Below are 57671 nucleotides of genomic sequence, written 5' to 3'. Positions count from 1 at the left end.
CTGCCAGAAACCGAAAAGTTCATATTTGAAACAAGCTGAAATTCTTTGATCTTATCTACCGACAGCTGCGTTTCAATGTCAAAAGTTTTGATGCTTTCTACCTCGTTACCAAAAAAAGTGATTCTATAAGGCTTTTCATTAGAGTAAGAAAAAACATCTACAATTCCTCCTCTTACTGAAAACTCTCCTGGCTCGGATACAAAATCTGCCTGCTGAAACTGATAATGGGAAAGCAGTTCATCCACAAAATCAAAATCGAGCTGATCTCCTACTTTGATATGATGTGAAATTGCTTTAAAATCTTCTTTTTTAAGAACTTTCTCTGATAAAGCCCCGGTATATGCTACAATTACTTTTGGAGATTTCCCGGAATTTATTTTATTTAAAACCTCTGTTCTTAAAACAAGATTTGCATTCTGAGTTTTTTCAACCTGATAGGGTTCAAGATGAGTTGCAGGAAAATAAAGAACCTTGTCTTTACCCAACAGATCCTCCATTTCAGTATTAGCATAAAGAGCATCTTCCTTATCATCTATAATGTAAAGAATATTCTTCTTTTGGGTCAGGAAAAGCTCTGCCACAAAAACAGAAGTGGAAGATCCTGCATTCCCTTTTACCGAGATGTGTTGATTCGCTTCCAGTTGTGTGAAAATTTCTTTGCCGAATTCTTTTTGTAATAAATCCGGAAGAAATTTTTCATGAATAGGTGTTAACTGCATAAGTAATAACGGTATAAACGACAAAATCGATTTCGGAAGTTCTCCGAAACCGTTCATTAATTTAGAACAAAGGTAGCTATATTTTTTCCAACCCAATAAAATAGCAAATTATTCAAAAATCAAAATAATCCCCCAACGATAATCTAAATAGCATCTTTTTACTAAAAACTCTAATTAAAAGTTAAAAAACTAACCATTTTACTTCATGGCACAGTGTTTGAAAACTTCATTCATACGAATATAACAACACTAAAAATAGTATTATGAAAAAAGCAATTAAAATTCTGGGCATTTTTATGGTGACATTTTTTGCAGCAGTCACTATAGCATCATGTAGCAGGGATGATGATCCCGCAAACAATGATTTCTTCGCAGGCACATACCGTGGAAGCGTATCTTATAACGACGGTGGTTCAACAAATACAAGCACCAATGACGGTAGTGTATTTGTAACCAAAATCGCCAGCGGTACAAAGTATAATTTTCGATTTTCAAACGGCATTCCCGACCTTAATGGAATAGAGTTTGAGCAAAAAGGTGATAATAGTTTAGTTATGATTGGTTCCAGCGCAACCTCTTATATAAGGATTGATAATAATGAATTAAAGATTCTTTATCTTAAAGACGGCAAAACGTGGACAGCCAATTGTACACGATAATAATTATTTTTTTTTAACAGGCCTGTTTCTTTTTAGAAACAGGTTTTTTCTTTTAATATATGCGATCGTTTAATCTTTTTTTAATCTGTAATAAACTTTAGTTAAGTTTCTATATACTAGATCTATCTGTACGATTTTTGCATACCTTTACTCAACAAAACCAAAATAATGTAATTCTATGAAAAAATTATTAACCGCAATGTCATTAATCTTAGGATTAGGTCTTGCAACTGCTCAACAAACAACTCCGGCAACTGCAACTAAAACTGTTCAGCAGGCTCCGAAAACTTTGAAAGCTCAGGAAGCGCCAAAAACATTGAAAGCCACTGAAACTAAATCTGCTGCTACTTCAAATGGAATGAAAATGAAAAAGGACGGAATTCCTGATAAAAGATACAAAGCAAACAAACATTTAAAAAAAGATGGCACACCAGATAAAAGGTATAAGGCCAACAAATAAACTCAACATATAGTTGTTATTTTCATAATCAAATTTCGAAGAACCGATGAGGCTATCATCGGTTTTTTTTATTTCATATTCCATAAAAGTATTCTCAGATTATTTAGTTATTTATAAATTTGAACCATGTTAAGCTTCCTAAAGAAAAATATAGCACTGGCCTGGGCAAAAAAACATGTCCAAAAAGCCGAAGAATTCAAAAAGAATGCAGAAAAGGATCAGGAAAAATTGCTTTTATCACTGATTGATACTGCAAAAAAGACTCTTTTTGGAAGAGAACATCAATTCGAAAATATTCAGTCAGTACAAGACTTTCAGGAAAAAGTATCTGTATCTGATTACGAAGATTTAAAGCCTTACATCGAACGGGTAAAAAAAGGACAAGCAAATATCCTTTGGCCGGAAACGCCCCAATATTTTGCCAAAACCTCGGGAACAACTTCAGGATCAAAATACATTCCCATTTCAAAAGAAGGGATGCCCTTTCAGGTAGCAGCAGCTCAAAGTGCATTATTCCATTATATTTCCCAGAAAAAAAAACGCTGATTTCGTCAATGGAAAAATGATTTTCCTGCAGGGAAGCCCTGTTCTTGAAGAAGTGTATGGAATAAAGACAGGACGTCTATCAGGTATTGTAGCCCACCACATCCCTAACTATCTGCAAAAAAATCGTCTCCCAAGCTGGGAAACGAATATCATTGAAGATTGGGAAACCAAGGTTGATAAAATTGTAGAAGAAACAGAGAAAGAAAACATGACCCTGATATCGGGAATTCCGCCATGGCTCATCATGTATTTTGAAAAGCTTACTGAAAAGCATGGTAAAAAGATCAAACAACTTTTTCCAAATCTTCAGCTTATTGTTACCGGAGGAGTAAACTATGAGCCGTATCGTGATAAAATGGAGGATCTTCTGGGCGGACCGGTTGATATCATTCAAACCTTTCCTGCTTCAGAAGGCTTTTTTGCGTTTCAGGATAGCTATACCAAAGAAGGGCTACTCCTTCTTACCCATCATGGTATTTTTTACGAATTCATTCCGTTAGAGGAATACGGGAAACCGGATGCCCGAAGATTAACACTAAAGGATATTGAGCTAAATAAGGATTATGCTTTGATATTAACAACCAATTCCGGACTGTGGGCTTACTCTATCGGGGATGTTGTGCGATTTATCAGCAAAAATCCTCACCGGATCTTAGTAAGCGGGCGAACAAAACATTTTACATCCGCTTTTGGAGAACATGTCATAGCTTACGAAGTAGAGGAAGCCATCAAAGCCACTTTAGAAAAGTTTCCCGCTCAGATTACAGAGTTCCATCTGGCTCCGCAGGTAACTCCCATTGAAGGACTCCCTTATCATGAATGGCTGATCGAATTCGAAAAAGAACCTGTAAACCTTCAGCTTTTCAAAGATGAACTGGATAATCAGCTACGCAAACGTAATACCTACTATGATGATCTTATTTCAGGAAATATCTTGCAAAAGCTGCACATTACGCTTCTGAAAAAAAAATGCATTCCAGGAATATGCAAAATCTCAGGGCAAACTGGGAGGACAAAATAAAATACCAAGATTGGCAAATGACAGAAAAATTGCTGATTTATTGGAAATTTACAAATTATAATCACATTTTTTCAATTCCAAAAACAAATATTCAAAAAAAAATTATAAATTTGAAAAACTAAATAAAAATAATGAAAGCATCTGTACTTTTAAAATCATCTTTACTTACCTCTTTATTTTTAATCTCTTCATGTGCTACTACAAAATACAGTGAAGATATTTCAAAAAATAATTATTCTAATCTGGAAGCGGGAAGAATATACATTGTCACTATGAAAGACGGTTCTAAAAAACAAAAAATGTTATTCCGTAATATCCAGGGTGATAATATCGTAGGAACAGTAGGTAAAAAAGACAGTACAGAAGTAATTATTCCAAAATCCAATGTTGCTGCCGTAAAAGACAGATCAAGAGCAAGGGTAACAGGAGGAGCAGTTCTTATTGGTGCAGCTGCGGCAGCGGCCATCGTAGTGAGTGCTTCAAGGGCAGACTAAATAGATTTTATCTTTCAAAATACATTTGATTTATCATTTGAAAAATCAACTTCTCAGTAGCTCTAAATAAATATTTAGAGCTACTTTTGCGTATGATTTCCTTTACTCCCTTAAAAACCTTAGAAAATATTGAATTCAGAAATCTACTTACCGGAAGATTTTTCATTGTTTTAGCCTTCAGAATGCTTGCCACTTTATTGGGGTGGTGGGTGTACCAGTTAACAAAAGATCCTTTCTCAATAGGATTAATTGGTCTTTCGGAAGTAATTCCGGCAGTCAGTTGCGCACTATATGCAGGACACGTAATTGATATGAATGAAAAAAAGCGGCTCTTGCTCATTTGCAACTATGCTTATATTTTTCTCATCGGGCTCCTGCTTATTCCAGCTTTTTTCAATGTTGAAATGCATTTTAGCGGGCATCAGATCACCTATTTTATTTATAGTGTGATTTTTTTTTACGGGAATTGCAAGAGCGTTTATTGGTCCCATCGTTCCCTCGATGATTCCTAAGATTGTAAAAAAGGAGAATCTTCCTCATGCTGTCACCCTTAATCAAGCTACATTTCTAATCTCTTCTGTTTGTGGTCACGCCATAGGAGGTTTCCTTATTGGTTTTTTTTGGCGTAAAATGGACTCTTGTGGTCATCATCCTGCTCATTTTTATCGCCTCGTTATTTTTCTGGCAATTGAAAAAACAATTTTCTGAATATAAAAAAGGGAATATTAATGTTCTGGAAAGTATGAGGGAAGGTATTTCGTATATTTTCAAAACTAAAGAAATCTTAGGAGCATTATGTCTGGATATGTTCGCCGTACTGTTTGGAGGTGCCGTAGCCATGATCCCGGTTTATGCTACCGACATATTAAAGGTGGGAGCTGAAGGTTTCGGGCTTCTTAATGCAGCCTCAGATATTGGCTCCATGTGCATCATCACCATTCTCTCCATTGTTCCACTGAGAAAAAATCAGGGAAAAATATTACTTGGTGTGGTTACCGGATTCGGGCTTTGTATTATAGGATTCGGACTCTCTCATATATACTGGTTATCATTTATGTTTTTAGTGATGAGTGGAATGCTGGATGGTATTTCCGTTGTAATTCGTGGAACCATTGTACAATTGAAAACACCTGATCATATAAGGGGACGTGTACTCAGTGTTAATTCAATTTTTATCATGTCAAGCAATGAAATGGGACAATTTGAAAGTGGGCTATCTGCAAAACTACTGGGCGTGGTCCGTTCGGTAGTATTCGGAGGAAGTATGACGGTTCTTATTGCCTTACTTGTCGGAAGTACGAATCCTAAGCTACGAAAAATGCAATATTAAACACATATTCCACGTTATATTAAATAAAACTTAAAAACATTAATTAAAATTTAATAATTTTTTATATTTGTCGTATAAAATCCCCCCTTATGAAAAAATTTCTACTAATTTCAGGCTTCTTCTTGGCTGGCTTTTGGGTAAACGCCCAAACCTACTCAGAAAAAGACTTCCAACAATCTATATCACAAGTAAATACAGCTAAAACAAAAGCCGACTACGACAACCTTTTCCAAAAATTTTCCAAATTCACAGGATACAAAAAGAATGACAGATGGCAAGCTTATTATTATGCCGCAGTTTCTATGTATCTTAAAACGGAGATTCAGCTAAATCAAACCATGCATGAAGATCTTCCTGGCGCTAACGCTCTCGCCAGAAAATTTGCAAAAGGGGCATTTAATGCTCAACAGGACAATGCCGAAGCTAATATTCTGTTAGGATTGCTATATTTCCAGAAAATGCAGGTGAGTCCATCAGGTGACACACAAAAGGATATGGAAATTGTTTCTCAGGCAGTCGCAAAAGCTGAGGCTACCTCTCCAAATAATCCAAGACTTGCCATTCTAAAGGCAAGAATAAAAGAAAAATCAGGAAACCAAGCTGACGCTGATGTACTACTGCAAAAAGCAAAAAACGGATTCGACAGTAAAACTTCTATGGGCAGTGCTGCACCAACATGGGGCAGACAGTTAATTTCAAATAAATAAGAATTAAAATTTTAAACTGATCAAAATGAAAAAAGTTCTACTTATTTTTCTGATAATTATATCTCAGATAAGTTTTGCCCAATCCAGCTCTGACTGTGGTGGAAATGTTCAGGTTTGCGGAAACACACCTATTTCTTTCACCCCTACAGGACCTGGAGACATCCACGAAGTACTGGGAGACTGTCTAAGCATGGAACATTATTCCATCTGGTATACTTTTACGGTTGCTACATCAGGAACCCTGACATTTAATATCGATCCAAATGTTTTCGCTGACGATTACGACTGGGCTGTTTATGGCCCGAATGTTACTTGTGCAAATCTTGGGTTTCCCATAAGATGTAACTATTCCGGCGCCGATGGCCCTACTGGTTTAAATATGACCGCAACCGGAACATCAGAAAATGGAGGAGGCCCGCCATTCTGTTCTTACATGAATGTTGTTGCTGGCCAAACCTATTATATGGTTGTTGATAATTTCTTATCCACTGCAAATGGTTTCGTATTAACATGGGGAGGGACTGCAACTTTGGTTTCCCCTTTCAACAATGCTTTCCAACCTTATCCGTTTATGGAGCCAGGAAGCGCAGGACCAACACCTAATGATCCGAGAGAGGTTATTATCTGTTCAAATCCGGCAGTTTTTAATTTTAATTCATTATCTGCAGGAATTATAAACAATAACCCAAACTTCATAGTAACTTATTATACTAACGCAAACGATGCGATTACAGGTAATAATCCGATAACAACGCCTATAACCGTCAATACTACTGATATTTATTATTACGCCATTAGTTATTCCGATCCAAATGCCCCTTCAGGTGCTATCAACAGGTGTAGGATTCCGGGTAAATTTAAATTTATACAAAGAGCTATCACAGCGACTGATGTCACATTAACAGAATGTAATAACAACAATACGGGTACTGCTATATTTGACCTGACTACTGCTGCTGTAATTGCCGACCCAACCGTGACAAAAAAATACTATCCTACCCTTACAGACCTTAATGCAGGCACCAATGAGATCACGAATCCATATCAATATACTTCTGCAGGAGGCAATGTTTTCGTTCTGGTAACTTCACAATTCGGATGTACCACTACTGCAAAAATCACCTTAGCATTCCATCCTGTAGTCGTGGTAAATGAGGCTACCCTTAGATCTTGTTTCATTGAATCGAATCCTTCAACGGCATCTTTCAATCTTACAGCTGCTTCCGTAACAACACAGCCGGGTATTACTAAAAAGTATTACCCATCCATGACAGACGCTGTTAACGGAACCAACGAAATCACTACGCCATCTCCGTACATTGCACCGAATGGTGTGGTTTATATCAAAGTGACCAATGCAAATAATTGTTATACTGTTGCAAAAGTAAATCTGATCGTATTACCTCCTGTAAAATCTACAGTCCTTGCAGATAAAATAATCTGTATGGAAGACACAACTACACTGGATGCAGGACCTGGATTTGACGGGTATTTATGGAGCACAGGTGCTACGACACAAACCATCAGTAATGTAACTGTTGGTACTTATTCAGTACAATTGAAAACCGGGGAATGTACTACCAACCAAACTGTAACAGTTTATGCATCTGAGCAACCTGTTATATCCAATGTTGATATAGCAACAAATACGATTACTGTAAATGTAATCGGAGGTACTCCGCCATATAAATATTCATTGGATAATATCAACTGGCAAGATTCTAATGTATTCAATAATATACCAAGAGGAGATAATCATATTTATGTTAAAGATTCTTATGATTGTGAACCGATTGACATCAATGTGGTTGTTCCTAATTTAGTCAATGTGATCACTCCTAATAATGATGGTGTGAATGATGTGATTGATTATTCTGCATTGGCAGGAAAGCAAAACCTGATATTAAGTATTTATGACAGATACGGCGCAAAAATATTCCAGGCTGACAAAACGAATGGTTACAAATGGGATGGTACTACCAACGGAAGCAAAAAAGTTTCAACAGGAACTTACTGGTATTCTGTGACATGGAATGAAAATGATAAGAAAAATACACCTATCAAATTCTCCAGTTGGATTATGGTAAAAAACAGAGAATAGTCATATTTTTTGATAAAAACCGCTTTTTTAAGCGGTTTTTATTAATTCGAGCGAACTATAATCCAATTATCTTGTTATTTTCGCTATTTTTGTTACATTAAATTCATTTTAAAATGAGAAAATTCTTACTTCTTTTTATTTTATTTACTTATCAAATATATTTTTCACAGTCGGACTGTATCACTGCAATTCCCGTATGTGGAAATTCTGATATTTCCTACACCCCTAGTGGTCATGGTAATGTTCAGGAAGACTTAATGGGATGTTTGGCTACTGACGAGCATTATAGTGTTTGGTATTCTTTTACCATAGCCACTTCAGGAACTTTAACATTCCTTATTACTCCTAATCAGTATTCTGATGACTATGACTTTGGTGTTTATGGTCCTAATCAAACATGTGGCGCTTTAAGCCCACCAATCAGATGTAATTATTCTCCTGCAGACGGACCAACTGGTTTAAGTCTCACACTTACCGGCACCAACACTGATGAGGCTATGAGTGCATATATGGACGTAGTTGCCGGAGAAACTTATTATTTGATTGTTGATAATTATTCACACACAGCACATGGTTTTTCCATGACATGGGGTGGAACAGCTACTTTAACTTCAGCATTTAATGATCCGGCAGTAACACCGAATCCATTTATTACACCTGGGGTACCTGGTCCTACTCCGGATTCTCCAAATGAAATCCTGAAGTGTGCCTTGCCAACTTCATTTGACTTCAACTCATTAACAACAGGGATTCTAAATGGAAATGCAAATTTTACCGTTACTTATCATGATAATGTAAATGATGCGATAACGGGATCAAACCCATTACCAAGCCCTACGATGGTAGATGCTACAACGATCTACTACTACCGATTAAAATATACAGATCCGAATAACCCTAACAATCCGATTAACGGCTGTTTCCAGACAGGGAAATTTAAATTCAGGCAGGGAAACATTGTGGCAAGTGACGATACCATTTATGCTTGTAATAATAATGGTGCGGGGACAGGAACATTCAACCTGACGTTGGCCAATACATATTCTGGTACCGCGACAAAAAAATATTATCCTACATTGAACGATTTAAATGCAGGAACCAACCAGATTATGAATCCTGCCGCTTACGTTTCAGGAGAAAAAACAGTATATGTAAAAGTAACAACGCCTGAAAACTGTTCAGACGACTCGGCAATCACCTTGAAATTCTTTCCGGTAGTAGTGGTTAATGATGCAGAAATTGAATCCTGCTATATTGACACCAATATTACAACAGCAAAATTTGACTTAACAACAGCTAACGTATCAAGCCAGACACCCATCACGAAGAAATTTTATGCAACCATGGCCGATGCGGTAAGCGGAACCAATCCAATTGCTAATCCTACGGCTTATGTTTCTGCCAATGGAAATGTTTATGTAAGGGTATTCAGCGCAAATATGTGTTATGCTATTGCTAAAATCACCCTTAAAGTTCTTCCTCCGGTAAAATCGGCGGTTTTAAAAGACGTTACTATTTGCCCTGAAGATACTACAACATTGGATGCAGGGCCTGGTTTTGACGGATATGAGTGGAGCACAGGAGCAACAACACAATCTATCCAAAACGTTGCGATAGGAAGTTATTGGGTAAAACTTAAAACAGGAATTTGCTATACAGTACAGCAAGTAAGTGTAAAGGCTTCCCAACAACCAGTGATCAGCAGTGTAGACATTACAAACAATACAATTACTGTAAATGTTTCAGGAGGAACACCACCATACAAATATTCACTGGATGGTACCAACTGGCAGGATTCTAACGTATTTACCGGACTTCCTAGAGGGGAAAACAAAATATACGTAGTGGATTCTTTTGATTGTACTCCGATTGATATTCAAGTGACAGTTCCTAACTTAATTAATGCCATCACACCTAACGGAGATAATGTAAATGATTACGTAGATTACTCTGAGCTAGGATACAAGAAAAATTTAGTATTCATCGTTTATGATCGATATGGAAATAAATTGTACGAAGCTGATAAACTGAGAGGCTACAAATGGGATGGAACTACCGGCGGTAAAAAAGTGATTACCGGAACGTATTGGTACACCATTTCTTGGAATGAAAATGATAAAAACAATACTCAAACGAATTATAGCGGATGGATATTGGTAAAAAATAGAGAATAATTGAAATTATAAATAGAATTTAAAAAATCACCTCAAAATCGAGGTGATTTTTTTATTAACATTGCTTATCTTTTATTGGTGGTATTTTAATAACCCTTAAGAATAATTTGTTGATTACTATTTTTTAATTTTTTTTTTAAATAAACTATCTTTGCACAATGGCGCAGAAAGAAACATTATCATCTCTTACGCATGGAAATTTTGCGAAAGAATTGTCAATTGCAGATGGAAAAATGCCTCCTAATGCAGTGGATTTTGAAAGATTGATTATAGGAACTTTTTTAATTGATAAAAAAGGTCTTGACCATTCCATCGACCTTCTTACTCCGGAGGTATTTTATGATCCCAGACATCAGGTGATATTTGCTACCATTTTGAAATTATATGAAGCCAACCATCCGGTTGACTTAATGACTATTATACAAGACCTAAAAAAGGAAGACAAATTAAATTCAGCAGGAGGGGATCATTATATTATTGATCTCACCATGGGAGTAAGCTCCTCAGCTCACATAGAATATCACGTTCGTGTTATCCTAGAAAAATATATTTTGAGAAGTCTGATTAATGTTTCAGCAAACGTTATAGACTCTTCATATAAAGAATCCACGGATGTTTTTGAGCTGCTGGATAAAGCAGAACAATCTTTTTTTGAAATCACCAACGGGACCATCAAAAAAGGCTTTGATACTGCAAATTCTTTAGTAAAGCAGGCTATTGATACAATTAAATCCCTGAAAGACAAAGAAGGACTTTCCGGAGTACCCTCAGGATTTAGGGATGTGGATAAAGAAACCGGGGGCTGGCAAAATTCCGACCTTATTATTATCGCGGCTCGTCCTGCGATGGGAAAAACAGCATTCCTTCTTTCCATGGCTCGAAATATTGCGGTAGGATATAAAATCCCAATGGTGCTGTTCTCTCTCGAGATGGCATCTGTTCAGCTTATCACAAGGATGATTGCTTCTGAAACCAGAATTTCTTCTGAAAAATTAAGAAAGGGAACCTTAGATGATGAAGAATGGCAAAGATTGTTTTCCAATGTATCCGAACTGGAAAACGCTCCGCTTTTCATTGACGAAACCCCATCACTTTCTATATTCGATTTCCGAGCAAAATGCCGGAGACTTGTAATGCAGCATGGTGTAAAGCTTATCATGGTCGACTACCTTCAGCTTATGACCGCAGGAGGAGGTGGAAAAGGGACAGGAAACCGTGAACAGGAAATCTCTATGATCTCGCGTTCATTAAAAGCAATTGCAAAAGAACTCAATGTCCCTGTTATTGCACTTTCCCAGCTTTCAAGAAGTGTGGAAACACGTCCGGGGAAAAGACCTCAGCTTTCAGATCTTAGAGAATCGGGAGCGATTGAGCAAGATGCTGATATCGTATCTTTCATCTTCAGACCTGAATATTATAAGATCACGGTTTGGGATAATGATGAAGAAGGCCAGGAAACTTCGACTGAAAATCAGGCTGAGCTTATTATTGCAAAACACAGGAATGGTGCTACTGCCGATGTACGATTATCTTTCCTTAAACATTTTGCAAAATTCGGAGATATCGAAGCAGCAACGGGCGGAAATCCAGGATATCCGTCAGGTTTTAATTCGAATGAACCTAGTGGTTTTGATAAGATAAAAACAACCATTCAGCCGGGGGCAGCATTTGATCTTCCGGACAACTCCCAGTTGTCAGGATCTTCGATGAATGATTTTGATGATGATGACGACTTCCCTTTTTAATGATGTTGAACTGATAAGAAAAGACAATTTCTGAAATTTTGAGAATTGAGATTTATACAGACGGAGCATGCAGTGGAAATCCCGGAAAAGGAGGTTATGGAATTCTCATGCGTGTTCCGGAAAAGAATTATCAAAAAACATTTTCTAAAGGATTCCGTAAAACAACGAATAACAGGATGGAGCTTCTGGCAGTAATTACGGCTCTGGAAAAGCTAAAGTCAACAGAAAATGATATCCATGTTTTTACAGACAGCAAATATGTAGCAGACGCGATCAACCAAAACTGGATTTCCGGCTGGATAAAAAGAGGGTGGAAAAATGTGAAGAATCCCGATCTCTGGAAAAGGTTTGTTATTCTTTACAATCAATATACTCCTAAAATGCATTGGATCAAAGGGCATGCCGGTCATTTTGAAAATGAGCTGTGTGATAAGCTGGCAGTTGCAGCTGCAGCTTCTTCTGATTTAGAAATAGACACCTATTTTGAGAATATTGAAAACAATTCTCTATTTTAACGAATAAGAATCAAAAAGCACCCATTATCAAATTCAATTATTCTGTTAAATAATTTAGTTATTTTACTATCCAAATTAACTTTTATTAAAAAATCATTAATATTTTCTGCAAAATTAACACTGAACACATATTTATTACTTAGGATTTAATATATTTACATGTCCAATTTTTAAACATCCTAATTAATGAATAAAAATCTACTATTTTATTTCACTATACTTTTATCCTGTTTATCCGGAAATCTTTTTTCCCAAACCTATCAGCTCACCGGAAATCCTGTGAATACGACAGGGTGGACAGTTGTTCCTTCTGCCGTAGTTAACACAGATTTTGTCATGCTGACTGATGATCTCACCAACAAATCAGGAGCAATCAAACTTAATGATCCTATCAACCTGAAGTACTGTGATAAATGGAGAATCGAGTTTGATTTCAGACTTGACGGTAACGGAACGTCGTCGGGAAGAGGAGACGGTTTTGCATTTTGGTATCTGCAGAATCCTCCCGTAACCAGCCAGTTAGGCTCAGGTCTGGGAATTCCGCAAAATGCAATCGGCCTTATGATCGGCTTTGACCTCTACAATAATACTACAGGGGGACAGATGAATAAAGTTCATCTTGCCTATGGTGTGGTTCAAAATACTACTGACACAAATAATATTGAGTATTTCAATACTGTCGGAAGCTCCTTTCACTCACCTGATCTTACGTCTACCATTCCTTTGGTGGGAGCTACTTACAAACATGTGGAAGTAACCGGACAGGTGGATCCTGCTACTCCGGCCAATTGGATTATCAACTTGAAAATTGACGGAACATCAGTCATTAATCAATCATTTGCACCTGCAGGTGCTGCAGCTTCAATGGGAGTGGGATACTTTGGATTCTCAGCCTCTACGGGAGCCGCCTCAGTGAGAAGTTCCATAAAAAATGTAAAAATCTATACAGACAAAGTATCTATTTTACAGAACTCAGTTACCCAATCCTTATGCCCGAATCCTTCAACAGGAAATGGCACGGTCAATCTTACAACCTTTAATTCACAGTTTGTGAATACCCCGGCCAATTACACATTTACATACTATGTAATAGGGAGTTCAACACCTATTGCCAACCCCACCAACTATCAATTCAATACCAATACAACAATCTCTGTTGTTATTAAAGACAATGCAGGTGTCCTTTGTGATAATCCAGACGGAAAGATTCAGTTGGTCCTGGCGCCTTTTACAGCAAATAATGTAACTATTTCCGCTTGTAACAATAATAAAGCCGGAACAGCAACATTTAACCTTACCACTGCAGCTGTAACGGGAGTACCGGGAGCCGTTAAGAAATATTACAAAACACTGGCTGACCTCAACGCAGGAACCAATGAAATCACTAACTTTTCAAACTACATATCTGCTCCGGGAGTCGTATATGTAAAAGTGACAACACCACAAGGTTGTACAGGAACAGCTCAGATAACGCTGGCATTTCTTCCTGAAGTAGTCGCTAATGATGATACTATTCGCTCCTGTTTCATTGACACCAATACAACATCTGCTTTATTTAACCTGACCACTGCCAATGTAACACCACTGGCCGGAGCAATAAAAAAATACTACACAACTTTAGCAGACGCAATGGGCGGAACGAATGAAATTGTAAATCCGCAAGCATATGTATCTACAAATGCTGTAGTCTATGTAAAAGTAATTGATGGAAATAATTGTTACACCATTGTGAAAATTACCCTTGTTGTTTTACCTCCTGTTCCATCAACTGTTCTTAAAGATCAGACAATATGTATAGACGAAACTGCAACATTAGATGCAGGTCCAGGTTTTGACGGTTATCTATGGAGCACCGGTGCAACCACTCAATCCATACAAAATGTTCCGGTGGGAATCTATTCGGTTCTGCTTAAAACAGGAAGTTGCTTCACCAGTCAGATTGTAAAAGTACAAGCTGCACCTCAACCGGTGATTTCAAGCATTGATATTACCAATAACACGATTACAATTAATGTAAATGGAGGTACACCCCCATATCAGTTCTCATTAAACGGTACAACATGGCAAAGCTCTAATGTATTCTCCGGTTTATCCAGAGGAGAGCATAAAATATTTGTTAAAGATTCATATAACTGTGATCCTATTGATGTACAAATCACTGTACCGAACCTGATTAATGCAATTACTCCAAATGGGGATAATGTAAACGATTATATTGACTATTCTGCTTTAGCCTATAAAAAGAATCTGATATTCATCGTTTACGACAGATATGGAAATAAGCTTTACGAAGCTGACAAATTAAGAAACTACAAGTGGGATGGTACCGCAAGTGGTAAAAAAGTACCTACTGCAACATATTGGTACACCATCTCCTGGAACGAAAATGACAAAAACAATACTCAAACAAACTATAACGGCTGGGTATTGGTTAAAAATAGGGACTAACAAAAAAAGACCACTCCAGCATTGGCAGTGGTCTTTTCAATACAAATCACTATTTTAAAGAAAGCATCCGAAATTAAATAAATGAATAAATAACAACTCCTTATTTCACCCACTCCAAATGAAAAAACTTTTACTCTTCTGCCTTTTTGTTCTTTTAACCAATCTACCCGGAAATCTTCTATCCCAGACTTATCAACTTTCAGGAAATCCCGTCAATACTACGGGATGGGATCTTGTTTCAAGTGCAAACGTAAATACTGATTTCATACAACTTACTGCTGATCAGGGAAACTTATATGGAGCTATAAAATTAGCCAGTCCTATTAATTTAAGATATTGTGATAAATGGAAAGTAGAATTTGACTTCAGAATTGATGGAAACGGAACCGCACAGTTTGGAAGAGGAGATGGATTTACCTTCTGGTATTTAGCTAATCCTCCTACAGGATTCGTTTCAGGAGGAGGCCTTGGAATTCCGGCTAATGCGTCGGGCTTAATGGTAGGATTTGATATTTTCAACAATACTACAGAAGGACAAATGAGTAAAGTTCATATTTTATATGGAACCAACAACTCCCTTAACAATAACATTGAATATAACAACACTCCGGGAAGCACATTTCATTCACCGGATCTTAATCCTACACAGCCATTTGTTGGCTCAACCTATAAACATGTAGAGGTAAATGGCGAAACAGACCTTGCCAATCCCACCAGCTGGATTATAAAGGTAAGAATTGACGGAGTCTTAATTGTGGATCAGTCATTTGCCCCCTCAGGAGGAGCAATTGGTATGACTCAAGGATATTTTGGATTTTCAGCAGCCACAGGGGGAGCCAGTGCAAGACATTCAATAAAAAATGCTAAAATATTTGTGGATAAGGTTCCCATTTTACAAAGCACCGTTACACCGTTTGTTTGTGTTAATCCTGCGACAGGAAACGGGACAGTGGATTTAACCTCATATAATTCGCAATTTGTAAATATTCCGGCTAATTATATTTTCACTTATTATGTTTTAGGAAACTCTACTCCAATTGCCAATCCTACAAATTTCCAATATTCCGGACCCACAACAATTACGGTAGTAGTAAGAGACCCTTCTTCCACTTTATGTGATAATGGCGATGGGGTTATTCAGCTAAATCCTACTCCTTTTGCTGCGGATGACGTAACATTAACAGGCTGCAACAATAATAATGCAGGAACCGCAATATTTGACCTGACAACAGCTGCCGTTACTACTGTTCCAGGCGTTACTAAACAATATTACCCGTCTTTGACAGACCTAAATGCGGGAACTAACGAAATAGTAAACCCTACAGCCTATGCATCACCTGCCGGTTCAGTATATGTAAGAGTTACAACTCCACAAGGCTGTGTAGATGTGGCAAAAATTACACTCACCATCAACCCTGTTGTGGTTGTCAATGATGCTATATTAAGATCCTGTTTTATAGAAACAAGTCCGGCAACAGCTTCATTTAATCTTACAGCTGCTTCAGTAACGACACAAGCTGGCGTCAGCAAAAAGTACTACCCATCATTAACCGATGCCTTAAACGGAACAAATGAAATTACCACACCTGCAGCTTATATCGCCCCTAACGGTGTCGCTTATATTAGAGTTACCAATAATGCAAACGGATGTTATTCCGTTGCTAAGGTTACATTAGTTGTACTAGCACCTGTACTGTCTGCAGTTTTAAAAGATAAAACAATATGTATTGAGGACAAAACAACTCTTGATGCCGGCCCAGGCTTCGCTTCTTACCTGTGGAGCACGGGAGCGACTACCCAGGCTATCACCAATGTAGGTGTTGGTGTCTATTGGGTACAGCTCAAAACCGGTGAATGCACCACTACTCAGAGTGTGACTGTCCACCCTTCCGAACAACCTGTTATTACTAATGTAGACATATCTGGCACCACAATGACGGTCAATGTTATTGGCGGAACACCAGCATACCAATACTCATTAGACAATATCAACTGGCAGGATTCTAATGTATTCACTAATCTTCCGAGGGGAGAAAGCCACATATATGTAAAAGACGCTTACGACTGTGAGCCTATAGATATTAGCGTAACTGTTCCGAACATAATCAATGTGATTACGCCAAACGGAGATGGAGTAAATGATGTTATAGATTATTCTGCATTAGCTCACAAACAAAACCTTGTCTTTAATATTTATGACCGGTATGGAGCTAAGATTCACCAGGGTGACAAATCCAATAAATATAAATGGGACGGAACAATAGCAGGCAGAAAAGTCTCTACGGGCAGCTACTGGTATTCAGTTTCATGGAATGAAAACGATAAAAAGAATACAGCGATTAAATATTCCGGCTGGATTCTGGTAAAAAACAGAGATTAATAAAAATAACCAACCATATAAAAAATAAAGAATCACTTCTATTTCCGGAGTGATTCTTTTTACCAAAAAATAGAAGATTTATAAAACCATAAAAAACTAATACCCTTTATAACAATGAAAAAAACTATACCCTTTTATACTCTCCTTTTTCTGCTCTGTTTCCCGGTAATGATTTTCTCACAAACCTATCAATTAACAGGAAACCCTGTGAATACTACAGGATGGACAATGGTTGCACCAACGGTTGTAAATACCGATTTTGTGCAGTTAACTCCGGATATCAATGACAGATCAGGTTCCATAAGATTAAACGAACCCATCAATCTGAAATATTGTGACAAATGGAGAGTAGAGTTTGATTTCAGAATGGATTCCAATCAGACTTATACAGGTGACGGAATTGCATTTTGGTATCTCGCCAACCCTCCTGTTGCAAGTATTCTGGGCTCCGGACTGGGAGTATCCCAAAATGCGATCGGTTTTATTACCGGATTTGACACATATAACAATGCAACCGGAACCTCCGGAATGAGTAAAGTACATGTTGCATATGGCCAGGTTGCAAATACTACAGATACCAACAATGTTGAGTTTTTTAATGTTCCCGGAAGCTCTTTTCACTCCCCTGATCTGAATGCCACACAACCCTTCCAAGGTACAACCTACAAACATGTAGAGGTAAGCGGAGAAGTAGATCCTGCAGCTCCGGCCAACTGGATCGTAAAAATAACCATTGATGGAAACTTAATCGTTAATCAATCTTTCGCACCTTCAGGAGCTGCTGCTGCCATGACAGTAGGTTATTTTGGGTTTTCAGCTTCTACAGGAGGGGCAAGATCGAGACACTCTATAAAAAACGTAAAAGTCTATGTAGACAAAATTCCTCTGCTACAAACAGCTATAACAAAATTCATATGTCCTGACCTTGCCGGAATGGCAAATATAGACTTAACAACATTTAATCCTCAACTTACAGCAACTCCTAGCAATTATACATTTACTTACTATATTACAGGAAGCGGAACCCCGATTCCAAATCCTACAAATTTCCAGTATACCACAGATACCAATATTTCTGTAGTTATAAAAGACCCATCGTCGGTATTATGCGATAACAATGATGCAACAATAGCCTTAAAAGTAGCCCCCATTGTCACTGTAAATGATGCTACCCTAAGGTCCTGTTTTATTGAATCGAGTCCTGCAACAGCATCTTTCAACCTGACGGCCGCTTCGGTAACTACACAATTAGGGGTAACCAAAAAATATTACCCATCGCTAACGGATGCAATGAACGGAACCAATGAAATTACCACACCGGCAAATTATATTGCCCCTAATGGTGTTGTATACATCAGAGTTACGAACTCAAACGGATGCTATGCGATAGCAAAAGTCACCCTGGTGGTGATCGCTCCTGTTCTTTCGACGATTTTAAAAGACAAAATAATCTGTATTGAAGACAAAACTACTCTGGACGCAGGTCCGGGTTTCGCATCCTATCTTTGGAGTACCGGAGCAACAACCCAGAGCATTACTGATGTGGGAGTAGGTGTTTACTGGGTAAAATTAAAAACCGGCGAGTGTACTGCTACTCAGAATGTAACCGTATACCCTTCTGAACAACCGGTCATAAACAATGTTGATATTTCCAGCAATACCATAACCGTAAATGTAATAGGAGGAACACCTCCTTATCAATACTCGTTGGACAATATCAACTGGCAAAATTCCAATGTCTTTTCTAATTTACCACGAGGTGAAGCCAATATATTTGTAAAAGACGCCTATGACTGTGAGCCAATAGATATTACCGTTACCGTTCCAAATCTGGTCAATGTGATCACTCCAAACGGCGACGGAGTGAATGATGTTATCGATTACTCCGCACTGTCCGGTAAACAAAATTTAGTTTTCAGTATTTTCGACCGGTATGGGGCGAAACTCCATCAGGGTGATAAATCCAATAAATACAAATGGGATGGAACGATAGCTGGCAGAAAAGTTTCTACTGGCAGCTACTGGTTTTCCGTAACGTGGAATGAAAACGACAAAAAAAATACCGCTATCAAATATTCCGGATGGATATTGGTAAAGAATAGAGAATAATATCCGTATTCACATAAAAAAAGGATTGTTTCATTTTTTTGAAGCAATCCTTTTTCATATTATTTATAAACAGATATTTCCTGATAACTCCATTTTATTCATATTCAATTCTTAAATTTGTCTTATGAATTATTTGGAAGCTTTAAGCAGAAGATATTCTGTAAAAAAATTCAACAAAGAGATTATTCCTCAGGAAACCCTTCATAACATTCTTGAGTCGGGGAAATTGTCTGCCAGCTCTTTGGGACTTCAGCCGTACAAGATCTTAGTTGTTGAAAGCGAAGAAATGAAACAAAAGCTTATTCCGGCTTTCTATAATCCATCTCAAATTTCTACATGTTCTCACCTTATTGTAATTGTTTCTAAAAAAACAATTGATGAAAGTTATATAAGAGGTTATTTTAACCACATTTCTGAAGTGAGAAATATTCCACTGGAAACACTTGATCCTTTCAAAAAGAGCATTAACCAGCATATTGTTCAAAAAAAAGATGACGAAATTTTCAATTGGGCTGAAAAACAATCCTATATCGTCTTAGCCAACCTAATGTATGCTGCCGCTATTGAAAATGTAGATACTTGCCCCATGGAGGGGTTTCGCGAAGATGTTATCGAAAACATCCTAAATCTGGATCCGAAAACAGAAAAAGTAACGGTTACACTGGCAATGGGCTACAGATCTGAAGAAGATCATTTCCAGCACATGAAAAAAGTACGGAAACCAAACGAAAAATTGTTTAAATTTATTTAATGATTAGACCATTGTCTTAAAGCAAGCATATGATAAAAGCGGATGTATTAATAATTGGTTCCGGAATCTCGGGACTTTCTTATGCAATTAAAGTTTCTGAACAACTTCCTGATTCCAATATAATAATAGTAACAAAATCTGATGAAGATGAAAGCAATACAAAATATGCTCAGGGCGGCTTAGCTGTCGTTACGGATTTCAAGAAAGACAATTTCGAAAAACACATTGAAGACACCATGCGTGCCGGAGATGGAGAAAGTAAACGCGATGTGGTAGAAATGGTGGTGAAAGAAGCTCCCGCAAGGTTTAATGAAATTGTAGAATGGGGTGCTCAATTCGACATGAAAAATGGAGAATTTGCATTAGGAAGAGAAGGAGGACATACAGAAAACAGAATTGTTCATCATAAGGATATCACGGGATTTGAGATAGAAAGAGCTCTTTTACAGACGGCCAAAAATAGTCCAAACATCGAAATTCTCGATCACCATTACGTTATTGACATTATCACTCAGCACCATGTTCCCGGAAAAGAATTAAATGAAGGAGACATCCACTGTTATGGTGCATATATTTTGGATGAAAAATCCAAAACCATAAAAAAAAATAACTTCAAAAATAACACTCGTTGCAACCGGAGGTGCTGGCCATGTTTATAAAAACACAACCAATCCCACTATTGCGACAGGTGACGGAATTGCATTTGTAGCCCGCGCAAAAGGAAATGTTTCCAACATGCAATATTACCAGTTCCACCCTACAGCCCTGTATAGCAAAATTGACGGAATGTTATTTCTGATTTCAGAGGCAGTACGTGGTGATGGTGCAAAACTCAGAACAAAAAGAGGAGAAAAGTTCATGCATAAATATGATGAACGTGAGGAACTTGCCTCCAGAGATATAGTAGCAAGAGCTATAGACAACGAAATGAAAATTTCCGGAGATGAATATGTAGGTCTGGATTGCCGGGAAATGAATCAGGAAAAATTTTTAGACCATTTCCCTAATATTTATAAAAAATGCAAAGAAGAAGCCATTGATCCTTTCACTCAATTAATTCCTGTAGTTCCCGCCTGCCATTATCTGATGGGAGGAATTGAAGTGGACAGAGACGGGCAATCTTCTATCAAAAATTTATTTGCCGTGGGCGAATGCACCAACTCCGGCTTACACGGAGCTAACAGACTTGCTTCCAACTCTTTACTAGAAGGACTTGTGTTTGGGCATAATGCAGCGATGAAGACCGTAGAGCTGTTAAAGGATAACAACTTTAATTTTGATGATCTAAAAGCTGTTCCGGAGTGGAACGAGGAAGGAATGAAAATTATTGATGAAATGGTTATCGTAAGCTACCTCAGAAAACAACTTCAGGAAATGATGAGTGACCTGGTAGGTATCGTACGAAGCAACAGACGTTTAAAAATGGCTCTTCAAAAGCATCATGAAATTGCCGCGGCTGTAGATGAAATCTATCGCTACTCTATTCTTTCCCCTCAATTATCCGAACTAAGAAACTTAACAACCGTTGCTCATCTCATCATTACCCAATCTATGGAAATGACTGAAAATAAGGGGGCATTTTATAATAAAGATTTAGCTTAACCAAGTATAAAGAACATGAAAAAGCCAAACTACGTAACAGATAAAGCACTTAAAACATTTATAAAATCTGCTCTGGAAGAAGATATCCAGGATGGTGATCATTCTACCCTATCAACAATTCCAAAAGATCTTAAACAAAGTGCTCAACTTCTGGTTAAGCAAAATTGTATCCTTGCAGGAGTTGAATTAGCTGAAATTATCTTTACAACTTTCGATAAAAACCTAAAAGTTGAAACCTTTATTAAAGACGGTGAGGCAGCCAAAGTAGGCGATATTGCCTTCATAGTTACAGGACCAGCTCAATCAATTCTTTCAACAGAAAGGCTGATCCTGAACTGCATGCAAAGGATGAGCGGTATAGCAACCCTTACACATGAATGGGATTCAAGATTAGTGGGGACAAAAACCAAATTATTAGATACAAGAAAAACTACTCCTAATTTCAGGATATGTGAAAAATGGGCGGTTGCTATAGGAGGCGGAACCAACCACAGATACGGGCTTTATGACATGATCATGCTGAAAGATAATCATATTGATTATAATGGCAGTATTACCAATGCGGTAAAAATGGCAAAAGATTATATTAAAAAGAACAAGAAAAAACTGAAAATAGAGGTTGAAACAAGGAATCTTGAAGAAGTTGAAGAAGCTATTAAAGCAAAGGTAGACAGAATCATGCTCGATAATATGGATGTGAAAACAATGAGACAGGCGGTTGAAATGATTAACGGCAAATGTGAATCCGAAGCTTCCGGCGGAATTACCCGTGATGAGCTAAAAGATATTGCCTCTACAGGTGTTACTTACATTTCTGCCGGAGCCCTTACACACTCGGCTAAAAACATAGATCTAAGCCTCAAAGCCGTGAAATAGCATTGTATTTTTAACAAAAATAATATTACTTTTTTATGTATTATGCAATGCATTTTTTTAACATAAAAACAGGTAAAAAAGCTAAAATACTATAAATCAACAAATTAATAATTCTTAATATTCGTTAAAAATTAACATTGGGTTAATATTGGTTAAAATTTAAATACCGACTTTTGCATAAAATTTAAATCTAACTATTACTAACGATTATGAAATTAATCAACAAATCGATACTGACTGTAGTAATTACATTGTCTACAGCTAGTGTTTATTACGCTCAAGAAACACAGGACACGATTAAGAGGTCTAAAGACATTGAGGAGGTAATTTTACAAGGTGTAACAGATATCGCTAAAGATAGAAAGACACCGGTTGCTGCATCTACTATTAAAGCAGCACAAATTATCGAAAGATTAGGAAACCAAGAACTTACCGAGATTTTAAACACTACACCTTCAGTGTACGCTACTAAATCCGGAGGTGGTTACGGTGACGGAGGTATTACCATGAGAGGTTTCGAGTCCCGAAACATCGCAGTAATGGTAAACGGTATGCCTGTAAATGATATGGAAGGAGGTACTGTATACTACTCTAACTGGACAGGTTTAGCTGACGTTACTAGTTTTGTTCAAGCACAGAGAGGTTTAGGTTCTTCTAAATTAGGGATAGCTTCTGTAGGGGGAACTATTAACTACATTACTCGTTCTGCGGACATGAAAAAAGGAGGTGTGATAAGATTAGGAGTTGGTAATAATGACTACTTAAAAACATCATTTGCATATAATACTGGAAAACTTGATAAAGGATGGTCTTCATCTTTTCTAATGAGTAGAACTGCAGGAGGAACTTATATCGAAAACACAGACTTTGAAGCTTATGCTTACTATTTCGCATTAGGTTGGGAGCCGAACAAAAAGCATAACTTCCAATTCACTATAACTTCATCTCCACAGTGGCATGATCAGAGAACCTTCTCTCCTACTATTGCAAACTATATAAAATATAATCCGGACCAAGATGGTACTCCATACAGACAATACAATTCTGATTATGGTTACTATACCGATGCAAATGGAAATAAAGTGGCTTTAGCAAACAGATCTAATTATTACGCTAAGCCCGTAATGATGTTGAACTGGGATTGGAATATGAATGAAAAATCCAAATTAAGTACTGTTCTATATATGTCTAATGGTAGAGGTGGTGGAACTGGTGATTTGGGTAGAGTTGGCGGAAAAGGAGCTACTGGTTACTATGACAATATGGGGCATTTCAATTATGATGCTATTTTTGCAGCTAACCAGGCTGTTGACCTAAATAATCCGGCTACTCCAGCAGGAAGTACATTAATCCGTAGAGCAAGTATTAACTCCCACAACTGGTATGGGATTTTAGCAAATTTCCAACATAAAATCAATGATAACTGGAATTTCTCAGTAGGTACAGACGACAGATATTACTATGGTTATCATTATCAAGTAGTTTCAGATCTTTACGGAGCTGCAGGGTATAAAGAAGCCGGAAACAAAAATGTGGCGCCATACATTGTTAATAAAGTGTATGATTACAAGAGCCTTTCATGGAATCCGTTTGGAGGGAAAACTGCTCCAATAGGAGATCAAATAGGCTACAGTAATGATGGTGAAGTACTTTGGTACAGTGGATTCGCTCAAGTAGAATATTCTAAGGATAATTTATCAGCATTCTTACAAGGTTCCGTTTCAAATCAGGCATATCAAAGAATTGATAACTTTGTAAAAGATGGTGTAACCAGACAACCTAATGCAGTTACTGGACAGATAGTAAATACAAAAACTGGTTTCAAGAATCTTTTCGGATACAACATTAAAGGGGGGGCAAATTATAATATTAATGATAACCATAATGTTTTTGCTAATATCGGATATTACAGCAAGCAGCCTTTCATGAACTCTGTATATCCAAGTAACTTTCAGGTTCTTAACCCTACTTTGACTAATGAGAAAATCTTCTCAGCTGAAGTTGGTTATGGATTCAGATCATCTAAATTAAACGCAAATGTTAACCTTTACAGAACTGAGTGGAAAGACAGATGGTTCAGAAGAGGAGGAATGACATTTGAAGTAGTAGATCCTTCTTCTCCAACAGGAACGTCAACATTAACCGGTTACGCAGAAATCAGTGGAATTACACAGGTACATATGGGAATTGAAATAGATGCAACCTATAAGCCAATCCCCATGCTAGAATTCCAAGGAATGTTATCTATTGGAGACTACAAATATAAAGGTAATGCTAGTGGGGCTACATTTGATGATAACAACAATCCAGTAGTAACTTCTGGAAACGCTTCTAACAATACTACTCTTTACCTAGATGGTGTAAAAGTAGGGGGAAGTAGCAGTAACAGTATTCCTCAGATGACTGCTTCATTGGGAGCTACCATAAGACCTGTAAAAGATTTAAGTATCTATGGTACTTGGAGATACGTGGGTGAAATTTACTCATCTATTGATCCAGGATCATTCTCCAAACCTGAAAACCAGGCAAGAGGATCACTTAAATTACCAGATTTTAACCTGTTTGATGTAGGATTTTCTTATAAAATAAGATTAAATAACACGTCACAATACTTCACTGTAGGTGCTAACGTTTACAACTTATTAGATACTACTTATATTTCAGATGGAGCAACTAACATCTTTGCTAAAGGAGAGGGAGATTTCTCAACGCCTCAGCAATATGCTGCATATCAAGCTACTTTATACAAAGGGCTTGACCCATCGAACAGAGTTTATTTCGGTTTCGGAAGAACTTGGTCTGCTAATTTATCTTTCAACTTCTAATAATATAAATTTAGATTTTATAAATATCAATCCCGGCTTTGGCCGGGATTTTTTGTTATCTTTGTCTACTAGAAAAATAGAAAAAAACAGGATATGGATTTTTACAAGATTTTACTTAGTGCCCACAAAGGATTTGGGTATCTTGAGCTTCTTTTGGTAGCACTATTTATTATTGCACTTTTAGGGACCATGTTTGGCTTCAGTGGAAAAGTGAACAAATTTTTAAAGAAGACCACTCTTTTCACCATGATCTTCTTCCACGTTCAATTTTTGATTGGAATCATTATGCTGATCACCAACTTTACAAAAGGATTGGATATGGGAGCAGTAATGAAAAATGCAGACCTAAGATTTCAATATGTGGAACATCCATTTTCTATGCTGATTGCAGCCGTATTGATGACGATCATCAATAAAAAAGTAAAATCCAATGATACCATTTCGTTAGGAATTGTAATCATGGGACTTATTGCGGTTGGCTTATTTGCATTCGCGTTCCCGTGGACAAGGGTCTTCGGGGCATAATATATTAACTTAAACATTGTAATCATTAAGATGAAAGTAGCTGTAGTAGGTTCAACAGGAATGGTTGGACAAGTTATGCTTAAAGTTTTGGAGGAGAGAAACTTCCCTGTCACAGAATTAATTCCGGTAGCTTCGGAAAAATCTATTGGTAAGAAGGTGAAGTATAAACAGGAAGAGTATACGATTGTAAGCATTAATGACGCTATAGCTGCCAAACCTGATATTGCTATTTTTTCAGCCGGAGGTTCTACATCTTTGGAATTTGCTCCCAAATTTGCTGAAGCAGGAATTACTGTAATCGACAATTCTTCTGCGTGGAGAATGGATCCTACCAAAAAACTGGTGGTTCCTGAGATCAATTCGAATGTTTTAACAGCCGAAGATAAAATTATTGCCAACCCCAACTGCTCTACCATTCAGTTGGTTATGGTTCTGGGACCACTTAATAAGAAATATGACCTTAAAAGAGTGGTTGTTTCAACCTACCAGTCTGTGACCGGAACTGGGAAAGCAGCCGTAGATCAGTTAAATTCTGAAATTAAAGGCGATGATTCCGTAGCAAAGGTATATCCTTATCAGATCTTTAAAAATGCTTTACCACACTGTGACGTTTTCAGTGATGACGATTACACGAAGGAAGAGATTAAATTAATGAAAGAGCCTAAGAAAATCTTAGGGGATGATACTTTTAATTTAACGGCAACGGCAGTAAGGGTTCCGGTTCAGGGCGGACATTCGGAAAGTGTGAATATCGAATTTGAAAATGAGTTCGACCTCGATGAAGTAAGAAAGATCTTATCTGAAACCCCGGGAGTTATAGTAATAGATGATGTGAAAAACAACCGATATCCGATGCCACTAGACTCAGAAGGAAAAGATGAAGTCTTTGTAGGAAGGATAAGACGGGATCTGTCACAACCCAAAACGCTCAATTTGTGGATCGTGGCGGATAATCTGAGAAAAGGCGCTGCAACGAACGCAGTACAGATCGCAGAATACCTGGTATCAAAAAACTTAGTTTAAACTAACAAAATAAAAAAGAGTCTCAAAATTGAGATTCTTTTTTTTATCAAACTAGTAAGATTAAAGAATATGAATAAAAATAAAATAGGCTTTCAAAGATTAATTGCCGTTTTTGGAGTTATTTTGTTCATCGGTAAAATTATCGCCTGGAAACTCACTAATTCCGATGCTGTTTTTTCAGACGCTATGGAAAGTGTCGTGAACGTTATCAGCGCATTTATGGGACTCTATTCACTCCATCTGGCCGCAAAACCTAAAGATGAGGGACACCCTTACGGACATGGAAAAGTTGAATTCGTAACTTCCGGAATAGAGGGAGCGCTAATCGCCATTGCAGGTATTATGATCATCTACGAAGGTACCAATAGTTTAATCGTCGGTAAGACGCTTAATAAAATGGACTGGGGAATTGCAATCATTGCTGCCACTGCAGTGGTCAATTATCTGCTGGGCTATATTTCCATTAAAAAAGGGAAAGCGGATAACTCATTGGTTCTGATCTCTTCAGGAAAACACCTTCAGTCTGATACCATTACCACTCTTGGAGTTGTTCTTAGTTTAATTGTTGTTTATTTTACAAAGATCTATTGGCTAGATTCTGTAGTTGCCTTGGTGTTTGGAGCCTATATTATATTTGTAGGATATAAGATCATCCGCAAGTCTTTAAGCGGAATTATGGATGAGCAGGATCCCGAGATACTGATCCAGATTGTTCAAGTTCTTGAAAACAACAGAAAAGCAGAATGGATTGATGTACATAATATGAAAATCCAGCAATTCGGAGCTTCGCTCCATATCGACGCACATATTACGTTACCATGGTATTATAGCCTTCGTGACGCCCATAAAGAAATGGAAAATGTGATTATCCTCCTGGCAAAAAATATCAACCGTACCATTGAATTTAATTTTCATATGGATGACTGCAAAACGATTTCATGCCCGGTCTGCCAGATCATGGATTGCCCAGTCCGCGAAAGGGATTTCGTAAAAAGAGTGGAATGGACTACAGAGAATATAACACTGGAGGTTAAACATACTGCAACATAGACTGATATATCTAAGCTCTTTTTAATAATTGTTGCCTGTAATAAAACATAGGAACAATAAGAAGTATAATCAAAGGCTGGATCACAAACCTTCTTATATAGAAAGAAAAAAGATATCCCACTTCAAACCTGTCATGAATACAGTAAAGATAGATGGGAAAAGTAATAAGAAAAATTATAGTAATCAATACTCCACCCTGCAGGGTCCAGGTTTTATTTTTAAATAAAAAATGAATAATAAGGCAGGAAAAAAATAAATTCAGAAGAAATCTTAGGAAATGCCCAAGAATCAGCTTTCCCCAATCAAAAGCAGGAAAAGCAATAGTCTTATCGGCTTTATGAAAATACTCAAGAAAAGGATCATAAAAGATCTTATTTTCAAATACCCGTACACTCATAAGTCCCGCAACTCCAAGTATCACTAAAACCCAGTTAAGTATTTTCATTCTTTAAAGCAAAAAATTTAATCCAAACAAGCCACAGGATAACTACCGTTCCATAGATCACAGCAGGAAAAAGAAAATCATGGGCCATCTTTTCATACTGCTTGTAATCACTGACCAAAAGATTAATTCCTACGATCCTAAGAACATTGATCACATAAAGTATCACAAGGCCGATCAAAACAAAAATAAATGTTTTAGCTCCTTTATAGAATGCAAAAACAAAAGACACGAAAAGAATCATTACGGAAATTGCATTACATCCTTCAACCATTCGTGTAACGTAAACATTCTTTACATAAAACCAGACCTGTTCTTTTTCAACGTCATTATACAGCTGTGTAGGATATTTCAAGATATTCTGAATATAGCTCACCTGTTCAGCAATCATCCTTGAAAAAGGATCCAGCCCCGTTTCCTTGTAGCTGTTCAGATAAAACTGATAACCCAACAGCAACACCACATAAATGATGATGAACCTCAACAGAATACTTAAAACCGGCTTAAAATCCTTTAGCATAATACAAAGATAAAAATTAGACTCTAATTTAGTATATTTGTTTCCATATTATGACTTCTGAAAACGCACAACGATTTTTTGAAAACCATATAGGTAAAAAATCTTCTGAGTTCGTCACATTGGCTCAAAGCGGATCCGCGAGAGTGAATTTTCTGGCGCAGGCAGATAACAAAAAGTATATTATTACCTATAATGAAAATATTCAGGAAAATGAAAGTTTTTTTTATTATTCAAATATTTTCTCTCACTTACACCTCAACACTCCTGCTATTCTTATTATTTCCGAAGACCGGAAAACATATGTTCAGGAATTTTTAGGAGAACACACCCTCTCCGAAATTATTGCAAAAGAGGGTCTTTCCGTGAAAGTAAAAGCCATGGTCAGGCAGACTTTAGAAAAGCTTTTTCAGTTACAAATACGGACAAGTGGGGAAATAGATTTTACCAAAACATTTGAATATGAGAATTATGACGAACTTCCGGTCATCCACGATTTGTATTATTTTAAGAATTTCATTGCCGATGTCCTGGAGCTGGAATATCATAAGTCAACCCTACTAAAAGAATTCAAAGCCATAGCCTCTCTTATTGAAAGTCTTGAGCCAAAAGGAATAATGATACGGGATTTTCAGGCAAGAAATATCATGGTTAACGAAAATAACGATGTTTCCTTCATTGATTATCAATCTGCAATGAAAGGCCCTCTTATCTATGATGTTATTTCCTTTCTTTTTCAGGCTAAGGCAAACTTTCCCGAAGATTTCAAAAATGAAATGTTAGAATTTTATATTCAGCAATTTGAAAGTGGACAGACACAACATCAACTAAGAAACTCGGTAAAACCTATTCAAATGATGAGATTTCTCCAGGTTCTTGGTGCATACGGTTTTAGAGGTCTTATTCAAAGAAAGCCACATTTTATATCAAGCATCAATCAGGGGATTGAAAACGTGATCCGTTTCGCGGAAACTTGGGAAGGTATAAATGAATATCCTGAGCTCAAAAAATTAATACAACAATTAGATCACGAGAAAGTACATTTAAAAATAAACACAATTTTAAACCCGTAAAAGCCTTAAGAAAATACATCTAAATCTTAAAGGGTAAATAAAAAATATATACTTATGTTACACATAGACATCCACAGTTTTTCATACAAGAAAGGAGGAATTCCCAAAGACGAAACCGGTAATGGTGGAGGTTTTACTTTTGATTGCAGAGGAATTCTTAATCCCGGAAGAATTGAGGAATATAAAAGTCAGACAGGAAGCGACAAAGGAGTCCAGGAGTTCCTTGAAAATGAAACCGAGATGCCACGATTTCTGGAATTGGTAAAAGGAATTATATCCATCAATATTGATAATTATCTTTCCCGGGGATTTGAAAATCTGCAGATTAATTTTGGGTGTACCGGAGGACAGCACAGATCGGTATATTCAGCAATAAAAATAGCCGAATTTATCAAAGAAAAATATCCTCAGGGAACTGAAATAAGCTTACATCATGATGAGCAACATCATCTTAATTCATAATTGATAAACGATCAATTATATAAATAATTAATGTACTCCGTGTATGTTTTAATAATCATCTACCCATTATAACAAATGAAAGCTCTAATCTTCGCTGCCGGTAAAGGAACACGCCTCAAGCCTTTTACAGACCATCATCCGAAAGCCCTGGCAAAAGTAAATGGAATTCCACTACTGGAACGAAATATCAAATACCTTAAAAGTTTTGGAATTAATGATTTTGTCATCAATATCCATCATTTTGGAAATCAGATCATTGATTTTTTAAAGGAAAATAACAACTTTAATTGCAATATTGAAATATCTGATGAGCGTGAAGAATTGCTTGAAACCGGAGGTGGTTTAATTTTTGCTAGAAGATTTCTTGATCATGGAGAAGATTTCTTAATCATGAATGCGGATATTCTTACCGATATTAATATTAATGATCTTGTAAGTTATCACAAAAAGATAAAAGATTTTGCTACTTTAGCCGTCTCGGACAGGGAAAGCTCGAGAAAATTACTTTTCAATGATGAAATGGTTTTAAGAGGCTGGCTAAACGTACAAACCGGAGAACAAAGGCTTGCAGAATTCAATAAAGGATTTAAAGCATTGGCTTTTAGCGGTGTACATTGCATTAACCCTTCTATCTTTGAAAAAATAAAAAGAACAGGCAAATTTTCTGTTATGGAAGAATATCTGGATTTAATGCAAACCGAACATATTCATGGATTTGTACACAATAATCTGCTGATAGATGTTGGAAGACCAGAATCTGTAAAAGAAGCCGAAAAACATTTTAAATAATTTTGCAATGGAAATGGATGGTACCAGAGACGAAAGTTTAATAAATCCGGAATTTGATGTTAATGAAACAAAACTACAAAACAGTTTAAGACAAAAAACCTGGGACGAAATCATTACTAAGGATAGCTGGATGGTTTTCAAAGTAATGGCTGAATTCGTAGACGGTTATGAAAAATTAGCTAAAATAGGCCCTTGTGTTTCCATTTTCGGGTCTGCAAGATTAAAGCCCGAAAGCAAATACTACGAAATGGCCGTAGAAATTGCAGAAAAAATAACGAAAATAGGTTTTGGTATCATTACAGGAGGGGGTCCAGGAATTATGGAAGCGGGAAATAAAGGAGCCTTTAATGCTAAGGGTAAATCTATCGGCTTAAATATAGATCTTCCTTTTGAACAGCATTTTAATCCTTATATCAACAAATCCTATTCGATGAATTTTGACTACTTCTTTGTAAGGAAGGTCATGTTTGTAAAATACTCCCAGGGATTTGTTGTAATGCCAGGAGGATTTGGTACCCTGGATGAACTTACTGAAGCTATCACGCTGATCCAGACGAACAAAATCGGAAAGTTCCCTATTGTTCTGGTTGGGTCTGAGTTTTGGAGAGGACTGTTAGATTGGTTTAAGGCAACTTTACTAAAAGAAGGGATGATTGCTGAAGACGATCTTGATCTTTACAGAGTGGTAGATACTGCGGATGAGGCTGTAGCACACATTAAAGCATTTTACGACAAGTATGCGGTCAACGTAAACTTCTAGTTGGCATATTATTTGTCACTTATAACGAACAATTATGATTGTAAATTTATTAATTAAGATGAAAAAACTTTTATATATATCAGGAATTTTAACATGTTTTATGTTAATGAGTTTTATGTATGTAGACTTTTTCTCTTCAATGACTAAGGTTGATTATATAGATGGAAGCAAAACATTGAAGTTCACCACGAAAATGAATACGAGTCATATTTCCGATGCTATTAAGATAAATCCGAATACAGCAGGTTTTGAGGCAGAAGTAAAAAAATATGTCAATAATAATTTTGATGTGTACGTCAACGGCTCTCCAAAAACAATAACATTCACAGGAAGTCAGGTAAGCGGAGAAACTGTATGGGTATATTTTGAAACCGGAGGTGTTTCAGATATCAATACCTTGAAAATAAAAAACACGATCCTTCTAAGCGCCTTTCCAAAACAGAGTAACATTGTTACTATCTCGTATAAAGGAAGTCAGAAAGTAATGAATTTCCAACGAGGGAAAGAAGTGAACGAAGTATCTTTTTAAAGAGTTAATTTAAATTATGAAAGCCACTACATCTGTAGTGGCTTTTTTATTTAGAAATTGTAGTTTTTTAATTACCCACTACTCTAACATTGTCTAACTCCCAGGTGGCAGCAGCCGATGTTGTGGAGGTATATTTAAATGCAATTGAAATACTTTTATTAACATAGGTATTAAGATTAATATCTCCGGAATAAGTCCAGGTATTAAACGCAGCCGCATTTGTATCCAGTATTGCAGATAAAGGCACCCAGTTTGTTGTCGATGGATTTCCGGTGTAGTTTTCAGTAACAAAAACTTCAAGTGGGTTACCATTATATCTTGCGTCAGTTTCAAATGATAAAGCTGCCGAAGTAAAGCCCTGCAAAGAAATTGGTTTAGAAATCAGCCAGTCCTCATTAACATTATTACCTCCGGAAAAACCATTCATCACTACACATGGTTTTGGATTTCCAAACTGCTGAATATTCCATACCTGCGCTCCTGTGATACTTACAGCAAACCAATTATCATCCAGACTTCCATCAAACCCTTCAAAGAAAAACCTTTTCCCCGTAAATTGTACATCGTTCAAACTTCTGATCAGCATTTGCCATGAAGAATTATAGCGGCTTACTACAAATGTCAGTTCCCCTTTTCCTTCAGGAATCAAAGCAGAGCCAGAAGTAAAAAACCCTGAATTTCTAATATTCGTTGTATTTCCAAAGACATCCACGATACTTCTATCAGTATCTACTCCTGCACCACCTACATAATCTATGTATTTCTTACCCATCTCAGAAGCAGAAAACTGAACATTCGGAACCTTCACCAGCATATTCAGATAATTAGCATCCTGGGCCAACTTCAGATTCGCCAATTCAAGAGGCTTTAACGTAGCAATATCAAGTCCGTTTCCATTACATACCCCAGACATATATCTGCTCAGTAAAGGTCCCGGGATTCTTCCTATAGCATAAGTATTATCCACGGAGCCTATCTTCACAACTCCTCTGTCAAGCCCAAGTCTTAATCCTTTTGCATTAATTCTGATATGGGCTCCTACAGGGAAATCAGCATAATTATTTGCTCTATCTACTTCAATTTGTAATCCCACGGTAGGATTTTCAGGTTTATCCTGAAAAGAAATCGTTTTATAGAAATTGCCGTTTTCATCTGAAGATACTACATAACCATCGAAAATCTGGTCCGTATTGATGAGAATATAACCACTCGACGGAGCCTGGGCTTTAAAATCAGCCATAGTCATCGTAACCGCTGGAAATTTATTCGTGCACTTAACGGGTGGAGTTTCCCAATCATCTTTTTGCACGCAAGATGTAACAGAAGCTGCCAAAACCACTCCCATTACTATACTAAAGTATTTTTTTATATTCATTGTTGTTGTTTTTAATAATGGATGATAGAAATTAAAATCTAAGCTGAAGGTTAATGAAATAAGATCTTCCCTGTGTATACCAGTATTTTGGGCCAAATAAAGTAAACTCCCTGTCTGTATCCTGAACAAAATCCGGGAATTTGGCATTTCTTGTTTGCTCAAAGCCTCCGGTGATATACCTCTTATTGTTCAAAATATTATTAACCGAAGCTGAAAGCAAAACGTAATATTTACCAATGACCCAGGATTTTCCTGCATTAGCATTGATAAAAAATGAAGAAGGCAGCTTATTGGGTTGCAACACTCTTCTCAGTTCAGATTCGCTAAGATTAATATAAGGAGTTGAAGAAACATTATTCTGAACAAATGATTCTGTCCTTATCAGAGCGGATGGATCCAAATGATTATCATCAAAATAATTCCAGTTGGCACCGAACCACCAGTATTTGGGAGAATTATATCTGAACCCCAAAGAGTAAGCCTGCTGTGGAGTCCCTCCCTGACGATAATTTTTAATGTAAGCCTTTCCTAAATTCATATAAGAAAGTCCATTAGAAAAAATACCTGAAGCGTCGGAAGCAAAATAGGTAACAGGATCATTCTCATAGGTAAACTGTCCAAGGCTTACTAACCCCTGTAGTGATAATGTAGGAATAATCTTTACGTCTAACCCCAGCTCTGCCCCCATATTTCTTCTTTTAACGTCGGTCATTACCTGCGTTACAAATGCACTTTGTACAATAGTTTCATTTCCCTGGTCATCAGAATTACTTAACTGAATACCATCAGCAAAAAACCTTTGCACGGTGGTTTCATTGCTTGTGTTCACCAAGTATCCCGTTAACCTCAACTTAAGAAACGGTGAAGAAATAACATAGCTGATATCATTGGCATTGATTACCATATTCTGAATATTAGGCGCTACAGATCCGTTTACTCTGGGATTGATAAAGAGATCTTCCAGATAAGGAGCCTGCGAATAATATGCTCCATTGTATACCAGAAAGTTCCTGCCATTCAGTTTATAAATTACCTGACCTTTCAGTCCATAATTCCAGTAATTGTAGTCCTGTCCTTTCCCTTTAGAGTCTTTATACAAATAATGATTGAATAATCCTTCCCTGCTGGATGTTGAGTAGCCTGCAAGAGCAGAAACAAATACATCAAATTTTCCGGTTGCAAATTTTAGTCCCGGATTCACCTTAACTTCCTGTCTTCTGAAAATATAATCGTAAGTCATTCTGTCTCCGACCTTTTTCGTTACATTCTCTTCCCCATCATTGAACAATCCGGATTTTCCCGGTTGATTGGTTGCCGCAAACGGATCCCGGTTTAAAACAAAATCAGCACCTAAAAGATCCTTAACTTCCCTGTATTGTTCTGATTTATAATTTTGATATGATACATTCAATAGGAACTTAGTTGTATCATTAAAATTGTGGATAAAGTGTGTTGCTGCATTAAAAATCTTATCATTACTTACATCATCAACCAGATAATATAAAGCCCTTCGTCCCGTCTGCCCGTAATACGTTCCTGCCGCCTGTTGTCCATTCCTTTTGTAAAGAGCATCCCAATTAAGCTGAGTAATTCCCGGATCTCCGGAAGTCCAGGCTGCCAGAGATGTCTGATATGCGTCCTGGGCAGTCGTCATCGTTCCACCAGGTCCTACAGCAACCGATGCATTAGGGTCTAAGGAATCATAATAACTTGGCAAATTCCTGTAGTATGTAGGTGACGGATTTTGTACATTCTGCCAGTCTAAGCGCGAGCCTCTATCCTTTCCAAACTGATACGAGACAGAAGTCCAGAGACTTGATTTCTTGTCAATTTTCCAAAAATCCTGTATTTGGAATATCGGTTGAAAACCCTTTCTCACCCTTTCACTTCTTTGTTTACCGTCCTGATATCCCCAATAGGAATTATAATGTACTCCTCTGTAATCATATACTTCCTGTGTACTTGGGCTTGCTGTCGATCTTCTATAAGGAGCTCCAATAAAATTGAAGGTCATACTATGCTTGTCATTGAATTTCTTTTCAATACCCAAATAAGCTCCATATGCATCGTAAAATGTTCCTTCCTGAATTCCTTCTTCCGCCCATCTTCTTGCTCCCATTACTGTAAATGCCCACCCGTTTTTATTCATCCCGGAGCTATAGCGTAGGGAGGTCCTGTTTCTGTAGTTTCTATTGGTAAGAGATTGTGTAAACTGAAACCCTTTCCTGTACTCACTAGCCTTGGTATTTTTGTAAATGACCGAACTATTTCCCCCAAACGCGTATTCTGACGGGGAATGGTTCGCAGAAATTTCAGGGTATCTCGTCACTTCATTAAGTCCTCCCCAATTTCCGAAATCTACGTTTCCGTTATCAGACTTGATCATAGAAACTCCGTTTAACATAGTTTCTCCCATTCGTCCGTCAATTCCTCTGGGCCGAAACCAGTAAAAACCTAAATCAAACGCTGCAATTCTGCTGAATACATCCTGGGATGATTGAAGAAGTCCAACCGTGGAGGTCTGGCTGCCGCTACCGTCGTCGTCATTATCACTGTCTATGATAGCCAATCCCTGATCAACATTAGTTAAATTAGAATACAGGGTAATAATCCCCAAATCTTTCCTCTTTTCATCATGAGTCACATCGAACTCCATAACTTTGGTTTCGTAATTCGATTTTGTAATAACAATCTGGTAATGTCCGGGCTGCAAATCGACAAATTGAAAGTAGCCAATCTTGTCTGCCGTAACATCATTTTCATTCCCTTTTAAATCTACTTCTGCCCTTTCAATAGGTTTTCCATCTGCATCTTTTAAATAAGCAAACACAGTTGTCTGCGCGAAATAATAAGAAGCCGGAAGTAAAGTAAACAAAGAGACTAATGATAATTTTTTAATCATAAGCAAATGTATTTTTTATAGTTTTCCCTTAGTTTTCAACGCGTTAAAAAAGTAGGGAAATATAAATTTAACAAATTTTTATAATCTGAAATACTTTTAAAATTATGTTATCTTAATATTGCGGCTTTGTAATGCATCCGGCTAAACGCTCCGTTCAATTATTTTAAATTTACTTATATTTAAAGATGAAATGAGTTATAAATCAATTGTCTACTTATTAATCTTGACGCAAAATGAAAAAAAATTTAAGCCTTTTTATGTTCCTTTTATCAATGTTTACCTTTGCCCAGCAAGGCCAGCTAAGAAAGGTAGCGGCAGTAGGTTTTTTGAATGTGGAAAATTTATTTGATACTATACCTTCAGCTGATTATATTGATGGCACTAAAGCAATAAACAATCCTGCATTTCATCGGAGTATCCCATTAGATTCAATCAGATTTCTGGAGGCTGAAAAGTATGATGGCCCATGGAGTGATGGCTTGTTAAAAGGGAAAAAAGCAGTGAGATATCAAAGCGGCTATGAAGAATTCACCCCCAAAAGCTCTAAAAACTATAATGCTAAAGTTTATAAAACCAAACTTGCCAATGAAGCAAAGGTCATTTCTGAGCTTGGGTCTCAGTATACAAAAACAGCTCCCGCAGTTGTTGGTCTTATAGAAGTGGAAAACAGGCAGGTAATTCAGGACCTTATCAAAGAACCCGCTTTAGCTAAATATGATTATGGGATCATTCATTATAATTCTTACGATTACAGGGGAATTGATGTTGCATTGATCTATCAGAAGAGAAGATTTACTGTTACGAACTCTTTAAAAAAGGAATTAAAAATTTTCAATGAGACCGGAAAAAGAGAATATACAAGAGACATCCTGGTGGTAACAGGTTTTTTAGACAATGAAAAAGTAGCTTTCTTTATGAATCACTGGCCTTCCCGAAGAGGAGGAGAAGCGGTCTCATTACCTAAGAGAAATGCCGCAGCAGTACTTCTGAAACAACAAATGGACAGTGTACGAGCAGCAGATCCTTCTACTAAGCTATTTGCAATGGGAGATTTTAATGACGACCCGGTAAGTTCCAGTTTAAAGAATCACTTAAAAGCTGTAGGCAATTCAAAAGATCTGAATGACAACACCCCCTATCTGAATCTGATGCATCCTCTATACAAAAAAGGAGTTGCTTCTCTGGCGTATCAGGATGCACCTAACCTATTCGATCAGATCATTGTCTCCAAAAACCTTATTTCCGATCAGGTAACAAAAGAGTACTCTGTTTACAGGGCTGAAATTTATGCTCCCGCATATCTCGTCAATAAAGAAGGAAACTATAAAGGTTATCCTTTCAGGTCCTGGAATGGGGATCAGTTTACCGGAGGATATAGCGACCATTTTCCAGCATTTGTTATTCTTCAGAAGGAACCCTAACTAAAGTACTTTTTGCGTAACTTTATAAGTATGAAAAATCTGATTTTAATAGTATGCATATTTTGTCTGCCTTTTAGCTGTTTGTCTCAGGACAAACCTAAACCGGATAAAGAGAAATCTGAGATAAAACCGGCCAAAAATGACGATGGAGAGTGGGATATCACTGTATTGGATACTCAATATGATTATTTTTTAAATGCTATTGCAAAACCGATGAGCCAATACACAGAGTCTTACTTAAAATCAAGAAATATAATTCTGGTCAGTGAATGGAATTCCTATTATAATACAGGAAGATATAGGAATGTAATCGAATCGTCGATCAGCTATGATCCAAAAGAAAATTACGGATTAAAGTTTGAATACAAACTTTACCAGGTTTTCGCTTACGTTAATTGGAAATACGGTTTACGAATGAACGGTTTAAGCGGTAGTGATGTCACAAGATATTAATAAAAAAAGGATCAGAAAAATTTCTGATCCTTTTTTTATTTTTATTGGAAACGATCAACTATTTGTTGAATAATTCCTCTACTTTATCCCAGTTTACTACATCGAAAAACGCTGTAACGTAGTCAGGTCTTCTGTTTTGATAGTTTAGGTAATAAGCATGCTCCCAAACGTCTAATCCTAAAACCGGAGTTCCCTTAACATCTGCCACAGGCATTAATGGATTGTCCTGATTAGGAGTAGAAGATACGGAAACTGAACCGTCTGCATTTTTAATCAGCCATGCCCATCCTGAACCAAATCTTGTTTTAGCAGCCTCAGAGAAATCTGTTTTAAATTTATCAAAACCACCATAGTTTTCAATAGCAGCCTTTACATTTCCTACAGGTTCTTTGCTTCCTCCCGGAGTTAAAATTTCCCAGAATAAAGAATGGTTAAAGTGTCCTCCTCCGTTATTTCTTACTGCAGGCTTATCTGTTCCTGTTTTGCAGATTTCTTCTATTGTTTTTCCAGCCAGGTCCGTACCCTCGATTGCTTTATTCAAATTATCTATATAAGCCTGGTGGTGCTTTGTATAGTGAATTTCCATTGTTTTCGCATCAATAGTTGGTTCTAATGCATCGTACGCGTATCTTAGTTTTGGTAATTCAAATGACATAATTTTATTTTTTAATGTTATATTTCAAAGTTAGCCAATAATTGACCGATTATCAAAAATAGCGTATTATTTTAATAAATCTTTAACATTGATATATTATATTCCACATCCTGTTTAAAAGTAAAAAGCACAGATTATGAAAACCCGTGCTTTTTATTTAACAATATTAAATTAATCTATCTATTCATAGACATCAGGAATTCTTCGTTATTAAGAGTTCCTTTGATATTTTTATTAACGAATTCCATGGCTTCCACAGGATTCATTTCAGAAAGATATTTTCTAAAGATCCACATTCTCTGAGAAGTTACTTCATCCAGAAGAAGATCGTCCCGTCTTGTACTGGAAGAAACAAGGTCAATAGCAGGATAAATTCTTCTGTTGGCAATTTTTCTATCCAACTGAAGCTCCATATTACCTGTACCTTTGAATTCTTCAAAGATAACCTCGTCCATTTTAGAACCTGTATCAATCAATGCTGTAGCGATAATTGTCAGGGAACCACCACCTTCAATTTTTCTGGCTGCTCCGAAGAATCTCTTCGGTTTATGCAAAGCATTGGCATCAACCCCTCCGGAAAGAACCTTTCCAGAAGCCGGCGTTACCGTATTGTATGCTCTTGCCAATCTGGTAATGGAATCTAATAAAATAACAACATCATGGCCGCACTCAACCATTCTCTGAGCCTTTGCCAATACAAGATTAGCAACCTTAACGTGCTTTTCTGCTGCTTCATCAAATGTAGAAGCAATTACCTCTGCATTTACACTTCTTTCCATATCTGTAACTTCCTCAGGACGTTCATCGATAAGAAGAACCATCATATAAACTTCAGGATGGTTAGCTGCGATAGAATTCGCAATGTCCTTAAGCAACATGGTCTTACCTGTTTTAGGCTGCGCAACGATCATTGCTCTTTGCCCCTTTCCGATTGGAGCAAACAGATCTACGATTCTCGTAGAAATGGTTGAATTGTTTCCTGTAAGGTTAAATTTTTCTTCCGGGAAAAGAGGTGTAAGGTATTCAAATGCTACGCGATCTTTGATAAATGCCAGATCACGGCCATTCACCTCCGTAGGTTTTAATAAGGAAAAGTATTTCTCACCTTCTTTTGGAAGCCTTACGATACCTTTTACTGTATCTCCAGTTTTTAATCCGAAATTTCTGATCTGTGCAGTAGATACATATACATCATCCGGAGAAGAAATATAACTAAAATCTGAAGAACGTAAAAACCCATAATTATCAGGTAAAATTTCTAACACACCTTCTATACTTACCATTCCATCAAAATGGAATTCTTTTTTAGATTCGTGTTGCTCTTCCTGCTTATCAGAATGTCTGTTTTGATTCTGATTATGGTTATTTTGGTTCTGGTTCTGATTTTTGTGAGAGTTTCCACCGTTTTGTGGATGGTTCTGGCCTTTCTGAGGTCTGGCCTGAGCTTGGGGATTACTTTGCTTTTCTTCTGCCGGAGCAGATTCATGAGTATCTGTGTTTTTTTGTACTTCCGTCCTTTCCTGAGCAGAAGCTTCAGTGGTATTGGTATTTGGAGTAACCCTTTTCCTTTTTTTCTTTGCTTGTGGCTGCTGTGAAGCAGTATTTTCTTCTGTAGTTGAAGTAACTTCTTCCTGCTTTGGAGTTTCAGTGACAGTTTCTTTTTCTTCTGTTTTTTCTTCAACCTTTGTTGCTGTCTCTGATGGCGTTGGAACCTTTGCCTCCGTTTTAGGTTTTGCCGTCCTCTTTGGGGCGGCTTTCTTGGCAGGAGCTTTAGTTTCTTTTTCCACCGTTTTGTCTTCAGTATTCATACTGTTCTCTGTGGTGTTGAAATAATCTTTTGTAACTTTAGGGTTAGAAGCTTGAAAATCAAGAACAGCAAAAATTTTATCGTTTTCAGAGCTGTTTCTTGCAACCTTAACGCCTAAATCCTTTAAGATTTTAGTCAATTCCGTTACGGATTTTGACCTTAACGTTTCAATGTTAAACATATGTATGTAAAAATGTAATTAATTGTGAGTAAGAAAAGTAAGTCCGGTGACTTTTGTTTTCAAGTACATTGTATAATGCAAATCTACACTTATTTTTGAATTGTGCAAAATTTATGTTATTTTTGCCAAGAATTTAATATTCAATGCTACAAAGAATACAAACTATATGGATTTTTCTGGCAGTTTTAGCTGCTGTTTTTCTTTTCATCACAGGACAAGATGTTGCTGTATTTGGTAACATTCCTGTAGTAGACAGTGCATGTATTGTACTTGTTTTAGTTGGATTACTAAGTGTATTCAGCTTTAAAAACAGAAAAAGACAAATTTTGCTGAATACAATCAGCATCATTATAAACGCTTTGTTGATTGGTGTATTGGCTTATTGGCTACTAAATTTATCCGGAGGAATTCAATTTCCTGAGAAGGGTATTGAGCCTGTTTTTCCATTAATCGCGATTATCTGTTTGTTTATTGCAAACATATATATCCGTAAAGATGAGAGGCTCGTAAAATCTGTAGACAGACTTCGATAACCTTACAACGATTTTTTGAGTAAGAACAGCTTCTTTTGAAGCTGTTTTTTTCTTTTAGACCAAGATTAAGTTTTCAATTTCTGTATTTCCTTCTTACCTCTCCATATTTTTTTTTAAAATCAATGCAACATTTTCTATGTTTCAACGACATATACTTATATAACAGGACTCCAATGAAAAAATTAACTTATCTCGCATTCTCGTTTTTCTCAGTAATTACCTTTGCCCAGGAAGTTCAGAAAAGTACAGTAACAACTGTTCTTTCCACACTGGCATCTGATGAAATGAAGGGCCGGGAAATCGGGACCCCGGAAAACGACAATGCCGCCCAATATATTGCCAAACTTTTTAAAGAAAACAACTTAGAATACTGCACCGGGAACTCTTACCTTGTCCCTTTTGATTATAAAGGGAAAACCGCTTATAACGTTTGTGGTATCAAAAAAGGAAAAAGCGACAAGTATTTAGGCTTTTCAGGACATTTCGATCATATCGGCACCAGTAAAAAAAGTGGTGATAACATCTACAATGGGGCAGACGACGATGCAAGCGGAATTACCACTCTTGTAGGAATCGCAGATTATTTCAAAAATAAAACTCCTGAATTTTCAATGGCATTTATTGCTTTTAACGGAGAAGAGAAAGGAATGTTAGGTTCAAGGGCGATTTCAACTAACAAGGATCTTGATCCTATTTATAATAACATGTCTGCCCTCTTTAATTTTGAAATGGTAGCTACGGAATCACAATTCGGGAAAAATGCCCTCTTCATGACAGGTGATGAATTTTCTGATCTTGATGAATTGTTTAATCAACATGCAGCAAACGGCTTGAAAATATATCCTGATCCATATGCCACACAACAGTTATTCTACAGATCCGATAACGTAAGTTTCGTTAAAAAGAAAATCATTGCACACTCGTTCTCTACAGTTGACATGACCAAAGCAACACATTATCACAATGAAAGCGACGATGTATCCGTAGTAGATTTCAATAACCTGACCCAAATCATCAATAACCTTGGGAAAACTTTTGAGAAATTAGGACCAAAGAATTTTACACCAAAATATAACGATAAAGTAAAATTCAATTAAGATCGTCTACTCTTTTAAAAATACCTAATTTTGCCTTTCCAATTTTTCATTAATGAACGAATATAAAAAAAATATTAAAATTCGCACGGCCTCACCAGAAATACATATATGGAAGTTTGTTTTTCAATATCCTGTATTCTGTGTTTCAGATAGCTTCCTTAGGAACTATCCTTCCGGTCCTGGGAATGCTTTTCGGAACAATAAAACCGCAGAAATATGAATCTGCACCTGTGTATTCAGGAGATGTTATTGATTTCTTTTCCTACATAAAAGACTATTCCAATTATTATGTACAAAGCCTTGTTACTGAGTATGGTTCGCTGAAAGTACTTGCATGGCTTTGCGTTGTCACTGCTTTTATGTTTCTCTTAAGAAATGCGTTCCGTTATTTCGGATCTTTTCTTTTAATTAATTACCGGGTGGGAGTTACCAAGGATCTCCGTGGTGCGATGTACCGCAAAATACTTTCATTGCCTGTGTCATTCTTTACCGAAAGCAGAAAAGGTGATCTGATGTCCCGTATGTCCAATGATGTCGGTGAAGTGGAAGGTAATATCTTAGGTAGTTTAATTGACCTGATCAATGCACCGTTTATGCTGATCAGTACTTTGATCACCCTTTTCTTTTTAAGCCCTGAAATGACACTTTTTTCATTACTTATTTTACCGGTAATGGGAACAATGATCGCTTTAATCGGAAAAAGCCTTAAAAAAGACTCTCATGAGGCTCAGCATGAATTAGGAAATATATTCTCTATCGTGGATGAGACCCTTAAATCATCAAAGGTTATTAAAATCTTTAATGCTGAAAAAATAATGGATAACCGATTTATGCAATCGATGCACAAATGGATTTCCAGCTCTATAAGTTTAGGACGAAAAAAAGAATTGGCTTCGCCAATGAGTGAATTCCTTGGCTCTATTACATTTTTGATCATTGCTTGGTATGGAGGAAAGCAAATCATTGTTGATCAAAGTATTTCCCCTGCAGATTTCCTTGTATTTTTAGGGATGTTTTTCCAGATTTTACCTCCGGCAAAAAGTTTATCTACTTCGATTTCCAATGTTCAGAAGGGAGAAGCTTCTCTGAAAAGGGTATTGGAAATTCTGGATGCAGATGTTAAAATCGAAGAAATTGCGGCACCGGTTTCTATTACAACACTTGAAAACAATATTGAATTCAGGAATATCGGATTCTATTATGACAAGGATAATGTAATTCTTAAAAACTTTAATTTAACGATTCCAAAGGGAAAAACAGTTGCTTTAGTCGGCCAGAGCGGAAGCGGGAAGACAACAATAGCCAACCTGCTTGCCCGTTTCTATGATGTTTCCGAAGGTGAAATTTTAATTGACAATGTTGATATCAAACACCTGAAGCTACAGGAGTACAGAAAGCTATTAGGAATGGTAACCCAGGAATCCGTTCTTTTCAATGATTCTGTTTATAACAACATCTTAATGGGTAAACCTGATGCTACCAAAGAAGAGGTTATCGCAGCTGCTAAAGTGGCCAATGCAGATACTTTTATTACACAGCTTCCAAAAGGTTATGACACCAATATCGGAGATGATGGTGGTAAATTATCCGGAGGGCAGAAACAAAGGGTTTCTATTGCAAGAGCAGTTCTTAAGAACCCACCGATTATGATCCTTGATGAAGCAACTTCAGCATTAGATACAGAATCTGAAAAGTTTGTACAGGATGCTCTCGAGAAAATGATGGAAAACAGAACCTCTTTGGTTATTGCCCACAGGCTTTCGACAATACAAAAAGCAGACTGGATCGTAGTGATGGAAAAAGGGGATATCGTAGAACAGGGAAGCCACCACGATCTGATCGCGAAAAGAGGTGTTTACCACAAATTGGTTGAACTCCAGAATTTTGATTAAACCTTTTTAAATTAAATTTAAAATGAACCCCATACAAGAGTATTTCTACAGAATTGAAGAACCTGATAGAAGTACTCTTTTGTTTTTGCGGAAAAAGATCCTGGAATCTGATCCGGATAACATAACAGAGACACTAAGCTTTGGATTGCCCTTTTTTAAATACAAAAAGAAGATGCTTTGCTATTTGTATTACAGCAAAAAATATAAGAAACATTATGTAAGCTTTTATCATGGAGACAGACTGAATGCTCCGGAATTGCTCCAGGAAGGCAGAAAGAAGTTTAAAATCCTTTTAATTGACATGGATAAGGATTTACCCATACAGCTTATTTTAGAGCTTTTAAACGAGGTAAAAAAATTTATTAAGGTTAAACCTTAAACAAAAAAAGCAGCTTCTCCTGAAACTGCTTTTATATTTTTCTGATTGAAATTACTCTTTCATTTTAGCAATGATATCCAACCCTCCTTTTGTGATATCTCCGATTTTACAAATAATCTCCGTGTCCAATGGTAAGAAAACATCCATTCTTGAACCGAATTTTATAAATCCAAATTCGTGCCCTGCTTTTGCCTGATCTCCTTCATTACAATAGAAAACAATCCTTCTGGCTACATAACCCGCAATCTGCCTGAAAACAACTTTGTGATTCGTTAAACTTTCTATCGCCACAGTTGTTCTTTCATTTTCAGTAGAAGACTTTTCGTGCCATGCTACCAAATATTTTCCAGGATGGTATTTTTTATAGATCACCTCTCCGGAAACGGGATATCTGCAAATATGTACATTCAGGGGTGACATGAAGATAGAAACCTGTATTGCCTTCCCTTTCAGAAATTCCGTTTCTTCCACTTCTTTAATCATAACCACTTTTCCATCTACCGGTGCAATCACATTCTCTTTATGATCAAGAATTTCCCGGTTGGGAACTCTGAAAAACCAAAATATAAGGCTGTACGCAACCAATAAAGGCATAATGATCAAAAGCGACCACATTTTAAGAAAATAAATTGCTGCAACACCAATAATGATGAAAAGGATGGTTGCTACAGTGATCGTTCCTTTCGATTCTCTATGTAATTTCATGAGTTTAAATAAATTTTTCTAAAATAAAGTACAAATATACAACAGGAACGCAGATTATAAAACTATCCAGTCTATCTAATACACCTCCGTGCCCTGGAATAATGTTTCCGCTGTCCTTAACGCCAAAACTTCTTTTAAGCTGGCTTTCTACCAGATCCCCAAGCGGAGCAAATGAAGCGACGAGAAAACCTACAACGATCCAGTTTCCACGCAGATCGTGTTGATATTTTTCAATAAAGTAAGACAATACTAATGTGAGAATAACACCTCCCGCATAACCTTCCCAGGTTTTTTTAGGAGATATCTTGGGTGCCATTTTATGTTTTCCAAAAAATTTTCCCGTAAGATAGGCAAATGTATCACTGCTCCAGATCAGAATAAACAGGAACAACACTTCTAAAGAAAACGAATTATCAAAATTAGAATATTTTGGAAGTCCCAGAGCAAAGCTAAAAGGCAGTGCAACGTAAATGACCGTAAAAATCAGTTTCCCGCTATCGTAGTATAATTCTGTAGGATACTTAAATAAAGTAACTACAGCTATCCCTATTAATGACAATGCCAATATTTCGCTTAGCCTGAAATCAAAAAAGAAATCATGATAGAAGTATCTTTTGGAAAACATGTAAAAGATAACCGCAATAACGGGAAAAACAACCCACTTTTCATATCCTTTTCCAAACTTCATGATCTTCACACACTCCCATGAACCCACCAGCATTAAAAATGTTATTAAACCGTAGTACAGGTATTGCTGTTTAACGAGGTCCGGAGATATGGTATTGATCAGTTGGGCTCCGAGTGGAGTTGCACAAAGGATAATAACCGCAACGTACACAATCCCTGAAATGGTTCTTTGAATGAGATTTTTGTCCAAAATGTATAATTTAGAAATTGATGCTTAATCTTCAAGCAGCAATAAAAACAGTTTTGTATTGGAATTAGAGGATGTATCTAATTTTGACTGGCTTCCGCTGATTGAAGTCAGGTTTTTGATATTCCCATTACGCTTTATTTTCCCCATGGCATCATTCAGGTTATTAACGATCTGAGATACGTTAGCCATGATAATAATCTTACTGGGTAGTCTCGACGAATGATAATGGAGAATGTTATTGTGCGACAGCATAATTCTTCCGTCGTAAGCAATAAGATATTCACAGGTTATAAATGCAGCATCATTGGAATGTTCCAGCTCCGAAGTAAAGGGAGTTTTTACAACATTCAAAAAATTTTGAAGTTCCTTATCCCAACAAAATATATTGTGAATGCCCTCTATTTTAATGATTTGATTCAAAGTTTGTAGAGCCTCCGCTTCATCTGCACAATAATTAAAAAATCCCCCCGAATGCGTAAATAATTGCGCAAACTTATAATCGAGATCTGCATTTTTCAGCGAATCCCCTAGCTTTTCCAAACTTTGGTTGTCATCTTCCTCGGGTTGGTTAGTTAGTTTGCTTACAATTTTTTTTAAATAAACTCAACTTAATGTTTTTTAGTCAACTTTATACAAAAATAGAAAATAAATTATAATAGATTCCAAAAATGTACGTTTAAATATGAAAAAACCTGGCAATTTTGAAATTACCAGGTTTTATTTCTTTTATTTTTTAAGAATTTTAAAGTTGAGTCGGGCTTTCCGGAGCCTGAATTTCACTTTCTTCTTCTTTATCCTTGATTAGAGGAATTGTATTCGTTACCGGTCTTTCCGTCAACTCAGGATCCCAGGCTCTTTTACCGAATATTTCTTCTAAATCCTCACGGAAGATTACCTCTTTTTCCAGAAGCTTACCAGCCAGCGCATCCAGCTTATCTTTGTTTTCTGTAAGGATCTGTACTGCACGTGCATATTGATTTTCGATAATCGATTTGATCTCTACGTCAATCTTATTCGCAGTTTCCTCAGAGTAAGGTTTTCCAAAATTGTATTCCGACTGTCCTGAGCTATCATAGTACGAAATGTTACCGATATTTGGACTCAATCCGTAGATTGTAACCATAGCCTGAGCTCTTTTCGTTACTGTTTCAAGGTCAGATAATGCACCGGTAGAAATATTATTGAATATTACTTGCTCTGCTGCTCTACCTCCCAGAGTTGCACACATTTCATCCAGCATCTGCTCAGTAGTAGTAAGCTGCCTTTCTTCCGGAAGATACCATGCTGCTCCCAGGGAACGTCCTCTTGGAACGATCGTTACCTTTAAAAGTGGAGAAGCGTGTTCTACCAACCATGAAATGGTTGCGTGACCGGCTTCATGATAAGCAACTCTTTTCTTTTCAGAAGGTTTTATTGCTTTATTTTTCTTTTCAAGACCTCCAATAATTCTGTCTACCGCATCAAGAAAATCTTGTTTTGTCACCGAAGTATGGTTATTTCTTGCTGCAATCAGTGCTGCCTCGTTACAAACATTGGCAATATCGGCTCCACTGAAACCAGGAGTCTGTTTTGCTAAAAACTCTCTGTCCACATTATCATCCAGTTTGATTTTCTTTAAGTGAACATCAAAAATCTGTCTTCTTTCGTGTAATTCCGGAAGGTCTACAAAGATTGAACGGTCAAAACGCCCTGCCCTCATTAAAGCTTTATCTAAAATATCAGCCCTGTTGGTAGCAGCCATTACAATAACATTGGTATCAGTCCCGAAGCCGTCCATTTCTGTAAGAAGTTGATTGAGGGTATTTTCTCTTTCGTCATTTCCTCCTGAGAAATTATTTTTTCCTCTCGCACGTCCAATGGCATCGATCTCATCAATAAAGATAATGGCAGGAGATTTAGCTTTCGCCTGAGCAAAAAGGTCTCTTACTCTTGACGCCCCAACTCCTACAAACATTTCAACAAAGTCTGAACCCGAAAGCGAAAAGAAAGGTACTTTTGCTTCTCCGGCTACTGCTTTCGCCAATAATGTTTTACCAGTTCCCGGAGGACCTACCAAAAGAACTCCTTTTGGAATTTTACCTCCCAGTTTTGTATATTTTTCAGAGTTTTTAAGAAAATCTACAACTTCTTGTACCTCTTCTTTTGCTCCTTCTAATCCTGCGACATCTTTAAATGTTACCTGAATTCTTTCTTTTTCGTCAAAAAGTTTTGCCTTAGATTTACCGATAGAGAAGATTTGTCCTCCAGGACCTCCACCTCCACCCATCTTTCTGAAAAGAAGGAAGTAAAATAATCCTAAAATAGCAATCCATATCAATGCAGAGAATAAAATATCCATGAAAGGATTTTTACCCGCTCCATAATCTTTAGTCGTTTTAATAGCCGCATTTTCTGCTTTTATCTGATCAAATTTTTGAAGGAAAAGCTGAAGATCTCCGTATTTCACTGTGTAATCAGCTTTAGGAGCCATATCGAATGCTGACAAAGGATTGTTTTCTTTGGTGTTTTTATTCACCATTGCTGTTTTAGCAGCCTGAGTTAAAAATACATCAGCCTTTTCAGTGTCTTTATATATAATAATATTCTGAACTTTTCCCGATTGCATTTCTCTGAAGAAACCGTCTTCATCAATAGCTTTTGCGCTGTTGTCTCCTAAAAAGTTGGATCCAAAAAATAACAAAAGAGCTATGATCGCAATTGGAAAAAACCAGTTAAATCCTTTATTGTTCATTTATACTTTTTAAAATTAAATTTCATTTTCAATTTTGGTGATTTTCGCATCACCCCACAATTCCTCAATATCATAGTACTCACGCACCTGCTTTTGGAATATGTGAACGACCACTGTTACATAGTCTACCAAAACCCACATTGCATTATCCGTTCCTTCTACGTGCCAAGGTCTGTCATGAAGTTCGTTTCTAACTTTCTTCTCTACACTCCCCGCCAATGCAGAAACCTGTGTATTAGAGTTTCCACTGCATATTACAAACGTTTCTGCTACTGAGTTTTCGATGTTGGAAAGATCAAAGATCATAATGTCTTCTCCTTTTACATCCTGGATAGCTTCAACGATTTTATCTATTAATTCTTGCTTTTCTACTGTCTTATTCATTAAAAAAATACTATAATCTGCAAATTTATTGTTTTTTCTTTACTTTAACCTTACTTTTACCCTTTTAAAGTCTTAAAGTTTTCTTAAATGGCCCAACTGTTCTATCTAAAAGAGTGCCCTTCTACTAATGACGAAATTTCAAAGTTTTTACTTTACGAAAATTCAGATTTTATTGCTTTACATACATTTAATCAAACCAAAGGTCGCGGGCAATATGGAAATACATGGTCTTCCACTGCTGAAAAGAATGTAGCTTACACATTAGCTGTGAGTACTCATCATTTCACGCTTTCGGATTTTATGTTCAATTATTATACCGCAATTATTATCAGGGATTTCCTTGCCAATATGACTGAATGTGATGTAAAGATAAAATGGCCTAATGATATTATTCTTAAAAGTAAGAAAATAGTTGGAATATTGATTGAAAAGAAAAAAATTAATCAAAAAAATTATTTCATCATCGGCGCAGGATTCAATGTTCTTCAGGAGAATTTTGATGAAATTTCGAACGCAAGCTCGCTTTCTGTTCTTACAGGTAAGAGATTCCGTCTTGAAGAATTTACTGTAAGTCTTCATGATTTCCTGATTGAAAAACTGAGCAACATTCCGACTGATGGAGAAATCCTGAAACGATTCAATGATCTTTTATTCCGTAAAGATGAGATCTCTGTTTTTGAAATCGATAAAAAGAGACAAAATGGCATTATAAAGTTTTGCGACGAAAAGGGAGAAATCTGGATTGAATTGGAAGAAGGCCTTCGTTCTTTTTACCATAAAGAAATCAAACTTCTTTACTGATTTGCTCTTTTCAGATAAAGATATAATGCAATCGGAAAGAAAATAAGGTTGGGAAACCACATGGCCAGAGCCGGAGACATGCTCTTATTTTCGGAAACTACTTTTAAAGCCTCAAATGAGAATACAAATATAAATGCAAGAGAAATACCTATTGCAAGGTTAATTCCCAAACCCCCCCCTCTTCTTTTGTGAGGAAAGTGAAAGTGCCAGAAATGTCAGGATAACAATAGAAACAGGCATGGAAGTCCTTTGGTACAACTCATTTAAATGGGTATTCAGGTTACTGTTTCCTTTTTCTTTCTCCCTTTGGATAAACTTTAAAAGCTCCGGAGTGGTTTTATTCTGCCCTAAAAGCTCATTTGGGAAAAGTTCTTCAGGTGCATGCCCATAGCTTTTCCTTAGTTCAGTTCCGTTTTTCAGCTTTTCAGAATCATCTTTATTAACATTTTTCTCAGTATAATTATTGAGAACAAATTGTTTTTTATCCTGATCCCAATACACATCAGAAGCTTTCAGTTCATAAAGCATCTTTCTGTTGTTATCAAATTTCTGGAATATAAAACCGGACCCCCTTCGCTCCCTCTTGTTCCAGGAGTTGATAAAAATATATTCTGTTCTGCTGAGCTGTGCCGTTACCGGTGCTGTTCCCAAAACTTTTTCTTTATTGGCTGCATTGTAAGTATAAGCTTCCAGCTCATTTTTTTTTGATATTTGCCCATGGGAGCACAAAATGATTGACAACCAAAGATATAGACGCAATAAACAAAGAAGTAATTAAATAGGGCTTTGCAAAGCGATGAAAACTCGCTCCACTACTGATCACAGCAACAATTTCTGTATTATTTGCCATTCTGGAGGTAAAATAAATTACCGATATAAATACCAGAATAGACAAGAATGTCATGACCAAATTAATGATCCAGAACGGGTAAAAATGAACGAGAAAATAAGATAGATTTAATTTTGCATCAATTGCTGTTGCATTTTCTATCCTTGGAATTTTCTGCTGAACATCGATCACCAAAACAACTATAGACAATAATATAAGCATGAAACCAAAAGTTCCAAGATATTTTTTGATGATATACCGGTCTATAATTGTAAACATAATTTCCTTTTATAATCTTTGTCTGAGAACAGGAATAACAGATTTTTTCCATTCATAGAAATCACCTGCCAAAATATGCTCCCTTGCAACTTTTACCAAATCCAAATAAAAAGCCAGATTGTGGATGGATGCAATCTGCTTGCCTAAATATTCTTTAGAAACAAATAAATGGCGAACGTATGCTTTTGAATACTCTTTGTCTACAAAACTTGTCCCAAACTCATCCAAAGGCGAAAAATCACGTTTCCACTTCTCATTCTTCAGGTTCATAACCCCTTGCCAGGTAAAGAGCATGGCATTTCTGGCGTTTCTGGTTGGCATTACGCAATCCATCATATCGATACCTAAGCCGATAGATTCCAAAATATTCCAGGGAGTTCCTACCCCCATAAGATACCTTGGCTTTTCTTTAGGAAGAATATCTGTTACTTCATCTGTAATTCTGTACATTTCTTCTTCAGGTTCTCCTACAGAAAGTCCACCAATTGCGTTTCCTTCAGCACCGGCCTCTGAAATCACCTCTGCGGATATCTTTCTCAAATCGGAATAAGTAGAACCCTGAACAATAGGAAACAATCTCTGTTTATAACCATAGAGTTCCTGGTTTTCTTCAGTCCAGTCAATACATCTTTTCAACCAACGGTGGGTGAGTTCCATAGATAATTTTGCCTGATTATATTCGCATGGATAGGGAGTACATTCATCAAATGCCATAAAAATATCTGCCCCGATCTGTCTTTGGATTTCCATAGATTTCTCCGGAGTAAAAAGATGATAACTTCCATCGATATGCGATTTGAATTTCACACCTTCCTCAGACATCTTTCGGCTTCCTGAAAGCGAAAAAACCTGAAAACCTCCGGAATCTGTAAGAATAGGAAGATCCCAGTTCATGAATTTATGTAATCCTCCGGCCTCCTGCATAACATCCATTCCCGGACGTAGATAAAGATGGTAGGTATTCCCTAATATGATCTGCGCCTTAATGTCTTCTTTTAATTCTCTCTGGTGAACTGTTTTTACACTGGCAACAGTTCCTACGGGCATAAATATAGGCGTCTGAACCTTACCGTGATCGGTTATAAGTTCACCTGCCCTAGCTTTCCCTTCAGAGGTTTTTTCTATATTAAAAAATTTCATTTGTATATTTTATTAATTCATCATCATTGGTTGATCTCCAACGAATACATTCTACATTAGTTTGATAAAACAGGAGGACTTAAATTCTTCTTGATTTTATCTTTGACATATTGATCTGCTTTCGGATCTTTTTTTAATAATATTTTTTGAGCATCATCAGCAATCCCACTCATCTTTTGCTCTACCACATAATACTTAAAACTTGCAACAAAGTCATCCGGCTTTACATTATGAGTTTTAAGAACAAAGCGGGTTCCGCTTTCCAAATTGGTATTCTGAAACATAAAAGTAGCCTGATCATTGATTGCCAAATCAGCAAGAATCTCTGACATTGTACCCTCAGAAACAAGATTCTTAGGCTTATCAATGTACTTCTTACAGGAAAATACAAGCATCAAAACAAAAAGAAAAATTAATTTTTTCATAATCTGTTAATTAATGATTTCCATTTTAAATTTAAACCCCAAAAACCGCTTCATGGATAATTCCGCCATTCATTTTACTTTCTCCTAAAATACGGTTGGTAAAAATAATAGGAACTTCTACAATTTTGAAGCCTTTCTTAAATGCCCTGAATTTCATTTCAATCTGAAAACCATATCCTTTTAATCTTACATTATCCAGATCTATATTTTCCAGAACCTTTCTTGAAAAACATACAAAGCCTGCCGTTGTATCATGAATTGGCAATCCCAGGATGAACCTCACATACTTTGAGGCAAAATAAGAAAGCAAAACCCTGCCCATAGGCCAGTTAACCACATTTACTCCTTTGGAATAACGGGAACCAATAGCCATATCAGCCTGTAAGCAAGCCTCATACAATCTTGGAAGATCATCCGGATTATGGGAGAAATCGGCATCCATTTCAAAAATATAATCATAATTATTTTGAAGAGCCCATTTAAATCCATGGATGTAAGCTTTTCCTAAACCATCTTTAACGTGCCTTACGGATAAATGTAAAGAATGGGGAAACCTTCTTTGAAGCTCCTTTACAATGGTGGCTGTTCCATCCGGTGAAGAGTCGTCCACCACAAGAATATGAAAGTCATCTTCCAATGCAAAAACCGCGGAAATAATATTTTCAATATTTTCCTTTTCGTTATAAGTTGGAATAATGACAAGTTTTTTCATTTCAGTTTGCAAAGATAGTTTATTTAACCTTTTTATTTTATACAAAATATTCTATAATTTTGCAAAAAACAATCGATTGCTATTATCACAAAACTTCGTAAACCATGTAAGGATTCCTGAAAACAATGATTGGGTAATCTTTATATTGCTGGGCTGCATATTTTTGTACCTTTTTATGATGAATATTGTAGAAAGAGGAGCCAATCTAAAAGATTTCCTTCTTCAAAAATATTTTGATGCCAGTAATAATTTAGCAAGCTGGATAATAACTTCCTGTGTGGCCACCCTCACCCTCGCTGTACTTCTATCTCAATACATTCCAATTGTTCCTAAATATATTGCCGACCTACAGATTTTAGGATATCAGATGAACAAATTTGGATATTGTCTATTCGCAATCAGCATTTTTTATCTAATAAAGTCAACTTTAGGATTTTTATTTTATCAAAGTATAGGTGACACAAAAAAATGGCTTATTTTTTATTTTACCTCCACTAAATTTTATTTCATTTTGTCTTTTTTACTAATAATTCTGTGTATAACCCACTATTATTTCCCAGTCGACAGAAATAAAATATTTTCTTACTATTTGATATTCTTTTCTTTTGTGTTTATTTTTAAAGTTTTTTTCTATTTATTTCACAAGAACAAGGTCTTACCTGAAAAATGGTATTATAAATTTTTGTATATTTGCACCCTCCAAATCGCACCATTATTGTTGCTTTGGAAATTGTTATTTTTTTAATAAAAGTCAATGATGAGAATAAAGTCTATATTGGTTTCTCAACCAGCGCCTAGTGAGTCTTCTCCATATTTGGATATAGCGAAGAAGGAAAAAATAAAGATCGATTTCCGTCCGTTCATCCATGTAGAGGGGGTTGACAATAAAGAACTTAGGACACAAAAAATAGATCTTACGCAATATACTGGCATCATCTTTACCAGTAAAAATGCTATAGACCATTACTTCAGATTAGCAGAGGAACTGCGTTTTGCAGTCCCGGATACCATGAGATATATCTGCCAGTCCGAAGCAATTGCGAACTACCTTCAAAAGCACATTGTCTACAGAAAGAGAAAAATCAGCTTTGGGGAGAAAAACTTCTCAGACTTGCTGCCTCTTTTCAAAAAGTTTCCTACAGAAAAATATTTATTGCCTTCTTCAGATGTTTTAAGTCCTGATATCGTTAAAACATTAGATGCGGCAAATATTGACTGGACAAGAGCTATCATGTACAGAACGGTATGCAGTGATCTGAGTGATATCAACATTAAAGATTATGATATGCTGATATTCTTCAGTCCGCAAGGAATTAAGTCGCTTCAAATGAACTTTGAGGATTTTAAACAAGATGAAACCAAAATTGCCGTTTTTGGAAACACGACTTTAAATGCAGCCGAAGAAGCAGGATTGAGAGTAGATGTAATGGCTCCTACCAAGGAAACACCATCTATGACAATGGCACTTGAAAAATATATTAAAAGCCTTCATAAATAGGTTTTAATATTTTACATAAAACAGCCGTCTTTTCGATTAAAGGAAAGATGGCTTTTTTTTAATTACATTTGAACAAGAATTAATATTGAATGAAATGCCTTATTCATATTTCTATAGTGAAAAATTGATATGGCATTCCACATGATTCACAGACCTATAAAAATCAAACTACCGGATGAAAGCTCCCCAGCCAAAAAAAATAGAAAAAATACTCGAAATACACGGAGACAAAAGAACTGATAATTATTTCTGGCTCAATGAAAGAGAAAATCCCGAAGTCATAGAATACATCGAACAGGAAAATGCTTACGCAGATTTCATGATGAAGGAAACGGAAGATTTTCAGGAAGAGCTTTATGAGGAGATGAAGTCTCGCTATAAAAAAGATGATGAATCACTTCCTTATTTTTTTAATGAATACTGGTACATGGTTCGTTATGAGGAGGGAAAGGAATATCCTATTTTTTGCAGAAAATATAAAACCCTTGACAACCCTGAGGAAATTGTACTCGATGTAAATATCCTTGCTGAAGGAGAAAGCTTTTTCGAAGTTGGAAGTGTTGCAGTAAGCCCGAGTAATAAGATCGCTTCTTTTTCATCTGACAATGTCGGAAGAAGAATATATTCCATCAATTTCAAAAATCTGGAAACAGGAGAAATCCTTTCGGATAAAATAGAAAATACAACAGGAAAGGCAGTCTGGGGAAATGACAACCAACATATTTTCTACATCAGAAAAGATGAGAGTTTACGTGCGTTCCAGGTATACAGACACCAACTGGGAACTGAGTCATCGGAAGATGTTTTGATCTTCCATGAAAAGGATGATACCTTTGATGTAAATGTCTTTAAAACAAAATCTTTGCAATATATATTCATTGCAAGTTCAAGCACTATCTCTGATGAACACCGGTTCATTCCATCTGATGATGTCTTCGCTGAATGGAAAATTATACAGCCCAGAATAGATGATCTGGAGTACTCCGTTGAGCATTATGAAGACGAATTCTACATCATCACCAATGCTGATGATGCGTTCAATTTTAAGCTTGTAAAAACTAAAATTGACAACTGCGGGATGGAAAACTGGGTAGATGTGATTCCCCACCGTGCTGAAGTCCTGCTTGAAGGGTTCGAAATATTTAAAGACTACCTTGTCCTTGAAGAAAGAGAGCAAGGTTTGTTACAGATAAAAATTATAGACGAAAAAACTCAGGAAGCCTATTATCTTCCTTTCTCAGATCCTACTTACACAGCCTATATTGGAATCAATCTGGAGTTCGATACGGAAATTTTACGATACGGTTATACATCTTTAACCCAACCAAGTTCCACTTACGAATACAACATGAAAAGCAAAACCACCGTACTTCTTAAGCAGCAGGAGGTTTTAGGAGGGAAATTTTTCCCTGAAAATTATATCTCGGAGAGAATATGGGCGGATTCAAGAGATGGAAAAACAAAAATTCCTATTTCACTGGTTTACCATAAAGACACAGAAAAATCAGAAAATACTCCCCTACTGCTTTATGGATACGGAAGCTATGGACATACCGTAGATGCCAGCTTTTCAAATGTCAGGTTATCTATTTTGGACAGAGGCTTTATCTATGCAATTGCCCATGTCCGCGGTGGTGAATACCTGGGAAGAGAATGGTATGAAGACGGTAAAATGTTATTTAAAAAAAATACCTTCTTTGATTTTATAGATGCCGGAAAATACCTGATCAAAGAAAACTACACTTCATCGAGGCATCTTTATGCAATGGGAGGAAGTGCCGGAGGATTATTGGTAGGGGCTGTAGTTAACTATGAACCTAACCTGTTTAACGGCATTGTTGCGCAAGTCCCTTTTGTAGATGTGGTAACTACAATGCTGGACGAAACCATCCCATTGACCACAGGAGAATATGACGAATGGGGAAATCCTAATGATGAAGAATATTATCATTATATGAAGGAA

Annotated in this window: 46 protein-coding genes and 5 pseudogenes (2 of these 51 only partly in view); 35 read left to right on the top strand and 16 right to left on the bottom strand. The window is 36.7% G+C overall.

Annotated elements, in window-relative coordinates; all coding sequences use genetic code 11:
* A protein-coding gene (gene mfd, locus ACJ5H0_RS13895) for a transcription-repair coupling factor (protein ID WP_411250354.1) crosses the window boundary here: on the bottom strand, positions 1 to 719 show its beginning. 2644 nt of this gene lie to the left of the window's left edge; 719 of the gene's 3363 nt are visible here — the first part of the coding sequence; the start codon lies at positions 717 to 719; the stop codon falls past the left edge of the window.
* Between the two features lie 263 nt (positions 720 to 982).
* Here mfd and ACJ5H0_RS13890 point away from each other — a divergent pair, with 263 nt between their 5' ends.
* From ACJ5H0_RS13890 to ACJ5H0_RS13795, 20 genes and pseudogenes are all read left to right on the top strand, one after another.
* Positions 983 to 1378 (top strand): hypothetical protein, encoded by a 396-nt coding sequence (locus ACJ5H0_RS13890; RefSeq protein WP_273650458.1) that lies wholly within the window; start codon positions 983 to 985, stop codon positions 1376 to 1378.
* 178 nt (positions 1379 to 1556) lie between these two features.
* Positions 1557 to 1838 carry a hypothetical protein gene (locus ACJ5H0_RS13885; RefSeq protein ID WP_411249947.1) on the top strand — a complete coding sequence of 94 codons (282 nt, stop codon included), beginning with the start codon at positions 1557 to 1559 and terminating at the stop codon, positions 1836 to 1838.
* Positions 1839 to 1964: 126 nt separating this feature from the next.
* Positions 1965 to 3466, top strand: a pseudogene (locus ACJ5H0_RS13880) (GH3 auxin-responsive promoter family protein).
* 70 nt (positions 3467 to 3536) lie between these two features.
* Positions 3537 to 3899, top strand: a complete 363-nt coding sequence (locus ACJ5H0_RS13875; protein ID WP_345990944.1) for a hypothetical protein — start codon at positions 3537 to 3539, stop codon at positions 3897 to 3899.
* Positions 3900 to 3991: 92 nt separating this feature from the next.
* Positions 3992 to 5229 (top strand): annotated as a pseudogene (locus tag ACJ5H0_RS13870) (MFS transporter).
* A gap of 89 nt (positions 5230 to 5318) precedes the next feature.
* Positions 5319 to 5936, top strand: a complete 618-nt coding sequence (locus tag ACJ5H0_RS13865; protein ID WP_273650455.1) for a tetratricopeptide repeat protein — start codon at positions 5319 to 5321, stop codon at positions 5934 to 5936.
* 25 nt (positions 5937 to 5961) lie between these two features.
* Positions 5962 to 8037, top strand: a complete 2076-nt coding sequence (locus ACJ5H0_RS13860) for a T9SS type B sorting domain-containing protein (protein ID WP_411249946.1) — start codon at positions 5962 to 5964, stop codon at positions 8035 to 8037.
* Positions 8038 to 8150: 113 nt separating this feature from the next.
* Complete coding sequence (locus ACJ5H0_RS13855; RefSeq protein ID WP_172282273.1) at positions 8151 to 10211, top strand: T9SS type B sorting domain-containing protein; 2061 nt, start codon at positions 8151 to 8153, stop codon at positions 10209 to 10211.
* A 158-nt stretch (positions 10212 to 10369) separates the two neighbouring features.
* Positions 10370 to 11956, top strand: a complete 1587-nt coding sequence (gene dnaB / locus ACJ5H0_RS13850; protein ID WP_273650453.1) for a replicative DNA helicase — start codon at positions 10370 to 10372, stop codon at positions 11954 to 11956.
* Positions 11957 to 11994: 38 nt separating this feature from the next.
* Positions 11995 to 12471, top strand: a complete 477-nt coding sequence (rnhA, locus tag ACJ5H0_RS13845; protein ID WP_172282269.1) for a ribonuclease HI — start codon at positions 11995 to 11997, stop codon at positions 12469 to 12471.
* A 186-nt stretch (positions 12472 to 12657) separates the two neighbouring features.
* On the top strand, positions 12658 to 14919 hold the full coding sequence (locus ACJ5H0_RS13840; RefSeq protein WP_411249945.1) for a T9SS type B sorting domain-containing protein: 2262 nt from the start codon (positions 12658 to 12660) through the stop codon (positions 14917 to 14919).
* Positions 14920 to 15037: 118 nt separating this feature from the next.
* Positions 15038 to 17299 carry a T9SS type B sorting domain-containing protein gene (locus ACJ5H0_RS13835; RefSeq protein ID WP_411249944.1) on the top strand — a complete coding sequence of 754 codons (2262 nt, stop codon included), beginning with the start codon at positions 15038 to 15040 and terminating at the stop codon, positions 17297 to 17299.
* A 114-nt stretch (positions 17300 to 17413) separates the two neighbouring features.
* Positions 17414 to 19408 carry a T9SS type B sorting domain-containing protein gene (locus ACJ5H0_RS13830; RefSeq protein ID WP_411249943.1) on the top strand — a complete coding sequence of 665 codons (1995 nt, stop codon included), beginning with the start codon at positions 17414 to 17416 and terminating at the stop codon, positions 19406 to 19408.
* A gap of 124 nt (positions 19409 to 19532) precedes the next feature.
* Positions 19533 to 20159, top strand: a complete 627-nt coding sequence (locus ACJ5H0_RS13825; protein ID WP_172282261.1) for an NAD(P)H-dependent oxidoreductase — start codon at positions 19533 to 19535, stop codon at positions 20157 to 20159.
* 29 nt (positions 20160 to 20188) lie between these two features.
* Positions 20189 to 21761: pseudogene (gene nadB, locus ACJ5H0_RS13820) on the top strand (L-aspartate oxidase).
* A 15-nt stretch (positions 21762 to 21776) separates the two neighbouring features.
* Positions 21777 to 22637, top strand: coding sequence for a carboxylating nicotinate-nucleotide diphosphorylase (nadC, locus tag ACJ5H0_RS13815; RefSeq protein ID WP_172282257.1), 861 nt, complete (start codon positions 21777 to 21779; stop codon positions 22635 to 22637).
* 209 nt (positions 22638 to 22846) lie between these two features.
* Positions 22847 to 25462 carry a TonB-dependent receptor gene (locus ACJ5H0_RS13810; protein WP_273650445.1) on the top strand — a complete coding sequence of 872 codons (2616 nt, stop codon included), beginning with the start codon at positions 22847 to 22849 and terminating at the stop codon, positions 25460 to 25462.
* A gap of 93 nt (positions 25463 to 25555) precedes the next feature.
* Entirely contained in the window at positions 25556 to 25987 is a 432-nt protein-coding gene (locus ACJ5H0_RS13805) for a hypothetical protein (protein WP_172282253.1), read from the top strand.
* Between the two features lie 30 nt (positions 25988 to 26017).
* Complete coding sequence (locus ACJ5H0_RS13800; RefSeq protein ID WP_172282251.1) at positions 26018 to 27010, top strand: aspartate-semialdehyde dehydrogenase; 993 nt, start codon at positions 26018 to 26020, stop codon at positions 27008 to 27010.
* Between the two features lie 69 nt (positions 27011 to 27079).
* Positions 27080 to 28060, top strand: a complete 981-nt coding sequence (locus tag ACJ5H0_RS13795; protein WP_172282242.1) for a cation diffusion facilitator family transporter — start codon at positions 27080 to 27082, stop codon at positions 28058 to 28060.
* A 10-nt stretch (positions 28061 to 28070) separates the two neighbouring features.
* Here the strand turns inward: ACJ5H0_RS13795 and ACJ5H0_RS13790 are convergent, their stop codons facing one another.
* Both ACJ5H0_RS13790 and xrtF read right to left on the bottom strand, forming a co-directional pair.
* The gene (locus ACJ5H0_RS13790; protein WP_172282240.1) at positions 28071 to 28505 is read right to left on the bottom strand and encodes an exosortase F system-associated membrane protein; all 435 of its coding nucleotides are present in this window, start codon (positions 28503 to 28505) and stop codon (positions 28071 to 28073) included.
* Positions 28492 to 29022, bottom strand: a complete 531-nt coding sequence (xrtF, locus tag ACJ5H0_RS13785) for an exosortase family protein XrtF (protein WP_411249942.1) — start codon at positions 29020 to 29022, stop codon at positions 28492 to 28494. Before xrtF ends, ACJ5H0_RS13790 begins: the two co-directional genes overlap by 14 nt.
* A 50-nt stretch (positions 29023 to 29072) precedes the next feature.
* Between xrtF and ACJ5H0_RS13780 the strand changes: the two genes are divergently transcribed.
* The 5 genes from ACJ5H0_RS13780 to ACJ5H0_RS13760 all read left to right on the top strand — a co-directional run bounded on the left by ACJ5H0_RS13780 (position 29073) and on the right by ACJ5H0_RS13760 (position 32632).
* Entirely contained in the window at positions 29073 to 30092 is a 1020-nt protein-coding gene (locus tag ACJ5H0_RS13780; RefSeq protein ID WP_411249941.1) for an aminoglycoside phosphotransferase family protein, read from the top strand.
* A gap of 54 nt (positions 30093 to 30146) precedes the next feature.
* A complete protein-coding gene (locus ACJ5H0_RS13775) occupies positions 30147 to 30554 on the top strand; it encodes a RapZ C-terminal domain-containing protein (RefSeq protein WP_172282234.1) in 408 nt (135 codons plus the stop codon).
* A gap of 75 nt (positions 30555 to 30629) precedes the next feature.
* Positions 30630 to 31343 (top strand): nucleotidyltransferase family protein, encoded by a 714-nt coding sequence (locus ACJ5H0_RS13770; protein ID WP_345990959.1) that lies wholly within the window; start codon positions 30630 to 30632, stop codon positions 31341 to 31343.
* Between the two features lie 7 nt (positions 31344 to 31350).
* Positions 31351 to 32103 (top strand): LOG family protein, encoded by a 753-nt coding sequence (locus ACJ5H0_RS13765; protein WP_411249940.1) that lies wholly within the window; start codon positions 31351 to 31353, stop codon positions 32101 to 32103.
* Between the two features lie 58 nt (positions 32104 to 32161).
* Positions 32162 to 32632 carry a DUF6702 family protein gene (locus ACJ5H0_RS13760; protein ID WP_228457017.1) on the top strand — a complete coding sequence of 157 codons (471 nt, stop codon included), beginning with the start codon at positions 32162 to 32164 and terminating at the stop codon, positions 32630 to 32632.
* 67 nt (positions 32633 to 32699) lie between these two features.
* Here the strand turns inward: ACJ5H0_RS13760 and ACJ5H0_RS13755 are convergent, their stop codons facing one another.
* Both ACJ5H0_RS13755 and ACJ5H0_RS13750 read right to left on the bottom strand, forming a co-directional pair.
* The gene (locus ACJ5H0_RS13755; protein ID WP_411249939.1) at positions 32700 to 34007 is read right to left on the bottom strand and encodes a DUF5689 domain-containing protein; all 1308 of its coding nucleotides are present in this window, start codon (positions 34005 to 34007) and stop codon (positions 32700 to 32702) included.
* Between the two features lie 31 nt (positions 34008 to 34038).
* Entirely contained in the window at positions 34039 to 36909 is a 2871-nt protein-coding gene (locus ACJ5H0_RS13750) for a carboxypeptidase regulatory-like domain-containing protein (RefSeq protein ID WP_411249938.1), read from the bottom strand.
* A 233-nt stretch (positions 36910 to 37142) separates the two neighbouring features.
* Between ACJ5H0_RS13750 and ACJ5H0_RS13745 the strand changes: the two genes are divergently transcribed.
* Together ACJ5H0_RS13745 and ACJ5H0_RS13740 are read left to right on the top strand one after the other, a co-directional pair.
* Positions 37143 to 38330 carry an endonuclease/exonuclease/phosphatase family protein gene (locus tag ACJ5H0_RS13745; protein ID WP_411249937.1) on the top strand — a complete coding sequence of 396 codons (1188 nt, stop codon included), beginning with the start codon at positions 37143 to 37145 and terminating at the stop codon, positions 38328 to 38330.
* A 30-nt stretch (positions 38331 to 38360) separates the two neighbouring features.
* Entirely contained in the window at positions 38361 to 38783 is a 423-nt protein-coding gene (locus ACJ5H0_RS13740) for a DUF6146 family protein (protein ID WP_411249936.1), read from the top strand.
* 58 nt (positions 38784 to 38841) lie between these two features.
* Here ACJ5H0_RS13740 and ACJ5H0_RS13735 read toward each other — a convergent pair whose 3' ends face one another.
* Positions 38842 to 39438, bottom strand: coding sequence for a superoxide dismutase (locus tag ACJ5H0_RS13735; protein ID WP_411249935.1), 597 nt, complete (start codon positions 39436 to 39438; stop codon positions 38842 to 38844).
* Between the two features lie 176 nt (positions 39439 to 39614).
* The gene (rho, locus tag ACJ5H0_RS13730) at positions 39615 to 41426 is read right to left on the bottom strand and encodes a transcription termination factor Rho (protein WP_411249934.1); all 1812 of its coding nucleotides are present in this window, start codon (positions 41424 to 41426) and stop codon (positions 39615 to 39617) included.
* A 143-nt stretch (positions 41427 to 41569) separates the two neighbouring features.
* Here rho and ACJ5H0_RS13725 point away from each other — a divergent pair, with 143 nt between their 5' ends.
* From ACJ5H0_RS13725 to ACJ5H0_RS13710, 4 genes are all read left to right on the top strand, one after another.
* Positions 41570 to 41959, top strand: coding sequence for a DUF4293 family protein (locus ACJ5H0_RS13725; protein WP_273650435.1), 390 nt, complete (start codon positions 41570 to 41572; stop codon positions 41957 to 41959).
* Between the two features lie 173 nt (positions 41960 to 42132).
* Complete coding sequence (locus ACJ5H0_RS13720; RefSeq protein WP_273650434.1) at positions 42133 to 43056, top strand: M28 family peptidase; 924 nt, start codon at positions 42133 to 42135, stop codon at positions 43054 to 43056.
* A gap of 131 nt (positions 43057 to 43187) precedes the next feature.
* Positions 43188 to 44948 (top strand): ABC transporter ATP-binding protein, encoded by a 1761-nt coding sequence (locus ACJ5H0_RS13715; protein ID WP_411250352.1) that lies wholly within the window; start codon positions 43188 to 43190, stop codon positions 44946 to 44948.
* A gap of 22 nt (positions 44949 to 44970) precedes the next feature.
* On the top strand, positions 44971 to 45327 hold the full coding sequence (locus ACJ5H0_RS13710) for a DUF1801 domain-containing protein (protein ID WP_411249933.1): 357 nt from the start codon (positions 44971 to 44973) through the stop codon (positions 45325 to 45327).
* A 51-nt stretch (positions 45328 to 45378) separates the two neighbouring features.
* Here the strand turns inward: ACJ5H0_RS13710 and ACJ5H0_RS13705 are convergent, their stop codons facing one another.
* The 5 genes from ACJ5H0_RS13705 to rsfS all read right to left on the bottom strand — a co-directional run bounded on the left by ACJ5H0_RS13705 (position 45379) and on the right by rsfS (position 50024).
* Complete coding sequence (locus ACJ5H0_RS13705; RefSeq protein WP_411249932.1) at positions 45379 to 46032, bottom strand: phosphatidylserine decarboxylase family protein; 654 nt, start codon at positions 46030 to 46032, stop codon at positions 45379 to 45381.
* A gap of 4 nt (positions 46033 to 46036) precedes the next feature.
* Positions 46037 to 46909 carry a phosphatidate cytidylyltransferase gene (locus tag ACJ5H0_RS13700; RefSeq protein ID WP_273650433.1) on the bottom strand — a complete coding sequence of 291 codons (873 nt, stop codon included), beginning with the start codon at positions 46907 to 46909 and terminating at the stop codon, positions 46037 to 46039.
* Positions 46910 to 46933: 24 nt separating this feature from the next.
* On the bottom strand, positions 46934 to 47449 hold the full coding sequence (locus ACJ5H0_RS13695; protein WP_411249931.1) for an LUD domain-containing protein: 516 nt from the start codon (positions 47447 to 47449) through the stop codon (positions 46934 to 46936).
* A 202-nt stretch (positions 47450 to 47651) separates the two neighbouring features.
* Entirely contained in the window at positions 47652 to 49640 is a 1989-nt protein-coding gene (gene ftsH, locus ACJ5H0_RS13690) for an ATP-dependent zinc metalloprotease FtsH (protein ID WP_172282205.1), read from the bottom strand.
* Positions 49641 to 49655: 15 nt separating this feature from the next.
* On the bottom strand, positions 49656 to 50024 hold the full coding sequence (rsfS, locus tag ACJ5H0_RS13685) for a ribosome silencing factor (protein WP_172282203.1): 369 nt from the start codon (positions 50022 to 50024) through the stop codon (positions 49656 to 49658).
* A gap of 87 nt (positions 50025 to 50111) precedes the next feature.
* Between rsfS and ACJ5H0_RS13680 the strand changes: the two genes are divergently transcribed.
* Positions 50112 to 50825: a biotin--[acetyl-CoA-carboxylase] ligase gene (locus ACJ5H0_RS13680; RefSeq protein WP_306613405.1), complete on the top strand. Its 714-nt coding sequence runs from the start codon at positions 50112 to 50114 to the stop codon at positions 50823 to 50825.
* On the opposite strand, the pseudogene ACJ5H0_RS13675 reads toward ACJ5H0_RS13680, so the two are convergent.
* The 4 genes and pseudogenes from ACJ5H0_RS13675 to ACJ5H0_RS13660 form a co-directional block, all read right to left on the bottom strand.
* Positions 50819 to 51933, bottom strand: a pseudogene (locus tag ACJ5H0_RS13675) (LptF/LptG family permease). The gene ACJ5H0_RS13680 and the pseudogene ACJ5H0_RS13675 sit on opposite strands and share 7 nt — an antisense overlap.
* A gap of 9 nt (positions 51934 to 51942) precedes the next feature.
* Positions 51943 to 53073: a tRNA guanosine(34) transglycosylase Tgt gene (gene tgt, locus ACJ5H0_RS13670; protein WP_172282187.1), complete on the bottom strand. Its 1131-nt coding sequence runs from the start codon at positions 53071 to 53073 to the stop codon at positions 51943 to 51945.
* Positions 53074 to 53129: 56 nt separating this feature from the next.
* Entirely contained in the window at positions 53130 to 53498 is a 369-nt protein-coding gene (locus tag ACJ5H0_RS13665; RefSeq protein WP_172282185.1) for a DUF4296 domain-containing protein, read from the bottom strand.
* Positions 53495 to 54210: pseudogene (locus tag ACJ5H0_RS13660) on the bottom strand (polyprenol monophosphomannose synthase). The gene ACJ5H0_RS13665 and the pseudogene ACJ5H0_RS13660 overlap by 4 nt, the downstream one beginning before the upstream one ends.
* On the opposite strand from ACJ5H0_RS13660, the gene ACJ5H0_RS13655 reads away from it, so the two are divergent.
* The 3 genes from ACJ5H0_RS13655 to ACJ5H0_RS13645 all read left to right on the top strand — a co-directional run.
* Positions 54194 to 54955, top strand: coding sequence for a DUF4271 domain-containing protein (locus tag ACJ5H0_RS13655; protein WP_273650429.1), 762 nt, complete (start codon positions 54194 to 54196; stop codon positions 54953 to 54955). The pseudogene ACJ5H0_RS13660 and the gene ACJ5H0_RS13655 overlap by 17 nt on opposite strands.
* 12 nt (positions 54956 to 54967) lie before the next feature.
* Positions 54968 to 55708 (top strand): uroporphyrinogen-III synthase, encoded by a 741-nt coding sequence (locus ACJ5H0_RS13650; RefSeq protein WP_172282435.1) that lies wholly within the window; start codon positions 54968 to 54970, stop codon positions 55706 to 55708.
* Positions 55709 to 55883: 175 nt separating this feature from the next.
* A protein-coding gene (locus ACJ5H0_RS13645; RefSeq protein ID WP_411249930.1) for a S9 family peptidase crosses the window boundary here: on the top strand, positions 55884 to 57671 show its 5' portion. The gene runs 255 nt beyond the window's last position; the window shows 1788 of its 2043 coding nt (coding positions 1–1788); the start codon lies at positions 55884 to 55886; its stop codon lies beyond the right edge, outside the window.

It is taken from the genome of Chryseobacterium proteolyticum, assembly GCF_046591535.1.
GTDB lineage: Bacteria > Bacteroidota > Bacteroidia > Flavobacteriales > Weeksellaceae > Chryseobacterium > Chryseobacterium proteolyticum.
Note: the sequence above shows the minus strand (reverse complement) of the source record. Positions and strands in the feature narration are given on the sequence as shown.

Bases quoted from the DNA above. Each gene is read 5' to 3' on its own strand.
- ACJ5H0_RS13860 (WP_411249946.1), top strand. From the start codon at position 5,962: ATGAAAAAAGTTCTACTTATTTTTCTGATAATTATATCTCAGATAAGT.
- ACJ5H0_RS13680 (WP_306613405.1), top strand. From the start codon at position 50,112: ATGGCCCAACTGTTCTATCTAAAAGAGTGCCCTTCTACTAATGACGAA.
- ACJ5H0_RS13735 (WP_411249935.1), bottom strand. From the start codon at position 39,438: ATGTCATTTGAATTACCAAAACTAAGATACGCGTACGATGCATTAGAA.
- ACJ5H0_RS13865 (WP_273650455.1), top strand. From the start codon at position 5,319: ATGAAAAAATTTCTACTAATTTCAGGCTTCTTCTTGGCTGGCTTTTGG.
- ACJ5H0_RS13875 (WP_345990944.1), top strand. From the start codon at position 3,537: ATGAAAGCATCTGTACTTTTAAAATCATCTTTACTTACCTCTTTATTT.
- ACJ5H0_RS13890 (WP_273650458.1), top strand. From the start codon at position 983: ATGAAAAAAGCAATTAAAATTCTGGGCATTTTTATGGTGACATTTTTT.
- ACJ5H0_RS13705 (WP_411249932.1), bottom strand. From the start codon at position 46,032: ATGAAATTACATAGAGAATCGAAAGGAACGATCACTGTAGCAACCATC.
- ACJ5H0_RS13650 (WP_172282435.1), top strand. From the start codon at position 54,968: ATGAGAATAAAGTCTATATTGGTTTCTCAACCAGCGCCTAGTGAGTCT.
- rsfS (WP_172282203.1), bottom strand. From the start codon at position 50,024: ATGAATAAGACAGTAGAAAAGCAAGAATTAATAGATAAAATCGTTGAA.
- tgt (WP_172282187.1), bottom strand. From the start codon at position 53,073: ATGAAATTTTTTAATATAGAAAAAACCTCTGAAGGGAAAGCTAGGGCA.
- ACJ5H0_RS13765 (WP_411249940.1), top strand. From the start codon at position 31,351: ATGGAAATGGATGGTACCAGAGACGAAAGTTTAATAAATCCGGAATTT.
- ACJ5H0_RS13795 (WP_172282242.1), top strand. From the start codon at position 27,080: ATGAATAAAAATAAAATAGGCTTTCAAAGATTAATTGCCGTTTTTGGA.
- nadC (WP_172282257.1), top strand. From the start codon at position 21,777: ATGAAAAAGCCAAACTACGTAACAGATAAAGCACTTAAAACATTTATA.
- rho (WP_411249934.1), bottom strand. From the start codon at position 41,426: ATGTTTAACATTGAAACGTTAAGGTCAAAATCCGTAACGGAATTGACT.
- ACJ5H0_RS13750 (WP_411249938.1), bottom strand. From the start codon at position 36,909: ATGATTAAAAAATTATCATTAGTCTCTTTGTTTACTTTACTTCCGGCT.
- ACJ5H0_RS13655 (WP_273650429.1), top strand. From the start codon at position 54,194: ATGACAAGTTTTTTCATTTCAGTTTGCAAAGATAGTTTATTTAACCTT.
- ACJ5H0_RS13855 (WP_172282273.1), top strand. From the start codon at position 8,151: ATGAGAAAATTCTTACTTCTTTTTATTTTATTTACTTATCAAATATAT.
- ACJ5H0_RS13770 (WP_345990959.1), top strand. From the start codon at position 30,630: ATGAAAGCTCTAATCTTCGCTGCCGGTAAAGGAACACGCCTCAAGCCT.
- ACJ5H0_RS13665 (WP_172282185.1), bottom strand. From the start codon at position 53,498: ATGAAAAAATTAATTTTTCTTTTTGTTTTGATGCTTGTATTTTCCTGT.
- ACJ5H0_RS13760 (WP_228457017.1), top strand. From the start codon at position 32,162: ATGAAAAAACTTTTATATATATCAGGAATTTTAACATGTTTTATGTTA.
- ACJ5H0_RS13825 (WP_172282261.1), top strand. From the start codon at position 19,533: ATGAATTATTTGGAAGCTTTAAGCAGAAGATATTCTGTAAAAAAATTC.
- ACJ5H0_RS13740 (WP_411249936.1), top strand. From the start codon at position 38,361: ATGAAAAATCTGATTTTAATAGTATGCATATTTTGTCTGCCTTTTAGC.
- ACJ5H0_RS13800 (WP_172282251.1), top strand. From the start codon at position 26,018: ATGAAAGTAGCTGTAGTAGGTTCAACAGGAATGGTTGGACAAGTTATG.
- ACJ5H0_RS13775 (WP_172282234.1), top strand. From the start codon at position 30,147: ATGTTACACATAGACATCCACAGTTTTTCATACAAGAAAGGAGGAATT.
- ACJ5H0_RS13805 (WP_172282253.1), top strand. From the start codon at position 25,556: ATGGATTTTTACAAGATTTTACTTAGTGCCCACAAAGGATTTGGGTAT.
- ACJ5H0_RS13790 (WP_172282240.1), bottom strand. From the start codon at position 28,505: ATGAAAATACTTAACTGGGTTTTAGTGATACTTGGAGTTGCGGGACTT.
- ACJ5H0_RS13720 (WP_273650434.1), top strand. From the start codon at position 42,133: ATGAAAAAATTAACTTATCTCGCATTCTCGTTTTTCTCAGTAATTACC.
- ACJ5H0_RS13830 (WP_411249943.1), top strand. From the start codon at position 17,414: ATGAAAAAAACTATACCCTTTTATACTCTCCTTTTTCTGCTCTGTTTC.
- ACJ5H0_RS13745 (WP_411249937.1), top strand. From the start codon at position 37,143: ATGAAAAAAAATTTAAGCCTTTTTATGTTCCTTTTATCAATGTTTACC.
- ACJ5H0_RS13780 (WP_411249941.1), top strand. From the start codon at position 29,073: ATGACTTCTGAAAACGCACAACGATTTTTTGAAAACCATATAGGTAAA.
- xrtF (WP_411249942.1), bottom strand. From the start codon at position 29,022: ATGCTAAAGGATTTTAAGCCGGTTTTAAGTATTCTGTTGAGGTTCATC.
- ACJ5H0_RS13835 (WP_411249944.1), top strand. From the start codon at position 15,038: ATGAAAAAACTTTTACTCTTCTGCCTTTTTGTTCTTTTAACCAATCTA.
- dnaB (WP_273650453.1), top strand. From the start codon at position 10,370: ATGGCGCAGAAAGAAACATTATCATCTCTTACGCATGGAAATTTTGCG.
- ACJ5H0_RS13725 (WP_273650435.1), top strand. From the start codon at position 41,570: ATGCTACAAAGAATACAAACTATATGGATTTTTCTGGCAGTTTTAGCT.
- ACJ5H0_RS13885 (WP_411249947.1), top strand. From the start codon at position 1,557: ATGAAAAAATTATTAACCGCAATGTCATTAATCTTAGGATTAGGTCTT.
- ftsH (WP_172282205.1), bottom strand. From the start codon at position 49,640: ATGAACAATAAAGGATTTAACTGGTTTTTTCCAATTGCGATCATAGCT.
- ACJ5H0_RS13755 (WP_411249939.1), bottom strand. From the start codon at position 34,007: ATGAATATAAAAAAATACTTTAGTATAGTAATGGGAGTGGTTTTGGCA.
- ACJ5H0_RS13710 (WP_411249933.1), top strand. From the start codon at position 44,971: ATGAACCCCATACAAGAGTATTTCTACAGAATTGAAGAACCTGATAGA.
- ACJ5H0_RS13810 (WP_273650445.1), top strand. From the start codon at position 22,847: ATGAAATTAATCAACAAATCGATACTGACTGTAGTAATTACATTGTCT.
- ACJ5H0_RS13840 (WP_411249945.1), top strand. From the start codon at position 12,658: ATGAATAAAAATCTACTATTTTATTTCACTATACTTTTATCCTGTTTA.